A 55333-nucleotide genomic window follows, 5' to 3' on the forward strand; every position below is an offset into this window, starting at 1 on the left:
CCGAGCACCTGGTACTCCCCAGCACCAGGCCGCATCGGAGTGTGATCTGGTCTGCAGCTGTCACAGCAGACCGAGGATGAAGCCAGCGATCAGGCAGCCCCTGGTGGTGAGCCTTTGTAGCGTTGCGAGTTGAACGGCGGGCTGTTGAAGAGACCGCACCTCCGACCAGATCACACCCCGATGCGGACGAACACCCGGCCAAGCGCCGGCCACCTGCATATCACCCACTCAGCACGGAGGATTGGCAATGAAATAGCGCATACCGAAGCCCGCCCAGCGGCGGCAAAAGCTTCCACATAGGGAGGTCTGTGTGGAGCACAACGAAAGCCTGGGAACCCTCGGGCTTTTTACGCCTGCCTTTATCCGTCAGCACTCCCCTCTGCGTCCAACGGCAACCAGCAGGCGGCCAGAGTGCTGACGAATACACGCAACCCAACACCGAGGGATCAGCCATGCACCCACTTATGCAACAGCGCCGGGATGTCCTCGGCGCACTGATGGTCCGTAGCCAGATGGCTCGCGAAGAGTTCGCCCGCCTGGCAAGCCTGGTCATGCCTGAGAGAGCCGTGCGCTTCCAGGTGGTGACCAAGGGGCCGAAGGCCTACCACATCGTTGACCTGTCCACCGGTAAGACCCGGGGCTTTCGCTGGACTCATGCGGCCGCGGTCGACTTCGCCATCCAGCTTGAGGAAAAGGCCAACCGCCTTCCAGGAGGTGCCCAGTGATCGGCGTGCCAATGCCCAACCCGCGAGACTCGATCATCGCGGACCTGAACCAGAAGCTGGATCAGTTCTTCGGCGCCGGAAAGACGGTGCAGGAGATCGACAGCGGCGTCAGCGCGGAAATGGTCGGCTATGGCGCATCTGCACATCAGGACTGGCTGAAGGCCGAGCGCGCCAAGCCGGCCCCCATGGTCAAGGCCCAGGCCGACGCAGGCAAGACTGTTGCGGCCGCCGCGGCAGAGCTGAAGATGCGACCCGGCCGGGTGAAGCTCATTGCGCATGAAAACGGCTTCACGTTTTCCGAAACCGCATGAGACGGATAAACAACTAGGTGCGCCAGCGCCTTCGCCAGGCGCAATTCAACCTTCCCCCAAGCGGCCTGATGGCCATTCCAGAGAAACAGCCATGTCCACTCCTACCGATACCGCAGAATTTCTCGAAGAGCTCAACGGTGGCGCATTCGCCAGCCAAATCGGCCACGCCCTTTCCGAAGTAGCCGCCGGTGTGGTTGACCACGGCAAGGCCGGCAAGCTGGTGATCACCCTGGACTTCAGTCAGATCGGCGAGTCCAGCCAGGTGAAGATCAAGCACAAGCTCGACTACAAGGTGCCGACCAAGCGTGGCACCCGCAGCGAGAACACCAGCCTAGACACGCCAATGCATGTCGGCTCCGGCGGCAAAATCACCCTCTTCGCGGAGAAGCACGACCAGCTCTTCAGCCGCGAACAAGCACCTATCACCCCTCGCACCTAACCGCTCGACCATCAAGGAACTGAAAAATGTCTCTGACCAAAGAAGCGATCCAACTCATCACCGACACCGCGCTCGAGGCGAGCGGCAAGACTCTGGCCACCCAAACGCCGACAGTGGTCCTGCCGGAAGGCTGCCAAGTCGTAACGCTGGAAAAATGGCAGGCAGGCCGCAGCCGTTTCCGTGGCATCTACTCCACCCACTCGCTGGCCGACTTCAGCGCCTACGTCGCCGACCGGGCTATCTCGACTGCCAAAGGCTTCATCGACCAGGACGAAATGACCTGCACGCTGCTGTTCAACCTGGGCACTGATGTAGCACCTGGACACGCGGACGACCGCGCAATGCTGAAGCTCAAGGCGTCGGCCGGCTACAAGGCCGCCCAGTCCATTGGCGGCCGAGCAATGACGCAGAAAGATTTGAGCGACTGGATCGAGGACTGGCACCAGTACCTGACCCCGGTGGATGACGAGGGCAAGGCGATTCCGGTGGCCAGGGCCATCGCCGCCGTGCGCACCATCACGGTCAAGGCGACCAGCGAATCCGAAAACACTGTCGGCGATACCAGCGCCAGCCGCAGTGCTATGGACCAGATCGAGGCCCGCAGTAAAGAAACGCTGCCGGCCGCTCTGCTGTTCAGCACCATCCCGTTTGAGGGCCTGACCGAGCAGCAGATCAACCTGCGAATTTCTGTGATCACCAGCGGCGCGGTGCCGGCGCTGAAGTTGCGCTGGGTTGGTGAAGAGGTGCAGCGTGAAGACATCGCCCAGGAATTCAAGACGGTACTTCAGGAGAAGATCGGCACCAACGCTTCGCTCTCCCTCGGCTCGTTCGATCCTAAGTAATCATCCTGGCCGGGAAACCGGCCTGCCCGCCCCATTTTTGACGGGACTCAGCTAAGGTGCCCTGTACGGAATTGAAGACTTGATGACTTCGATATCATGTAGGTAACTATTGTCCTCTATGAATCGATCAAGGTTCAACTTTGTCACAAATGACTTAAGCGAGATGTATGCCAGATCTTGGTCAGCCATCGGCCCAACGTGAATAGCTCGAATACTTTTAGACGGAACGCTCAGTTCAACATAAGGAATCAACATATTCCCTCGAGACCTAAAGCGGACTTCTAAGCCATCCTCTATCTCTGGGTCGATATTATGACCGACAACAATTCTCATCTCCTGCTCTTCCGAGAAGCTTTGGTGTTTAAAGGTCGCGGCCAAGCCAACCAGATTAGAAAACGCTTCATAGCCGTCGCTATCTAGCTGACCATCATTTCTTAGCATTTCTCCAGAGATAGTTAAAAGACTTGTAAGTGCTACGGATGATGATTGAGAGAGCTTTTCAGAATCATCGTATACGCACTCTGAGAGAGCATGCGGAATAGCCTCAGATGCAAACTCGATAGCATAAGATCCGTATGCTCTCCACTGACTCAACAGGTCCCCTGCCTGGCTGAATGAGCAGATAAAAACAGGTCTATTTTCTATTCCATAACCAGCCTTTCCGACAAGACCGGCCTCAACATAATCAGCCGCACTACCAAACAACTCATGTCGTTCTGGGAACGTCTTAACCTGATATTTTATGTAATCAACCAGAACGGAAATCCCATTATGCAACTCTTCTGAATCATTGAGATACCGCACATCAGTCAGCCAGAGCTTTTCATTCTCAAGAATAGCTTTAACTGCATTTATGTCCGTGTAGTGGAAGAGTTGCATGGCATGTCCTTAGAAATTCACTGACACGCAATATACCGGCGAGGTATCCCCATGCCCACAGCAATCGATTTATTCGCCGGTCTCGGCGGATGGTCCACCGGTGCCCGAAATGCCGGGATCGACGTTATCTGGGCGGCCAACCACTGGCCGGTAGCCGTCGAGTGGCACAGCGCCAACCACCCAGAAGCGATTCACATCTGCCAGGACCTGCACCAGGCGGATTGGTCGAAGGTGCCAGCCCACGACATCATGCTGGCCTCGCCGTGCTGCCAGGGTCATTCGAAAGCCCGCGGCAAGAAGTCCGGCAACGCGCAGCATGATGCGTCCCGATCGACAGCCTGGGCCGTCGTGTCGGCCGCCGAGTTCCACCGGCCGGAAGTGGTGCTGGTGGAGAACGTCGAAGAGTTTACGGACTGGGCGTTGTACCCCGCCTGGTCGCAGGCCATGAACGCACTGGGCTACATGATCGCGCCCCATGTCGTCGACTGTGCCGACCTTGGTGTGCCTCAGCACCGCGTGCGCCTATTCCTGGTCTGCACCCGTAGCAAGTCGCCGCTGATGCTCGAGCTGCACCGACGCCAGCATGTTCCCGCCGCAAGCTTCCTCGAATTCAATGTTGGGCGCTGGTCTGCGATCGAGAAGCCGGGCCGGGCCCAGGCCACCCTCAGCAGGGTGCGCAACGGCCGCGAGCGGTTCGGCGATCAGTTCATTATGCCCTACTACGGCAAAGGCTCTGGACTGACCGGGCGAGACACCAACCGGCCGATCGGGACTATCACCACCCTCGACCGCTGGGCCCTGGTCCGCGGCGACGAGATGCGGATGCTCTCGGCAAATGAGGCGCTGGCCGCCATGTCGTTCCCGGCCGACACCCTGCGCCCGGACAATCACCGGCTGACCATGCATATGGCAGGCAACGCGGTACCGCCGCTGGCCGGCCAGCGGATCATCGAAGCGCTGAAAGCCGCTGCCTGACTCGTTCTCAGAGATGCAGCCAAAGCCTCAGTAACTGTTGTTGGGACTAGGGCTGGAAGATGGGTCGAATCCTTGCGCGTACTCGATGATCTGCGCCAATGCTTCCTTCCGGCTTCCAACTACTGTTTTTGGCGGCTTGGCGACCCTCTTAAACGCCCCGCCCTGATAGTGGCTGATATCCCAGAGAAAGCCTTCTGACTCATCGACGCCCTTGGTAATGCGGGCAAACACCTTGTAGCCGGCAACATCTAGTACATAACTCGCTACGACTTCTCGAACTTCTAATTGCATGGGCAGCTCCGACGGAAAGTGATCTTGAATGTTACCGATTTTTCCAGACCCGTTTTTAGTCAGAATGCCGATCCTTGTCCCGGCTCGCAAACACCTTCGCAATTAATTGAATGAAACCGAACATCTCCCTCGACCGCCCGGGCATGCCCCGGCATAGGACGCCCCATGACCTACTGCGCATACTGCGACAACACGGGAAGGGACTACGCAGTCCCCAGCACTCCTTGCAGTGAGTGCAAGATAAACGAGACCCTGGAGCGGGCGCTAGAGCGCGAGGAAGCCCTGCAGCAACGCCTGAACGCAGCGGATCAGCGGATTGATGAGCTGATAGCGCAGCTTGCCACTGTCAGCCGCGGCCCCTGCAAGTTGATTGTCGGGGACGAACTGCCATGACGCACACTTGCTACCGAAGAGACCCGAACGTTAAAGCCGTCACCGACCTGGTGAGTGACGATCAGATGCAGAGCGTGTTCCAAGGCACAAACTTTGGTCACACCGATTACCGGGGCCTGCTGGCCCAGGGCTGCATTAAGGCGCTGGCCGGCTGGCACCAGGGCCACACCATCACCTGCATCCTGGAAGAGCTCCGATTGATCAGCTGGAACAGGCAGCGAGACAAGATCAAGATCACAGCCAAGGGCCGGCACTACATCTGGCTCGCCTTCAAAGGACGACCGGGCGCCTGACTCAGCAAAGAGTACATCCGTACTCCTCCCGCAAAACCTGTAACTCCCTCCCCCTTCAAAGTCAGCCGATATAGCGGAGAGGAAGAGGGTAATTAATGCAACAAACTCTATTTCCCCTTACCAAACGCATAACCGAGGGCCAACGTAATAATAGGTATAAAAACACTCCAGATATTTTTAATTAATTCAACAACTATCCCACTACTGCCTCCAACATCAAAAAAACTTTTGATGAAAACACAAAACGTTGTTATTGACCCAACCAAAAAACTCCATTTTATCGTTAGATAAATAAACGAGTCCTTGGCCGCATCGCCTGTGCCTATCTCAAGGGCGATTTTACCTTCGGTAGGTTTTCCCTTCGCATTGGCTGCGGAAACAGGTGTTACTTTTCGTGGGCGCGTTGTTTCAGAGGACAATGTATTAGCAGAAACGCTATTCGCGCCCCCCGGCTCGACTGCAGTAACCCTCTCTGACATTACAGTTCCATCCAAAGTGAGTACTCGAACTGCCTAACATTATTTACAGCAGCAACGAGATTTGTCACGTAGGTCATCCAAATTGTTTTACCTTCAAGCAACCCAATAGCAAATGGGGTAAAGATAGACTCACCAATAGGATTTACATGATTATAGCAAGTAACGAGATATCCAGACTCACTTACCGAACCAACATAGCGAGGTTGCTGGTCATCAGATACAAACTTAACTGTACACGTATAACCATTAATATCTATATCAAAGCTATCTACGCCTTGAAGATGCACATTTTGCGTATGCACTACAGACAAATTTCCAACTTTCGTTTTTACATCTAGAACAGACACGTCGAATCCTCATAACGAGCTTTAGATGACAATTTAGTTCACTGGCAGATTTTTAGCCATGGGGCGTTGCTCTCGACCTTCTTTTTTTAACATTCAGAAGCCCACCGGTGAACGGCGGGCGAGGAATTCCTATGTCCGCGCTGAACCGGTTCCATGAAGCAGCGAGCGATGCGCTGGAGAAGATCAGCGCCAGCCTGCCTGCCGGCGCCAAACTCTGCCTGGCCATTTATACCCCCGAAAAACCGGAGCTCGACATCGTGTTGCAGGACAAAGAGCTGCAGTTGAACGAGGTCGTTTCAACCCTGCGCCGGCGCGGGCTGAGCATCGACGGCGACAACGCGTACAAACGTGACCTGCTCGACTGCGCTGCCGGCGCCATGGAGTTCGGCTCACAGGGTAACAACCGGCCACCTGCCGGGCACTGGGGCCAGCGCTTCTGGGATATCGGCCGTGGTGAGGCCGAGGCACGCGAAGAGCTGATCTCGGCACTGAGGCTTAACCGCGAGAACCTGCGCGCATGCCAGGCAACTATTCACCTGTGCGGTGGGTTCGACCCGGCCTACGTCAACGACGCCCAGGCTGCGATGAAGATTGCAGACGAGGCCCTCGCCAAGTTCGCCCGATAACCACCACCTTCTGCCGCCACGCGCGGCATGGAGCATCAACATGGTCAGATACAAGACCGTAGAGCAGTTCTCTCGGGAGTCGGGCTATACACCCGATGCCATCAGAACCAAAATCCGCGATGGCAAATGGCCAAAGCATCTTGTTTGGCGGAAAGCGCCAGACGGCAGAATTTTGATAGACGTAGAGGGATATTACTCATGGGTAGAGATGGGGGAGGCGTCCGCGCCGCATCTGCAAGTAGTATCGAAATCACTTTCCAATACCAAGGCGTCCGGTGCCGGGAGCGTATCGCGCTCAAGCCCACCGCCGCTAACCTGAAAAAAGCCGAGCAGCATAAGTCCGCCATTGAGTATTCGATTGCGAACGGTACGTTCGATTATGCCGCAACGTTCCCAAAGTCGAAGCGGGCCGCTGGGTTCAGGCGCACTGATTCCAGGCAGACCATTGGGGACTACCTGACGGAATGGCTGGAAAGAAAAACTCCGACACTCAAATCAAGCACGGTCGCGTTCTACGAAACAACCATCCGCGCAATCCTCAAGCCAATGTTCGGCGACCTGCCCCTGAATGAGCTGTCTAAAAAAATCATCCGAGAGAAGATGTCAAACTACAAGGTCGTCAACAAAACGCTGACGAATGTGCAGAGCTGCTTTCGCTCTGCGCTTAACGATGCCGTCGAGGATGAAATCCTAGAGAGCAATCCGCTCTCCGGGTGGGCCTACAAGAATCGTGAACAACTCAAGGAGGAAGATGACGTTGACCCGTTCACCCGAGAGGAGCAACTGGCGATACTGGCAGCAGCAAGGGGCAAAACGTGGCCACAGCTGCAGTTCTCGTTTTGGACAGGCCTTCGGCCCAGTGAGCTGATCGCTTTGGAATGGGGGGATATTGATTGGATCGCGGGGGAGATAAGGATCGTCAGGGCCAAGACGCGGGCTGCAATAGCGCCAGAGTCGACCAAGACGTTAGCAGGAAGGCGCACCGTGAAGTTGCTGGCTCCGGCGCGAGAAGCGTTGCTCAAACAGAAGGAGTTGACCTTTCTGGCCGGCGGCAGGGTGTTTCTTAACACAATCACCGGAGAGCCCTGGAAGCACGCCGGCTACATCTACCGGGTCATCTGGATGCCGGCGATGAAGAAGTCAGGAGTTAGATGGCGGCGACCCTACCAGAGTCGCCACACCTATGCCTCGATGATGCTATCTGCTGGTGAAAATCCAATGTGGGTAGCCAAGCAGCTCGGACACAAAGACTGGACCATGATCGCCAAGGTTTATGGCCGCTGGATGCCCTCCGCTGATGTCGGCGCCGGAGGGCGAGCAGAGGCACTTTTTGCCGATAATGCCAGCGTTATGACAACACCTCCTCTAGACCGTACGGTTTAACTCGAAACGATCCAGGTTCATCACCTTGGTCCACGCTGCCACAAAGTCCCTGACGAACGTCTGCTCGGCATCGCTGCTGGCATAGAACTCGGCCAGGGCGCGCAGTTGCGCATTGGAACCAAAGACCAGGTCGACCCGGGTGCCGGTCCATTTCACGGCACCGCTGTTGCGATCCCGCGCCTCGAAGGTTTCGGCGGTGTCCGAGGTCGGTGTCCATTCCACGCCCATGTCCAGCAGGTTGCGGAAGAAGTCGTTGGTCAACACGCCCGGACGCTGGGTGAAGACGCCATGGGCGGTTTGCCCGACGTTGGTCTCGAGTACCCGCAGGCCGCCGATCAGCACGGTCATTTGCGGGGCGGTCAAGGTCAGCAGTTGCGCCTTGTCGATCAGCAGGGACTCGGCCGAGACCCGGTAGCGACCCTTGAGGTAGTTACGGAAACCATCGGCGATGGGTTCGAGAAAGCCGAACGATTCGACGTCGGTCTGTTCCTGGCTGGCGTCCATGCGCCCCGGGGTAAAGGCCACCGTCACGCTGTGACCGGCGTTTTTCGCCGCCTGCTCAACGCCGGCACTGCCGCCGAGCACGATCAGGTCGGCCAGGGAGATTTTCTTGCCACCGGCCTGGCTGTTGTTGAACTCACGCTGGATGCCTTCCAGTTTGCCGAGCACGTTGGCCAACTGCTCGGGCTGGTTGGCCTGCCAGAATTTCTGCGGCGCCAGGCGCAGGCGTCCACCGTTGGCGCCGCCGCGTTTGTCCGAGCCACGGAAGGTCGAAGCCGCCGCCCAGGCTGTCGACACCAGTTGCCCGACGCTCAGGCCCGAGGCGAGGATCTTGCCCTTGAGCGCGGCGATGTCCTGGTCATCGACCAGGGCGTGGTCGAGCGCCGGGATCGGGTCCTGCCACAGCAGTTCCTCATTGGGCATTTCCGGGCCGAGGTAGCGTGACAGCGGGCCCATGTCGCGGTGAATGAGCTTGAACCAGGCGCGGGCGAAGGCGTCGGCCAACTGCTCGGGGTTTTCCAGGAAACGCCGGGAGATTTTTTCATAGATCGGGTCGAAGCGCAGGGCCAGGTCCGAGGTCAGCATGGTCGGATTGCGCCGTTTCGACGGGTCATGGGCGTCGGGAATGATGCCAGCGCCGGCACCGTCCTTCGCCGTCCACTGGTTAGCCCCGGCGGGACTCTTGCTCGGTTCCCACTCGAAACCGAAGAGGTTTTCCAGATAGTTGTTGCTCCAGCGGGTGGGTGTGGTGGTCCAGGTCACTTCCAGGCCGCTGGTGATGGTGTCGGCACCCTTGCCGCTGCCAAAGGTGCTCTTCCAGCCCAGACCCTGGGCTTCCAGGGGGGCCGCTTCCGGTTCGGCGCCGACATGGTCGGCGGGGCCGGCACCGTGGGTCTTGCCGAAGGCGTGGCCACCGGCAATCAGCGCGACGGTCTCTTCGTCGTTCATGGCCATGCGCGCGAAGGTTTCGCGGATGTCCTTGGCCGATGCCAGCGGATCAGGATTGCCCTCGGGACCTTCCGGGTTGACATAGATCAGGCCCATTTGCACCGCGGCCAGGGGATTTTCCAGATTGCGTCCCTGGTCGGTGCGGCTTTCCTCCTCGCCATGCAGCGCAGGCTCGGCCACCAGCGTGCCGTCACCGGGTGCTTGGGTCACCTGCTGATCCTTGCCATAGCGGCTGTCGCCGCCCAGCCATTTTTTTTCCGAACCCCAGTACACATCCTCGTCGGCTTCCCAGACGTCGGCACGGCCACCGGAAAAGCCGAAGGTCTTGAAGCCCATGGACTCCAGCGCGACGTTGCCCGTCAGCACAATCAGGTCGGCCCAGGACAGGTTGCGCCCATATTTCTGCTTGATCGGCCACAGCAGCCGCCGCGCCTTGTCCAGGCTGACGTTGTCCGGCCAGCTGTTGAGCGGGGCGAAACGCTGCTGCCCGGAGCCCGCCCCGCCGCGGCCATCACCGGTACGGTAGGTGCCGGCGGCGTGCCAGGCCATGCGCACGAACAACGGCCCATAGTGGCCGAAATCCGCCGGCCACCACTCCTGGGAGTCGGTCATCAGCGCCGTGAGGTCGCGTTTCACGGCAGCGAAGTCGAGTTGCTTGAAGGCCTGGGCGTAATCGAAGCCCGGGTCCAGTGGATCGGATAGGGAGGAATGCTGATGCAGAATGTTCAGATTCAGTTGATTCGGCCACCAGTCGCGGTTTTTCGTGCCACCGCCTGCGGCGTGATTGAACGGGCATTTCGATTCAGTTGCCATGTGTGAGCTACCTTTGATGGAGTTCATCCAGTTAGCCGGCCCGCTTTTTCAACGCCGATTCGGGAGGGCTATCGCCAACGCACGCATAAGGCTAGACCCCTGCCCTGTACACGGCAAATAGCCCAAGTATTGTTCGGCGATAGAGATAATCTCTTATCGGCAGTACCCGCGTCGTGAGCATGATGAAGGCCTCAACCCGTCGAACGGGAGGGCTCCCCAGCATGAACAGTTGCCCGCGTGCCACCGCCTGTCATGAAGCCGGGCATGCCCTGGCTTTCTGGTGGAATGCTCGACACATCGAGCGCATCACCGTGCGCACCCGGGCACAGGCGCGCAGCGGACCGCTGGTCGATCTGCGCGGCAATGTGCATGCCGTGGAGGGCCTGATCGAGGCGGACTATTTCGTCCTGCGTCCGGCAGGCGAGGTGCCCGGAGTCGCCGAATACCTGCCGTCGATGGTCGAGGCGATCGAGCGCGACTTGCTCAACTGCTTCGCCGGCCCCGTGGCCGAAGCGGTCTATCGGCATGTCCGGACCGAGCGGCTGCTCAAAGGCAGCGGTCGTGGCGACCTGCGCCGGGCCCATGAGCTGATTTGTCTGTTGCCGCCGCGCAAGCTGCTCGACGCCGAGCGCCGCGCCATTGCCCGCGCCCACCGCCTGGTGCATCGCTACTGGCCGGCGGTGATGGCCCTGGCGACTGTGCTGCAGCTACAGGGCACGCTGGAGGGACCGCTGGTCAGCCATTTGTTAGGGGACCTCAGTGGCGAGTCGGCGCAACCGCAAGCGCACGACCTGGCCAGCCTGGATCATCGTCAGCTGCGCCCCGGGCTCACGCCTGACTGGCCACCAGGCCCTGTTCCAGTGCGTGGGCAATGACCTCGTGCGCCGGGACATTGACCCAGGTATCAGCATCGATATCCCCGGACGCTTCCAGCCAGTCACCGACCATCTGATAACCCAGTGAGTAACCCAGCCATCTGGGCTGGTCGCTGCCGCCAAAAAACCAGGCATTGTGATCGTAGTAACTGGACTCCAGCGCCTTGAGTTCGGCCGGCGCGCGCAGCAGTTGCTCGCGCACGATGGCCTGCTCCCACGGCTCTGGCTCGCTACCCAGCAAGCGCCGGACAAACTGCCCGGCCAATCCCTCGCTGACCAGCGCTTCCCCCAGGGTCCAGCCATACCCCGGCCCGGCCATGCGCAGGCAATGGTGGACTTCATGCACGATATGCCGATGCAGCGCACCGTCACGCAGGCTCGCGGGGAAGTTCGGGTTGTCGGGATCGAGGGTCATGCTGAACATGCTGCTGCGATAGGCGCGCCCGACCAGGCCCATTTCCGGCAGGGTCTCGCCGGGCAGGTGCTGGATCAGGATATCCAGGCGTGGTGGCGGGAGCAGCCCGGCGATGCTCTGGTAGGCCGCGGCAAACTCACCGCTGACCTCGTGCCGAACGTCCGCCAGGCTACCGCAGGCTTCCAGCCAGTGCAGGGTCCAGGCCTCCATGCCGACTTCGCTGGCGCCGTCGAGTGCAGGTGAAGCGGACGGCGGCAGAGTCTGGGTCATGGGTGTTACCTCCTGGTGGGTTCGAACGGGTTTTATAGCATGGGCCTCCTACAGGCACTATCAGCTGCGTCCTACAGCCCCCTGTGCAACCGCAATAGCTGCTGACAAAGCACCGCTGACGTCGCCTTGTTGCCATCCCCCTGCTTGTTCATTCTCACCGCCCCTGCCTGTGTTTTGCCTCTTGCCAAACAGTATCCAAATGGATACATTGAGGGCGTGTGACTTACGAAATCCAGCAAACCCGTACCTTCGCCAATTGGCACCACTCACTGCGCGATCTGCGCGCCCGGATCGCCATCGGCCGGCGCATAGACCGTGCCCATACCGGCAACCTGGGGGATGTGAAGTCCGTGGGTGAAGGTGTTTCAGAAATGCGCGTCGATACGGGAGCGGGCTACCGGGTGTATTTCACCCTACGCAATCGAGTTGTCATCGTCCTGTTGGCCGGTGGCGACAAGTCCTCACAACAGGACGATATTCAACTGGCCAGAAAACTGGCAAGGGAGTTATGAACATGAGCCAACTGCTGACGCCCTTTGATATGGCTGCATTGCTCGACAGCGACGAAGCCATCAGCGAATACCTGACCCAGGTACTGGCCGACGGCGACCATGAAGAATTCCTTCGCGCCGTGGGTCATGTCGCCAAGGCCCGGGGCATGACCCACGTCGCCAAGGCCTCGGGCATGGGCCGTGAAAGCCTGTACAAGGCCTTTGCGCCCGGCGCCAAGCCACGCTTCCATACCGTGCTCAGGGTGATTCGCGCGCTGGGCATCGATCTGTGTGCCCAACCCGGGCATGGGTCCGACACACCAGTCCTGGCATAAACGCAAACCCGCTTGGCAGCAGCGCAAGCGGGCACTCCTTCATTCCAATCCTTCCTCCATCAGCGCCCTTCTCACCGCCGGCCGCTGATAGACCCGTGCATACCAGGCTTCCAGATGGCGCAAGCCATCAAAGTGAATGTCGGCCTTGTACCAGGAGCGCAGCCATTGCGCCTGGCCCCAGCCAATCAGCGCAAACAGGTAGGCGTCGGCCACGCTGAAGTGCTCGCCCAGCAAGTACTCGCGATCGGCCAATTGCTGGTCAATCCAGGCAAAGTGCTGGGCCAGCCTGGGTTTGACGGTGTCTACATACTTGCCTGCCAGGCCGGCATATAACAGCGGGATAAAGCCCTTATGGATCTCCGATGTCAGGAAACTCAGCCATTCCTGCAGCCGGTAACGCTCGAGTGTGCCCTGGGCCGGTGCCAGGCCAGCGTCCGGCCGAAGGTCCGCGAGGTACTGCACGATCACCGGGCCTTCGCGAAAGCGCGTGCCGTCTTCCAGTTCGAGGATCGGTACATAACCCAGCGGATTGATCCCGTAGTAGTCACCCCCGTCTTCCACAGTGTGCTGGCGGTGATCAACCTTGAGCAAACTGACCTCCAGCCCCAGCTCCTGGATGACGATATGCGGCGAAAGCGAGCAACTGCCGGGAATGTAATAGAGCTTCATGACCCTCTCCTGAAATGTCCGAAGCACTATTCTTGTGGATCAGGTATATAAACGGAAGAAGGCACTTTTTTATCATCTAGGTACATAAAATATACCTAATCGAAGCCAGGGGGCGACGCCATGAAACACAACGTGACCGGTTGTTCGGTTGAGGAAGCCATGCGCCTGCTGGGTGGCCGCTGGCGTCTGCTACTGGTGTCGTACCTGCTGGACGGGCCAAAGCGCTTCAATGAATTGCGTCGGGATGTGCCGGGCATCTCCCAGCGAATGCTGACCCTCGACCTGCGCGCCCTGGAGGAAGTCGGGCTGATCAAACGCACGGTCTACCCGACAGTGCCGGTCAAGGTCGAGTACGAGTTGACCGAAGACGGTAACCGCATGCGCCCGGTGGTCGACGTGATGCAGGACTTTGGCGTGTAGCTCAAGCAAAGCGGTCGAGCGCGAATGCCAGAGGAGTAACCTTCACTGGCCCGGGAAGGTCTGCAGATAGGCCAGCAGGTTGTCGATTTTCTCCTCGTCGCTCAGGCCCCAGAAGATCATTCGGGTCCCAGGCACCACAGTCTTCGGCGCTTCAAGGTAGGCCACCAGGGTTGGTCGGTCCCAGACCAGGTTGGCTGCCTTCATCGCGTCCGAATACTGGTAGTCGCCGGTGCTCGCGGAGTGACGGCCAATCACCCCGTTGAGCTGCGGGCCGAACGAGGCACGGGCCGCTTCGCCGATCTGATGACAACCGTTGCACATGCGTTTGAACACTTTTGCCCCGGCTTCAACGTCACCCGCGGCGGCGGGCAGGCTGCATACGGCCAGGCTGAACATGCAGACAAAGGTCAGGCGAGCGGTGTATTTCATCAGCAGTTTCCAGGTCGAGTGCAGAGCGGGCGCCATTGGAACATGCTGTTCGCCTTGCGCCCAGCCTCGGCGAAGATTTCCTGAGCAACAGCCGGCCATCCTGTTGCCCGAGGAAGAACAATCGAATTTCGTATACCCTGTAAGCACCTCATTCTGAAGATTCGCCGCCGTGACCCTATCCAGACTTAACGCCCCCGACCTCGGCAACACGCCCTCGACCTCGGAGATCATCACCCGCCATCTGCGTGACGCCATCGTCGCCGGGCATTTCGCCGAAGATGAGCCGATTCGTCAGGATGACATCGCCCGCCAGTTCAACGTCAGCAAGATCCCCGTGCGCGAGGCCCTCAAGCGCCTCGAAGCCGAAGGCCTGGTGATGTTCCAGCGCAATCGCGGGGCGATGGTCACGCGCATATCCGACGCCGAACTGGCGCAGATGTTCGAGGTGCGCATGCTCCTCGAAGACAAGGTGCTGCGCCTGGCCATTCCCAACATGACCGAGGCCACCTTCGCCCGTGCCGAGGCGATCTGCCAGGAATTCATCGGCGAAGACGACGTCGGGCGCTGGGCCGAACTCAACTGGGAACTGCATGCCTGCCTCTATGAGCCGGCGCAACGACCGTTCCTGGTCAGCCTGATCCGCTCGGTCAACGACAAGCTGGAGCGCTACCTGCGCATGCAGATGAGCCTGTCAGCCGGCAAGGACCGCGCCGACCACGAACACCGGGAAATCCTCGCAGCCTGCCGTGCCGGCGATGTCGACCTGGCGGTGAAGCTGCTCGACGAACACATCGCCGGCGTCTGCCAGACCCTCTTCGAGCACCTGCCCCACGCTCACTGACTGTGCTGATTTCGTCATCGACGTCAGATAAATCCATCAAGCCGCCACGCCCCTCCCCGGGCCACTCTGTCGTTCACTCATCTGAACGGACGTGGCCCTCCCATGAAACGCATCACCGTGATCGACTCCCACACCGGCGGCGAACCCACCCGCCTGGTGACCGCCGGCTTTCCTGACCTGGGCAACGGCAGCATGGCCGAGCGGCGCCAGCGCCTGGCCGAACAGCATGACCAGTGGCGCGCCGCCTGCGTGCTCGAGCCGCGTGGCAGCGACGTGCTGGTCGGCGCCCTGCTCTGCGAACCGGTGGACCCGAGCGCCTGTGCCGGAGTGATTTTCTTCAACAACACCGGCTACCTCGGCATGTGCGGCCACGGCACCATCGGCCTGGTGGCGTCGCTGGCGCACCTGGGCAAGATCGGCCCTGGCGTGCACAGCATCGAAACCCCGGTGGGCACAGTCCAGGCGACCCTGCACGAGGACCATTCGGTGAGCGTGCGCAACGTCCCGGCCTATCGCTACCGCAAGGCCGTCGAAGTGCAGGTCCCGGGCGTCGGCCAGGTGGTCGGCGACATCGCCTGGGGCGGCAACTGGTTTTTCCTGATTGCCGATCATGGCCTGCGGGTTGCCGGCGACAACCTCGACGCCCTGACCGCCTACACCTACGCCGTGCAACAGGCGCTGGAAACCCAGGGCCTGCGCGGCGAAGACGGCGGTTTGATCGACCATATCGAACTGTTCGCCGACGACCTGCAGGCCGACAGCCGCAATTTCGTCCTGTGCCCGGGCAAGGCCTACGACCGTTCCCCCTGCGGCACCGGCACCAGCGCCAAGTTGGCGTGCCTGGCCGCCGACGACAAGCTGCAACCCGGACAAATTTGGCGCCAGGCCAGCGTGATCGGCAGCGAGTTCGAAGGCTCCTACGAGTGGCAAGGCGAACGCATCGTCCCGACCATTCGCGGCCGCGCGTTCATCAGTGCCGAAGCCAGCCTGATCATCGAACAGGACGATCCGTTCGCCTGGGGTATTCGCCCATGACCAAAGGCCTGGTGGCCGATGTGATCGTCATCGGTGCCGGCATCATCGGTGCCGCCTGCGCCCAGGCCATCGCCCGGCGTGGCCTGCGGGTACTGGTGCTCGACGCTGGCCTGCACGGAGCAACGGCGGCCGGCATGGGGCACTTGCTGGTGCTCGACGACAACCCGGCTGAACTGGCCCTCAGCCAGTACTCCCTGCAGCGCTGGCGCGAGCAGGCACCGCAGTTGCCTGACGCCTGTGCCTACCGCAGCAACGGCACACTGTGGCTGGCGGCCAATGCAGAGGAGATGGCCGTCGCCCATAGCAAATTCCTCAATTTGCAGGCCCAGGGCGTTGCGTGCGAACTGGTCTCCGCTAACGCCCTACGTCAGCGCGAGCCGGAACTGCGCGCGGGCCTGGAAGGCGGCTTGCTGATCAATGGCGACGGCATTCTCTATGCCCCGGCCACCGCCCAGTGGATGCTCGACACGCCTGGCATCGAGCAGCGCCGGACCAAGGTCAGCGAAGTCGATGGCAACCGCGTGCGCCTCGAAGACGGCCAATGGCTGAAAGCCGAAGCGGTGGTCCTGGCCAATGGTATCCAGGCCACTGACTTGTGCCCGGAGCTGCCGATCGAGCCGAAAAAAGGCCACCTGATGATCACTGACCGCTACCCAGGATTGGTCCAGCACACCCTGGTGGAACTGGGCTACGTCACCAGCGCCCACAACGCCAGCGGCCCCTCGACCGCCTGCAACATTCAGCCGCGGCCGACCGGGCAACTGTTCATCGGCGCCTCACGCCAGTTTGGTACCACCGACCCAGAGGTCGAAGGCTGGATGCTCGCAAAAATGCTCAAGCGCGCCGCCGAATACATGCCCGGCCTGGCCCAGCTCAACGGCATTCGTGCCTGGACCGGCTTTCGTGCGGCCAGCCCCGACGGTCTGCCGCTGGTGGGTCAACACCCGCAGCGCCAGGGCCTGTGGCTGGCGGTCGGGCACGAAGGCCTGGGCGTGACCACCGCTCCCGGCACCGCCGACCTGCTGCTCGCGCAACTGTTCAACGAGCCTGCACCGCTGCCCGCCGAGGCCTATTTACCGCAACGTTTTCTTGGGGAGCCGCTGTATGCCTGAATTGACCCTCGATGGCCGCGTCCTGCGCGTGGACGTCGGCACCAGCGTCGCCGCCGCCCTGGCCATCGGCGGCGATGGCTGCAGCCGCACCTCGGTCAGCGGCCAGCGCCGTGCTCCGCTGTGCGGCATGGGCATCTGCCAAGAATGCCGGGTGACCATCGACGGCCGCCGACGCCTGGCCTGCCAGACCCTATGCCAGGACGGCATGCACGTGGAGACCCGGCCATGATCGAATACGCCGACCTGCTGATCATCGGTTCCGGTCCCGCCGGCCTGGCCGCTGCCCTCGCCGCCGCTCCCAGTGGCGCGCGCATCGTGCTGCTCGACGACAACCCGCTGGCCGGCGGCCAGATCTGGCGCGACGGCCCCCAGGCCAGCCTGCCCACTCAGGCCCGGCGTCTGCGCCAACGCGTGGCGGCGTGCAGCAATATTCGCCATCACCCGCAGACCCGGGTCATCGCCTGTGTCGCCCCCAAACAGCTGTTGCTGGAAAGCCCAGAGCAAGGCTGGCAGATCCGCTACGACAAACTGATCCTGTGTACCGGCGCCCGAGAGCTGCTGCTGCCCTTCCCGGGCTGGACCTTGCCTGGGGTCACCGGCGCTGGCGGTCTGCAGGCCTTGATCAAAGGTGGCCTGCCGGTGCAGGGCGAACGCCTGGTGATCGCCGGCAGCGGCCCACTGTTGCTGGCCAGTGCCGCCACGGCGAAAAAACACGGCGCCCAGGTCCTGCGCATCGCCGAGCAAGCCTCCCGTGGCGCGGTGGCCGGCCTCGCTGCACTACTGCCACGCTGGCCGGGTAAATGGTTGCAGTCGCTGAGCCTGTTCGACCCGCAGTACCGCACCGGCAGCCATGTGCTGGCGGCGTTGGGCAGTGATCGCCTGGAAGGCGTACGCCTGCAACAGCACGGCAAGATCGTCGAACTGGAATGCCAGCGCCTGGCCTGCGGCTTTGGCTTGATCCCCAATATCCAGTTGGGCCAGGCCCTGGGCTACGCGCTCAACGGTCAGGCCCTGGCCGTCGATGTCTGGCAGGCCAGCAGCCTAGCCGATCACTTTGCCGCCGGCGAATGCACCGGATTCGGTGGCAGCGAACTGGCGCTGGTGGAAGGCGCGATCGCCGGGCACGCCGCTGTCGGCGATCAGCAGGCGGCGCGCCAGTTGTGGCCGCGACGGGCACGCTGGCAAGGTTTCGCCGACACCCTCAACCAGGCGTTCCGCCTCAATCCACACCTCAAGGCACTGCCCGCTGCCGACACCCTGGTCTGCCGTTGCGAAGACGTGCCGTACGCCGCCCTCGCCGACCAGCCGGACTGGCGCGCCGCCAAATTGGCCAGCCGCTGCGGCATGGGCGCCTGTCAAGGCCGGGTCTGTGGCGCCGCGGTGCAGCATCTGTTCGGCTGGCAACCGGCGGCGCCGCGTCCGCCGTTCAGTCCGGCACGCATCGAGACCCTGATGAGCCTGGACGACACTCCTCCCGCCTGAATCCGCCTCGGGACTTTCGGCGACCGCGGCGAGTCACTATGATCCCGAGGTCGCCAACGGACCCTGAGCGCCATGTACCCCTCACTCAACAACTTCCAGCCTTGCGACCTGCCGACCCTGCTCGGCAGCCTGCAGGCGATCGCGCCGCTGCTCGACACCCTGGCGGACGTGGTGTTCTTCATCAAGGACTGCGAGGCGCGCTACGCCTTCGTCAACCAGACCCTGGCCCGCCGTTGCGGTTTCAAGCAGCACAGCCCACTGCTCGGACTGACCGCCGAACAGGTGTTCCCGGAACGCTTCGGCCCGCTGTACACCGCCCAGGATCGCCGCGTGCTGGACAGCGGACACGAACTGGCCGATCAACTTGAGTTGCACCTCTACTACGGCAATCAGCCGATCTGGTGTCTGACCCACAAACTTGCCCTGCGCAATCAGCAAGGACAGATCGTCGGCCTTGCCGGCATCTCCCGCGACTTGCAAACCCCGCAGTCCAACCATCCGGCCTATCAAAAACTGGCAGCGGTGGACGCCCATATCCGCAGCCATTTCGCCCGGCCCATCAGCCTCGCCGAGTTGACCGCGATTGCCGGTTTTTCCGTGGCGCAACTGGAGCGTCATTGCAAACGGGTGTTCCAGCTCACCCCTCGGCAGATGATTCACAAGGCCCGGCTGGAAGAAGCCTCGCGCCTGCTGCTCGACAGCGACCTGCCGATCACCGAGATCGCCCTGCGCTGCGGCTACACCGACCACAGCGCCTTCAGCCGACAGTTCCGCGCCCTGACCAGCCTGTCGCCGAGCCAGTATCGCGACAACCCGCGCTGACCCGCCCAGCCGGGTGTTCCTTTAAGGGGCACCCACACCTTCACTGCTCCCATATGTAACACCCCTCCCAGCGCCTCCAGGCACCTCAGTCGCAAACAGCATCGACGTAGGACGTCTACGGCAAGGCCTGAAAGAAAAAACTGACTTTCGACTGGAAACGGGCACGCTGCTTGCTATCGTTAATATCGTATACGAAATCCCCAATACGATATCCAACAGCATCTTCACCACCACGAGGCCTCTATGAAAAACCCAGCATTTGCCGTAGCCCTCAGCGCTGTTCTCGCTTCCTCCTTTGTCGCCACCGCCCAGGCCGACAAGCTCGACGACATTATTGGTTCGGGCAAGCTGCGCTGCGCCGTGACCCTGGACTTCCCGCCCATGGGCTTCCGCGATGAAGGGAATAACCCGGCGGGCTTCGATGTGGATTACTGCCGCGACCTGGCAAAAATCCTCGGGGTCGAGGCCGAAGTGGTGGAAACCCCCTTCCCTGACCGGATCCCGGCGCTGGTCTCCGGGCGTGCCGACGTGATAGTCGCGTCCACTTCCGACACCCTGGAGCGGGCCAAGACCGTCGGCCTGACCGTGCCCTATTTCGCCTTCCAGATGGTGGTGCTGACCCGCGACAACACCGGCATCAACAGCTTCGACGACATCAAGGGCAAGCCGGTCGGCAACACCAGCGGCACCTATGAAGCGATTGCCCTGGAAAAAGACGTGAAGAACTGGGGCAGCGGCAGTTTCCGCGCCTACCAGTCGCAGAACGACACCCTGCTGGCCGTCGCCCAGGGCCATATCGACGCCACAGTGGTCACCAATACCGTGGCCGCCGCCACCATCAAGTCGGGCAAATACAAGAACCTGAAAATCGCCGGCAATGCGCCGTATGTCATCGATTACGTGTCGCTGGGGGCCAAGCGTAACGAGTACGGCCTGCTCAACTACCTCAACCTGTTCGTCAACCAGCAGGTGCGCACTGGTCGCTACAAGGAACTGTTCGTGAAGTGGGTTGGCACTGATATCCCGCCAACCAACCTGACCGTGCCACAGGTCTACTACTGAGGTGCCTGGCATGCCTGGGTCCACTGCGTTGACCGGGCGTAGCCTGGTCGCTGGCGCCGCGCAAGGCGCCCTGCTGTTCGCCGAGGTCGGCTTGAGTTTCTGGGGCGGCGTCGACCCCGCCAGCGGCGAGGTCATCGACCGTCACCACCCCTTGAGCGGCGAACAATTGGCCGGACGGGTGCTGGCCATTCCCAGTGGCCGCGGCTCCTGCACCGGCAGCAGCGTGATGATGGAGCTGATCAGCAACGGCCACGCCCCGGCAGCGCTGGTGCTGGCCGAGCCGGATGAGATCCTGACCCTGGGTGTGCTGGTCGCGCAGATGATTTTCCAGCGTTCCCTGCCGGTGCTGTGCATCGGCAGGGAGGCCTTCGCCGCCTTGCGCGGCAAGGCCTTTGCGCGGGTCGATGGTGCAAACCTGAGCCTGTTCGCACAACGTCCCGACGACAGCTGGCAAGCATCCGCCGAAGCGTCGGCCAATACTGAACCCGCCGGCGCGATCAGCCTTTCCAAAGAGGATCGGGCCCTGCTCGACGGCCAGCACAGCAAGGCCGCACAAGTGGCGATGCAGATCGTCCTGCGCATGGCCCAACTGCAGGGCGCGCCGAGCCTGGTGGATGTCACCCAGGCCCACATCGATGGCTGCATCTATACCGGCCCCGCGAGCCTGCGCTTCGCCGAACAACTGGTGCAATGGGGTGCCCGGGTACGGGTGCCAACCACCCTCAATTCCATCTCCGTCGACCAACGTCGCTGGCGCGAACTGGGCATCGATCCGGCACTCGGCGAACCGGCCAGCGCCCTGGGCGATGCCTACATGGCGATGGGTGCGCAGTTGAGTTTTACCTGCGCGCCCTACCTGCTCGACAGCGCGCCCAACGCCGGAGAGCAGATCGTCTGGGCCGAATCCAATGCGGTGGTCTACGCCAACAGCGTGCTCGGCGCGCGCACCCTGAAATACCCGGACTACCTGGACATCTGCATCGCCCTCACCGGCCGAGCGCCGCTGATTGGTTGTCACCTCGATGCACAACGCAAGGCCCAGGTGCAGATCGAACTGCCCGACCTGGAGCAGCTCGACGACGCGTTCTATCCACTGCTCGGCTACCACATTGGCAGCCTCACCGGCAGCCGCATACCACTGGTGCTCGGCCTGCAACGCCACGCCCCAAGCCTGGATGACCTCAAGGCCTTCGGTGCGGCCTTCGCCACCACGTCGGCGGCGCCGCTGTTTCATATCGCCGGGGTCACGCCGGAAGCCATCGACCCGGCGCAGGTGCTGCAACCCGGTGTCGAGATCGAGGTGCAAACCATCAGCCTGCCGGACTTGCTCGGCAGTTGGCGCGAACTCAACAGCGCCCGCGATCCCAAGGTCGACGTGGTGTCGCTGGGCAACCCGCACTTCTCGCTCACCGAGTTCGCGCAGTTGGCGCGCCTGTGCACCGGCCGGCGGATTCATCCGCAGGTGGTGCTGGCGATCACCTGTGGCCGCGCGGTGCTGGAACAGGCGCGGCAGGCCGGGTACATCGCGCCGATCGAAGCCTTTGGCGCGACCCTGGTCACCGACACCTGCTGGTGCATGCTCGGCGAGCCGGTGATTCCTCCTGCGGCGACAACGCTGATGACCAACTCGGGCAAGTACGCCCACTACGCACCCGGCCTGGTCGGGCGCACGGTGCACTTCGCCAGTATTGCCGAATGCGTCGACGCCGCCTGCAGCGCCACGGCCAGCGGGCGTCTGCCGGCCTGGCTGCAATCCGCCACCCTCCTCGAGAACCCTGCGCATGTTTGATTACAGCTTCCAATGGCGCGCAGCCCTGCGCGCCCTGCCCGACATGCTGGCCGGCGCTCTGGTGACCTTCGAAACCGCCGCGCTGTCGATGATTTTCGGGGTGCTGATCGCCCTCGCCCTGACCGTCATGCGCGAGGCGCGCAACCCGTTCCTGCGGGGCGTGGCCAACGGTTGGGTGTCGATCGCACGCAACACACCGTCGCTGTTCCAGATCTACATCCTCTACTTCGGCCTCGGTTCACTGGGGCTGCACGTCAGTTCCTGGCTGGCGTTGCTGGCGGGGATCACCTTCAACAACGCCGGCTACCTCGCGGAGAACTTTCGCGGTGGTCTCAAGGCGGTGCCCGATACCCAGGTGCGCGCCGCCCGTTCCCTGGGCATGAGCGCCTTCCAGGCCTATCGCCTGATCATCGTCCCGCAACTGCTGCGGATCGTCTTCTACCCCCTGACCAACCAGATGGTCTGGGCGGTGCTGATGACCTCGCTGGGGGTGATCGTCGGCCTGAACAACGACCTCACCGGCGTGACCCAGGACTACAACGTCAAGACGTTCCGTACCTTCGAGTACTTCGCGATTGCCGCAGTTCTGTATTACCTGATTGCCAAGGCGATCGTCGCAGTAGCCCGGCTGATGGCCTGGCGGCTGTTCCGTTACTGAGGACGTGCCCATGTTTACCACCAGTTTTTCCTGGAATGACCTGCTGTTCATGCTCGACGGTGCCTGGGTCACCCTGCAATTGACGTTCTGGTCGATCATCCTCGGTACGCTCGCCGGCCTGCTCTTCGGCCTGCTGCGCGCCCTGCTGCCACGGGCCAGTCTGCCCCTGGCCTGGGTGCTCGACGTATTCCGCAGCGTGCCGTTGCTGATCCAGTTCGTGCTGTTCAACTCGTTCAAGAGCATCGTCGGCCTCAACATCAGCGCCTTCAGCGTCGGCTGCATCGTGCTCGGCGCCTACACCGCCGCGTACTTCACCGAGATCGTGCGCAGCGGCGTGCTTTCGGTGCCGTTCACCCTGCGCCGCGCCAGTCGCTCGCTGGGCCTGAGCTACCTGCAGGACCTGCGCTGGATCGTCCTGCCGATCGCCACCCGCGTGGCCTTCCCCGGCTGGCTGAACCTGGTGCTCAGCGTGATGAAAGACACCGCGCTGGTGATGTGGATCGGCATCGTCGAACTGCTGCGCGCCTCGCAAACCATCGTCACCCGCATCCAGGAGCCGTTACTGGTGCTGTGCATCGCGGGCCTTATCTACTACGTCATGAGCCTGGTGGTCGCTCGCCTGGGCGCTCGTCTGGAAAGAAGGTGGCAAGAAAATGATTGAGATCGACAACGTACACAAATCCTTCGGCGATCTGGAAGTGGTCAAGGGCGTCAGCCTGACGGTGAACAAGGGCGAGGTGGTGTCGATCATCGGCGGCTCCGGCTCGGGCAAATCCACCCTGCTGATGTGCATCAACGGCCTGGAGCCGATCCAGAAAGGCAGCATCCGCGTCGACGGCGTCGAGGTCCACGGCCACGGCACCGACCTCAACCGTCTGCGGCAGAAGATCGGCATCGTGTTCCAGCAGTGGAACGCCTTCCCGCACCTGACCGTGCTGGAAAACGTCATGCTCGCGCCGCGCAAGGTGCTGGGTAAGAGCAAGGCCGAGGCCGAGGCGCTGGCGGTGCAGCAACTGACCCACGTCGGCCTGGGCGACAAGCTCAAGACCTTCCCCGGCAAGCTTTCCGGCGGCCAGCAACAACGCATGGCCATCGCCCGCGCCCTGGCCATGTCGCCGGACTACATGCTGTTCGATGAAGCCACCTCGGCCCTCGATCCGCAACTGGTGGGCGAAGTGCTGGACACCATGCGCATGCTCGCCGAAGACGGCATGACCATGGTCCTGGTGACCCACGAAATCCGCTTCGCCCGGGACGTTTCCGACCGCGTGGCGTTCTTTCGCAATGGCCTGGTGCACGAGATCGGCTCGCCGGATCAGGTGATTGGCAATCCGCTGCAGCCTGAAACTGCAGCGTTTCTCAAGTCGGTGAAATAGCTGGCGGCCTCTTCGCTGGCAAGCCAGCTCCTACAGATACACGCGTCCACCGTAGGAGCTGGCTTGCCAGCGAAGAGCCCCTTAATGACAACAAAGGGAGCAAGCAATGCGCTCAACAAAAATCATCCACATCGTCAGCTGCCACGCCGAAGGCGAGGTCGGTGATGTCATCGTCGGCGGCGTGGCCCCACCGCCCGGCGCCACCCTATGGGAACAATCACGCTGGATCGCGCAGGACGACACCCTGCGCAACTTCGTCCTCAACGAACCGCGCGGCGGCGTGTTCCGCCACGTCAACCTGCTGGTGCCGGCCAAGGACCCACGGGCGCAAATGGGCTGGATCATCATGGAGCCGGCGGACACCCCGCCGATGTCCGGTTCCAACTCGCTGTGCGTCGCCACCGTGCTGCTCGACAGCGGCATCCTGCCGATGACCGAACCGCAAACCCGGCTGGTGCTGGAGGCACCCGGCGGCCTGATCGAAGCGGTGGCCGACTGCCGCGACGGCAAGGTCGAGCGCGTGGAGATCAAGAACGTGCCGTCCTTCGCCGACCGCCTTGACGCCTGGATCGAAGTCGAGGGCCTGGGCTCGTTGCAGGTCGACACTGCCTACGGTGGCGACAGCTTCGTGATCGCCGATGCGCAGACCCTGGGTTTCTCGATTCGTCCGGATGAAGCCGCGGACCTGGTGGCCATCGGATTGAAAATCACCCGGGCGGCCAATGAACAACTGGGCTTCGTCCATCCGCTGAACCCCGGCTGGTCGCATATTTCGTTCTGCCAGATCGCCGCCCCCATCGTCCGCGAAAACGGCATTGCCACAGGCGCCAATGCGGTGGTAATCCAGCCCGGCAAGATCGACCGCTCGCCCACCGGCACCGGCTGTTCGGCGCGCATGGCGGTGATGCACGCCAAGGGCTTGATGGGGGTCGGCGAACGTTTTATCGGGCGCTCGATCCTCGGCTCCGAGTTCCATTGCCGCATCGACTCGCTGACCGAAGTCGCCGGCCGCCCGGCGATTTACCCCTGCATCAGCGGCCGCGCCTGGATCACTGGCACCCATCAACAATTGCTCGATCCGAGCGATCCCTGGCCCCAGGGCTATCGCCTGTCCGACACCTGGCCCGGCGCCTGAGCGCAAGCGCTGACCAACGGCACCTGAAACCCCTGTTTATTTTGCAAAAAGCACTATCCCAGCATCGCCATTTCAAATATCGTATACGAAATACAAAACACACAGCGGAGGCAACAATGAGCAAGCGCATTAACTGGAGCGGTGTATTCCCTGCGGTCACCACCCAATTCAACGATGACTTCTCGATCAACCTGGAAAAGACCCACCAGGTCATTTCCAACGTGATCCGTGACGGCGTCTCGGGCCTGGTGGTCTGCGGTTCGGTGGGGGAAAACACCTCGCTCACCGCTGAAGAAAAAATCGCCGTGACCGAAGTCGCGGTGGATGCTTCCCGCGGTCGGGTGCCGGTGATCTGCGGCGTCGCCGAGTTCACCAGTGTGCAGGCGGCGAAAGTCGCCAACGCGGTGCGCAAGGTCGGTGTCGACGGCGTGATGCTGATGCCGGCGCTGGTCTACGGCTCCAAGCCATTCGAGACCGCCGAGCACTACCGCTACGTGGCAAAGAATGCCGACGTGCCGCTGATGGTCTACAACAACCCGCCGATCTACAAAAACGACGTCACCCCGGACATCCTGATTGCCCTGGCCGACTGCGACAACGTGGTGTGCTTCAAGGACTCCTCCGGCGATACCCGACGCTTCATCGACATTCGCAATGAAGTCGGCGACCGTTTCGTGCTGTTCGCCGGCCTCGACGATGTGGTGCTGGAAAGCCTCGCCGTCGGCGCCGAAGGCTGGGTCTCGGGGATGTCCAACGTGTTCCCGAAAGAAGGCGAAACCATCTTCCGCCTGGCCAAGGCCGGCCGTTACGCCGAAGCCATGCCGATCTATGAGTGGCTGATGCCGATCCTGCACCTCGATGCCCGTGCCGACCTGGTGCAGTGCATCAAGCTCTGCGAAGCCATTGCCGGTCGCGGCAGCGCGTTGACCCGTCCACCGCGCCTGGCCCTGCCGGAAGCCGACCGGGTATTCGTCGAGCAGATCATGGCCAAGGCCCTGGCCAATCGTCCGCAGTTGCCGGACGTCGGTCTCTGAGTGAGTGCCGGGCGGACCCTCGCAGGTCCGGCCCGGCTGCCTGTTTTTGCGCCCCTACAGGAAACGTCAGCATGCCCAACGCTCAACCCACCCATCGCGCAACCAGCCCCGCCGGACTCAAACGTGTCGTCGCTGCCGCCATGGCCGGCACCGTTGCCGAGTGGTACGAATTCTTCCTTTATGGCACCGCTTCGGCACTGGTCTTCGGCCAGTTGTTCTTCCGCCAGACCGACAATCCCATCGACGGCATCATCGCCGCCTTCGCCTTGTACGCCGTAGGCTTTCTCGCCCGGCCGCTGGGTGGCCTGGTGTTCGGTCACTATGGCGACAAGTTCGGCCGCAAACGCCTGCTGCAACTGAGCCTGGTGGTGGTCGGCATCACCACCTTCCTGATGGGCTGTTTGCCCGGCTTCGACCAGATCGGCTACGCCGCACCGATTTTGCTGGTGCTGCTGCGACTGATCCAGGGCTTCGCCTTTGGCGGCGAATGGGGCGGCGCGATTCTGCTGGTGTCGGAACACTGCCCGGACAATCGTCGCGGCTTCTGGGCCAGCTGGCCGCAAGCCGGGGTGCCGGCCGGCAACCTGGTGGCGACCGTGGCGCTGCTGCTGTTGTCGTCGAATCTGTCGCAGGAGGATTTTCTCGCCTGGGGCTGGCGCGTGGCGTTCTGGTTCTCGGCGGTGGTGGTGCTGATCGGCTACTGGATCCGCACCAGTGTCGACGATGCGCCGATCTTCAAGGAGGCCCAGGCGCGTCAGGCGCAGACCCAGCAGCAACAGTTGGGCGTGGTGGAAGTGTTGCGTCACCACTGGCGCGCGGTGCTGGTGGGAATCGGCGCGCGCTTTGCCGAAAACATCCTCTACTACACCGTGGTCACCTTCTCCATCACCTACCTCAAGCTGGTGGTGCACAAGGACACCTCGGAAATCCTGTTGCTGATGTTCGGTGCGCACCTGCTGCACTTCTTCCTGATTCCGCTGATGGGCTATCTGTCGGATCTGGTGGGACGCAAGCCGGTGTACCTGGTCGGCGCCGTGCTCACTGCGTTCTGGGGTTTTGTCGGCTTCCCGATGATGGACACCGGCAACAACTGGCTGATCATGGCGGCCATCACCCTGGGCCTGGCCATTGAGTCGATGACCTACGCGCCCTACTCGGCGCTGATGGCCGAGATGTTCCCGACCCATGTGCGCTACACCGCTTTGTCGCTGTGCTACCAGGTCGCGCCGATCTTCGCCGGCTCGCTGGCACCGTTGATCGCCATCACCCTGCTGAACAAGTACCACAGCTCGACCCCCATCGCCTGGTACCTGGTGGGCGCCGCGCTGATCTCCATCGTCGCCGTCGGCCTGACCCGCGAGACTCGCGGCAAGTCGCTGCATCAGGTGGATGCCGAGGCGGCGGCGCGAAAGGCCGCGCTGGAGCCTGCGAGCGGCAATGCACGTCGGGCTGATTCGTTGGCCTAAATTTGACCTTCCCCCTGTAGGAGCGAGCTTGCTCGCGAAGAACGTCAACGATAACGCGTGCTGTCTGGATTAACGCGTCGTCCGGGCGAACATCGCGAGCAGGCTCGCTCCTACAGGGGTTCAACTGGAGCTTTACCATGCCCGACATCCTCGGCCACAACTACATCGGCGGGACCCGCAGTGCCGCTGGCACCGTCACCCTGCACAGCCATGACGCCCACACCGGCGAAGCACTGCCCTACGCTTTCATCCAGGCCAGCACCGCCGAAGTGGATGCCGCCGCCCAGGCCGCCGCAGTCGCCTACCCAGTCTTTCGCAATCTGTCCGCCAGCCGCCGCGCCGATTTCCTCGATGCCATCGCCACCCAACTCGACGCCCTGGGTGATGACTTCGTCGCGCTGGTCACCCGGGAAACCGCATTGCCCAGCGCCCGCATCCAGGGCGAACGCGCACGCACCAGCGGCCAGATGCGCCTGTTCGCCCAAGTCCTGCGTCGTGGCGATTTCTACGGCGCGCGCATTGACCGCGCCCTGCCCGAGCGCCAGCCGCTGCCACGGGTCGATTTGCGCCAGTACCGGATCGGCGTCGGCCCGGTCGCGGTGTTCGGCGCGAGTAACTTCCCCCTGGCCTTTTCCACCGCCGGTGGTGACACCGCTGCTGCGCTGGCCGCCGGCTGCCCGGTGGTGTTCAAGGCCCATAGCGGGCACATGGCGACCGCCGAGCAAGTGGCCGATGCGATCATCCGTGCCGCCGAGCAAACCGGCATGCCCAAGGGCGTGTTCAACATGATCTACGGTGCCGGTGTCGGCGAGCAGTTGGTCAAGCACCCGGCAATTCAGGCCGTGGGCTTCACCGGCTCGCTCAAGGGCGGTCGTGCCCTGTGCGACATGGCCGCCGCCCGGCCACAGCCGATCCCGGTGTTTGCCGAGATGAGCAGCATCAACCCGGTGCTGCTGTTGCCCGAAGCCTTGCAGGTGCGCGGCGAGAAAATCGCCAGTGAACTGACGGCTTCGGTGGTGCAAGGCTGCGGCCAGTTCTGCACCAACCCGGGTCTGGTGATCGGTCTGCGCAGCAGCGAATTCAGCGAGTTCGTCGAGCAGCTTAGCGCGCGAATGGCCGAGCAACCGGCGCAGACCATGCTCAATGCCGGCACCCTCGCCAGCTATGCCAAGGGCTTCCAGGCCTTGCACAGCCATCCGCAAATCAAGCACCTGGCCGGGGCTGCACAGCAAGGTAATCAGGCGCAGCCACAGCTGTTCCAGGCCGATGTGAGCGTGTTGCTCAAGGATGATCCGCTGCTGCAGGAAGAAGTCTTCGGCCCGACCACCGTGCTGGTGGAAGTCGCCGATCAGGCCGAGTTGCTGCAAGCGCTGCAGGGTTTGCACGGGCAACTCACGGCCACACTGATCGCCGAACCTGGCGACCTGAAAGCCTATGGGATGCTGTTGCCGCTGCTGGAGCAGAAGGTCGGGCGGATCCTGTTCAACGGTTACCCGACCGGCGTTGAAGTGTGCGACGCCATGGTTCACGGCGGCCCTTATCCGGCCACCTCCGACGCCCGCGGCACCTCGGTCGGAACCCTGGCGATCGAGCGGTTCCTGCGTCCGGTGTGCTACCAGAACTGTGCGGATGAACTGTTGCCTGAAGCGCTGCAGAATGGCAATCCGCTGGGGATCGAGCGGTTGGTGGATGGGCGCAGGGAGCTCGGACCTATCCACCTCTAACGGCTACCCAATGGGCATAGGTTGGATTTATGTGCGACACGGCTCCTGTAGGAGCCGGCTTGCCGGCGAAGGCCGTGGCATAGCCGACATCATCGGTGACTGACACACCCTCTTCGCTGGCAAGCCAGCTCCTACAGTGGCGTGAACACAAATGCTGTGGTGCTTGCACAATCTCTGTAGGAGCCGGCTTGCCGGCGAAGGCGGTGATTCTGAGACACCGCGTCGTTTGGTTCGCTGGCAAGCCAGCTCCTACGGAGGTCATCGACCATCCGCTGTATTTCAGGCCAACATCGCCCTCAAATCGTTATACAGCGCCTCTGGGATCTGCACCCCCTCGACCAGACTGCGCGCCCGCGCCTGATAGCGCCGCTGCGACGGCAGCCGCGCGCCCTGCCCTTCAATACCCTCGAACAACACCTCAGCCCGGGCCAGATGCTGTTCCGTGGCATCCCCCAGAAAGCGCCATGGATCCAGGGCAATAATCAGCTCGCCATGGTACGGCGACGATTTGCTGCCGGCGTCGTAAGCCAGCGACTCGGCGCTGGTCAGGTCGCCGATCAAGGGTCCGGCGATCAACTCCACCATGGCCGCCAAGGCCGAGCCCTTGTGCCCACCGAAGGTCAGCATCGCACCAGTATCGAGGACCACATTGGCGTCGGTGCTCGGCTGCCCCTGAGCGTCCACGCCCCAGCCCTCGGGAATCGCCTTGCCGGCACGCCGATGCAGTTCAATATCGCCACGGGCAATCGCGCTGGTGGCGAAGTCGAAAACAAACGGGTCGTTGCCGGCACGCGGCCAACCAAAGGCAATCGGGTTGGTACCGAACACCGGCTTATTACCGCCGGCGGGTGCAACCCAGGCGTGGCTCGGGTTGCACGCCAGGGCCACCAGCCCCGCCGCCGTCAGCTGTTCGATCTCCACCCAGAGCGCGGAAAAATGCACGCAATGATTGATTGCCAAGGCCGCAATGCCGTTGGCCCGGGTCTTTTCCTCCAGCAGCGGCAAGCCGGCCTGGAACGCCAGTTGCGAAAACCCACCGCCGGCATCGACCCGCACAATCGACGGCGCCTGGTCGATCACCTTGGGCTCGGCATCGGCCGAGACCTTGCCAGCGCGCAGCGAATTGACGCAGCCAAGAATCCGGTACAAGCCATGGGACGCGCAGCCATCGCGCTCGCCGGCAATCACAGTGGCGGTCACCGCTGCGGCGTGGGCAGGATTGAAACCGTTGTGCAGCAGGATCGATTCGGCCAGCTCGCGAGCTTCAGCCAGGGACAGTCGGATCATAGTCAGCTCCTTGAACAGACCGTCCAGCCTCGCCCATTGCACCGTGCAAGGCTTGATCGGTTTAGCTCAAGTCGATGACGAATTCAGCACAGTCAACGGATCAGGTCGATCAACTGCTCGCGCTGCGCCCCGGTCAACATCGAGCCGAAACCAGCACCGGCGTTTTCACTCATGGCTCGCGGTCGGTGGGTACCGGGAATGACACACGTCACCGCCGAATGAGACAGGACAAATTTCAACGCCAGTTGCGCCCAGGTCGTCACCTGAACTTGCCCGGCCCAGCCCGGCAGTGGCTTGCCCTTGAGCCGCGCCAACAGGTCACCGCCACCAAACGGTCGATTGCAGATCACCGCCACGCCGCGCTCGCGACACAGCGGCAACAGGCGTTTCTCGGCAGTTCGATCATCGATGGCGTAGTTGATCTGCAGGAAATCCAGGCGTTCGGCCTTGAGCAGCGCTTCGATCTCGTCGTAGGCCGATGCCGAGTAATGACTGATGCCGATGTAGCGAATGCGCCCGGCAGCCTGCCATTCACGCAACGTCGGCAGGTGCGTTTGCCAGTCCAGCAGATTATGGATTTGCATCAGGTCGATGCGTTGGGTTTGCAGGCGCTGGAAGGATTGCTCCATCTGCGCGATGCCCTGCTTACGGCCCCGAGTCCAGACCTTGGTGGCGAGGAATGCAGGCGAACGTGGCTCATGGATCGACAGCAACTCACCACTGGTCTGTTCGGCATGACCGTACATCGGTGAGCTGTCGATCAGGGTGCCGCCCTTGGCAAATAGCGCTTCAAGCACCTCGGCCAAAGGTCGACAGGCGGGGTCGGCGCGCTCGACATCGAACCCGCGCCAAGTGCCCAGGCCGACGATGGGCAGCAACTCGCCGCTGCTGGGAATGGCGCGGGTCAGCATGGGCATGCCTCCTGGTGCGGTCGCTGGAGTGACGTGGCGGGCTGTTTCTCTCCCTTAAAGTAGTTGAAGGTTGCGACCGCTGACGAATATCAGCGGCCGCAATGGCCTGGCACTCACGCCTTGCTGAGCAAGACCCGGGTTACGCGCCGCTCTTCGACTTCGACCACCTTGAGGGTCCAGCCCTCCCAGGTCAGGGTGTCGCCAATCATCGGCAGGCGATCCAGCAGACTCATCACCAGCCCGGCCAGGGTCTGATAATCATCGGTGGCCTTGGCCTGGAAACCGGTGTGCTGGCGCACCTGATTGAGGTTCAGCGCACCGCTGACCAGGAAGCCGTCGTCCTGGGTGACGATGTTCGGCCCCTCGATTTCGCTGGCATCGGGCAGCTCGCCGGCGATCGATTCGAGGATGTCGGTCATGGTCAGGATGCCGATGAAATCACCGAACTCGTTGACCACGAAGGCGATGTGCGTCGACTCCTTGCGCATCTGTTCCAGGGCGTTGAGGATCGAGAAGCTGTCCAGCAGGTTGATTGCCTTGCGGGCCATGGCCTCCAGGTCCGGCTGGTTACCGGCCAGCAGCTCCTTCAACAATTCCTTCTTGTGCACGAAGCCCAGCGGCTCGTCGACCCGGCCCTCGCGGATCAGCGGCAAGCGCGAATAGGACGAATGCATCAGGGTGGTACGGATGTCCTCGGCGCTGTCGCCCAGGTCAATGTGATCGACCTCGGCACGCGGGGTCATGACACTGCGGATCGGCCGTTCGGCCAGTTGCAGCACGCCGCTGATCATGATTCGCTCGCGACGGTCGAACACCTGCGCCGGCTCATCACCCTCAAGCATGTCGACGATTTCCTCACCCACTTCATCCGCGCTGATGCTGCGCCCACCCATCAGGCGCAACACCGCATGGGCGGTGCGTTCACGCATCGGCCGATGGCCTTGCAGGCTTTTCTTGCGACGCGAACGGGCCAACTGGTTGAACAGCTCGATCAGGATCGAGAAGCCAATGGCGGCGTACAGGTAGCCCTTGGGAATATGGAAACCCAGGCCCTCGGCCGTCAGGCTGAAACCGATCATCATCAGGAAGCCCAGACACAGCATGATCACGGTCGGGTGGCTGTTGACGAAACGGGTCAGCGGCTTGCTGGCGATGATCATCAGGCCGATGGAGAACACCACCGCAATCATCATCACCGACAGGTGCTCGACCATGCCCACCGCGGTGATCACCGCGTCCAGCGAGAACACTGCGTCGAGTACCACAATCTGCGCGACGATCGGCCAGAACATGGCGTAGGCGGCATTGCCCGAACGCACGGCGACGTGGCCTTCGAGGCGTTCGTGCAACTCCATGGTGGCCTTGAACAACAGGAACACACCACCGAACAGCATGATCAGGTCGCGACCCGAGAACACCTTGTCGAACACTTCGATCAACGGCTCGGTAAGGGTCACCATCCACGAGATACTGGCCAACAGGCCAAGACGCATCAGCAACGCCAGCGACAGGCCGATCACCCGGGCGCGGTCACGCTGATGGGGCGGCAATTTGTCGGCGAGAATGGCGATAAACACCAGGTTGTCGATACCGAGCACCAGCTCCAGCACGATCAGGGTCAACAGGCCAAGCCAGGCCGTGGGATCCGCAATCCATTCCATAGGGATTATTTGCTCTCTCGAATCAGGTTGAACGATTGACGCGCACGACACTGCGCCACCCTGCTACGGAAGGTAGGGGCGGTTTTCGTCTGGATAAAGGGTGATGTGCGCAAGGCAGCGAACGAACGGCGCACGTTCAACGTGAGCGGTTCAAGCCTGAGGGCGATGACCGGGGAAAGCAGATTGAGCGAGTGAAACGCGGGACTGGGAGGCTCCAGGAGGGTGTTCATACGGACCTTTGATTGAATTCGGCCCATGATCCTACAGTGCTATCAGTTGTTTCCGACAGCAGAGTTATTACAAGGTTTGACAGCCGGCCCCCTCGAGCAAGGAGCCGGCCCAGTACTGGCTATACCGGAGAGATGGTGGCCAGCGCGCCGAGCAGGATGGTCAGAACCAGAAATCCACCGAGAAACATCGACATCTTGAGCATGTGGCCTCCACACAATTGATCGCAGGTTGCCCGGGCAGTGTGAGGCTTGGGCTGTGTTGAAAACAGCGGCAGGTGCGCTGTAAAAAAGCGTATCAGATGCGGCCGGGGCGCAGGTCTGACGGCCGCAATCCAATCACCAGCGCCAACACCATCAACCCCGCAGCCAACGCAAACGTCCAGTGCAACCCGGTGGCCAACGCGGTTGGCGCGGCGGTGATCAGTTCGCGGGTGCCGGCGCCCAGGGCAAATACGCTGCCCATCACCGCCGTCCCGCTGATCAACCCCAGATTGCGCGACAGACTGAGCAAGCCGGCCACTACGCCGCGCTGCTGCGCATCTATCGCGCCCATGATCCGACTGTTGTTGGCAGCCTGGAACAGTGCGTAGCTGGCGGTCAGCAGCAGGATCGGCGCGAGGTAGCCGACGATCCCGGCCTCAAGCGGCAGCCACGCCAGCAGGCTTGAAGCGCAGGCCATGCCGAACAAGCCGGCGCGGGTCATGGCGGCTGCACCACGGCGATCCACCAGACGTCCCGCCGGCACCCCGCACAGTGCTGCGACGCACGGCCCTGCCGACAGCGCCAGGCCGACCGCCAGTGGAGCGAGTCCCAGGCCCTGGCTGAGGTAGAACGGGCCGACCACCAGGGTCGACATGATCACGGTCGACACCAACAGCGTCATGCCCAGGCCGGCACTGAGTTGGCGGTTGCCCAGCGCTTGCAAGCTGATGAGCGGCGCCCTGGCCCGTGCCTGGCGCCAGATAAACAGGGCGCTCCCCACTGCCGTTGGCATTAGCAGGGCACCCTGCCCCCAGGTCATGGCCAGCGCAAAACAGCCCAATGTCAGCGCCAGCAGCAGGGTTCCGGGCCAATCAAAACGCGCCGGTGTGCGCGGCCCATCCGCCGGCAGATAACGCCATACCAGCGCCGAATTGAGCAGCCCCAGCGGCAGGTTGATCAGGAAAATCGCCTGCCAGCCCACACTGGCAATCAACAGTCCGCCCAATGATGGCCCGAGTGTCGTCCCCAGCGCCGACATCGAGCCCAGCAGGCCCATGGCACTGCCACGCCGGGCCTCGGGCACCGCATCGCCGACCAGCGCCATGCCCAGCGCCAGCATGATTGCCGCGCCCAGCCCCTGGATCGCCCGCCCGGCGAGCAGGCAGCCGAGGCTGGGTGCCAGGCCACAGAGCAGCGAAGCGGCGCTGAACAGGCCGATGCCGATCAGCAGCAGGCGGCGCCGACCCAGCAGATCGCCCAGGCGCCCGGCGCCAACGATCAGCGCGGTAATGCTCAGCAAGTAGGCCAGGACCACCCATTGCACCTGGGTGAAGGAAGCGTCGAAGGTCCGGGCCAGCACCGGCAGCCCGGCATTGGCGATGCTGGTGTCGAGGGACGGCAGCAAGGTCGACAGCCCCAGGCTGGCGAGGATCCAGCGGCTTGATGGGATTAGCCGCGCGTCGTCGACTGCCGTGGTTGAAGTGATGTTGTTCATGCCGGAAGACTCCACAAAGGCTTTCAATCACAGCCTATGCCCGGCACTTATCAGGCGGAAGATGCAGCAATTGCACTTGATAGCTGCATGTAACGCCATGTCATCGCCAAGCGTGCTACCGTTGCGCTATGTCCCTTCCCGACCTGAACCTGCTGATCACCCTCGATGCCCTGCTCGCCGAAGGCAGCGTCGCCCGCGCCGCCCAGCGTCTGCACCTGAGCCCCTCGGCCATGAGCCGGGCGCTGGCGCGCTTGCGCAAGGTCACCGGCGACCCGCTGCTGGTGCGCGCCGGGCGCGGCCTGGTGCCGACGCCCCGGGCCATCGAGTTGCGCGAGCGGGTGCAACGACTGGTGGACGAAGCGCAAAACCTGCTGCGGCCCGTTGAACAACTGGACCTGAGCCAGTTGGTGCGCACCTTCACCCTGCGCACCAGCGACGGTTTCGTCGAAAACTTCGGCGCGGCGCTGATCCAGCGTCTGCGTCAGGAAGCGCCCGGCGTGCGCCTGTATTTCCTGCAAAAGTTGAACAAGGACAGCACGCCCCTGCGCGACGGCAGTGTCGACCTCGACACCGGCGTGGTCGACCCCGCGACCCGTCCGGAACTGCACAGCCGGATCCTGTTCGAGGATCGCTTCGTCGGCGTGGTGCGCAACGGCCACCCCTTGAGCCAGGGCGCAATCACCGCCGAACGCTACATCAACGGCCAACACATTCTGGTCTCGCGGCGGGGACTGGCCACCGGCCTGCTGGACGACACATTCAACCAGCAGGGCTGGCAGCGCGAGGTGGTGAGTCTGGTCAGCGGCTTTTCCGCGGCGCTGGCACTGACCCGCGACTCGGAGTTGATCGCCACGCTGCCCGAGCGCCACACCCGGCACCTGCGCAACGATTGCTTCAGCTTCGATCTGCCCCTGCCCACACCGACTATTCAACTGTCGATGATCTGGCACCCACGGATGGACGCCGACCCGGCCCATCGCTGGTTGCGCGCCTGCCTCCGGCACGTCTGCAACGAGGTGCTCGGTCTCTAGAGCAGCACCCCGAGCCAGGCCGACAGCAGCAGCAACAGCGCCAGGCCGTGGTTCATGCGCTTGAACGCTACGGGCGAACTCAGCACCCGGGCGCTGCCCACGCCGAGCAGTGCCCAGACCGTCATGCACGGCAGGCAGACCATCAGGAACAGCGCCGACAACAGCAGCAGGCGCGCCGTCTGCGCACCTTCGCCGGCGAACACACTGGCGACGGCCACCGCCATCATCCACACCTTGGGATTGATCACCTGCAGCCCGGCGCCTGCCAGCACACTCAAGCCCCGGTCCGGCGTGTCGCCTGCATCCAGAGACGGCGGCGGACTGCGAAAAATCTGCCAGGCCAGCCAGCTCAACCAGAGCACCCCGGCCCAGGTCATCGCCAGCTGCACCCTGGGAAAACGCAGCAGGGTTTCCCCCAGACCGAGCCCGACCACCAGCACCACCAAGGCCGCCGAGACGCAGGCGCCGATGATCAATGGCAGCGTCGCCCCCAGGCCGCGCCGGGCGCTGTGGCTGAGCACGAGGATATTTGTCGGGCCGGGGGTGATTGAGGCAACGAAGGCGAACAGCAGAAACGGCAGCAGTGACAGCATGGCAAAGGCTCCTTGAACAGACAGGAGTCCATGGTCGTCGCCGGCGGTGCTTCAGTCTGGAAGGTTTGAGCAGCGCTTGCGGTAATCCGCCGGGGTCAGTCGATAAGCTCGGCGGAACCAGCGCCCCAAGTGGCTCTGATCGGCAAACCCAAGGGCGCTGGCGACCTGCGCCGGCGTTTCGCCACGGGCCAGCCACAGGCGCGCCTTGGCCAGGCGCAATTGGATCAGGTAGGCATGGGGCGCCAGGCCGAAGGCGGCCTTGAATGCCCGGCTGAGGCGAAAACGATCAACCCCACAGACCTGCGCCAGTTGATCCAGGCCGATGTCTTCAAAGGCATGGGCCTGCAAGTAATCGCGGGCCACTTGCGCCACCCGTGGCAGACGCGGGTCAACCGGCAGGCGCTGGCGCCAGTCCAGATGCCGGGTCATCGCGCTCAGCAGGTTATCGGTGGCGCTTTGGCGGACGATGCGCAGGTCGCCCTCATGCAGCGCCTGGAAGGCCTGGGTGATGGCGATTGCCAAGTGTGGATCCTGGCTCAAGGTGTCGGCGAAGCCCAACTGCGCGCTGGCCGGCGCCTGCTCGAACAGACTGCGCAGTTCGCGCTCCAGCCAATCCGGATCGAAATACAGCATCGAGTAGGTGAAGCCTTCCTCGGTCGGCGCATGGCCGTCGTGGATCTCCCCAGGCTCGAGCATGAACACCTTGCCCGGCGTACTCAGATGCTTCATCCGCCGGCAGTTGAACTGCTGCACGCCCTGCTCGGTGACGCCCACCAGAAAGCTGTCGTGCCAGTGCGGGTCGTAGGCGTGGCCCTGGAAATGCGCGCGGATCGACTCGATACCGGTATCGGCATCCTGTGACAGTTCGATCCAGTGCTGATCGTTCACGGTAACTCCACCCAAGGTCCTGCGCGGCCAATGCGCCTGGCCAACTGTGCCTGATTTGTGCGGTGACGTTTAGAACATTTGTGCAACGCCTTTGGCCGCCAACAGCTGTGGCGGCCTGGCGCTCGGGCTACTTGTCGGACTTGATGCTGGTCCAGACCCGAGTCCGCACCCGCTCGATCTTCTGCGGCAGCGGCTGCACCACGTACAGTTTTTTCAGCGCCTCGGGGGTCGGCGTCAGGTTCGGGTTACCAGTGATTTCCTTGTTGATCAGCGCCAGCGAGTCTTTGTTGGCGTTCGGGTAGCCCAGGAAATCGCTGATCGGCGCGATGACTTTAGGGTCGAGTAAATTGTTAAGGAATTCATGGGCTTCGGCGACATTCTTCGCGCTCTTTGGAATGGCGAAGGTGTCGAACCAGATCGGCGCGCCTTCCTTTGGCAGACGGTAGTCCACCACCACGCCGTTGCCGGCTTCCTTGGCCCGATTGCCGAACTGATAGAAGCTGCCCGAGTAACCGATCGCCACGCAGATATCGCCATTGGCGATGTCGGTCATGTACTTGGCCGAGTTGAAATAGGTCACGTACGGGCGAACCTTGAGCATCAGTTCCTTGGCTTTTTCGTAGTCTTCCGGGTTCTGGCTATTGGGGTCCAGGCCCAGGTAATGCAGGGCCAGCGGCAGGATTTCGGTGGGCGAATCGAGCATCGCTACGCCGCAAGCCTTGAGTTTTTCCATGTTCTCGGGCTTGAACACCAGGTCCCAGCTGTCCACCGGGGCATTCTCACCCAGCGCCGCCTTGACCTTGGCCGGGTTGAAACCGATCAGCACGGTGCCAACCATGTAGGGCACGCCGTATTGGTTGCCGGGGTCATTCTTGGCCAACAGTTTGAGCAGTTCCGGGTCCTGGTGCTGCCAGTTCGGCAGCTTGGATTTGTCGAGTTTCTGGAACACCCCGGCCTTGATCTGGGTCTCGAGGAACTGGTTCGACGGCACCACCAGGTCATAACCGGAGTTACCGGTGAGCAGTTTGGCTTCCAGCGACTCGTTGGTATCGAAGGTGTCCCAGGTGACCTTGATCCCGCTCTGTTTGGCGAAGTCCTTGGGCACCGACGGCAGAATGTAGTCCGCCCAGTTGTACACCCTCAACTCCCGTTGCTCGGCTTGCACGGCGCTGGCCAGCAGCGTCAGCCCACAGACTGTGGCGCCCAGAATACGTTTGATCGTGACCATGAATGGCTTCCCCAAGTGCGGCGTCAGTTCGACGGTTTTTATGTTCTATGAACGGCAGCGGGTTGAACAATAGCCAAGGGCCGGGCATGCGGTTTGTTGTTGTCACCCGTGCGCATGCTCGAATCGGCCACTTGGGTCTGATTCTTGCCGAGGCTGGCGCGGGAACACAGTGGGGGGTTGGCCAAAAGGGGATCGAAATGGCCATTATTGTTGGCCGGATGGGTGGCGGTGGACCGCTGAATTTGTGTCCAACCCAGGACCTGTAGGAGCGAGCTTGCTCGCGATGGGGCCGTCAGCCACACCGCATCAGCTCTTTCGCTGGCAAGCCAGCTCCTACAGGGGGTTGTGGACATCCGCAGGATGTGTGCCCAACACCGAACCTGTAGGAGCGAGCTTGCTCGCGAAGAGGCCAGCAGCCCCACCGCGTCAACTCTTTCGCTGGCAAGCCAGCTCCTACAGGGTCATGCGTCGATCAATGCGGAGCGCGAGGAATGGTCTTGAGCAGGTCATCCGGGCTGATGTAGCCAACCACGCTGCCGGGTTGCGGCAGGTCGAGGATGTGGCCCTTGATCTTGCCCACCACGTGCATTTCGCAGGGTTTGCAGTCGAACTTCAGGGTCAGCACTTCGTCACCGTGGATCAGTTGCATCGGCGCGACCTTGGTCTTGACACCGGTGACGCCCTTGGCCTGTTTCGGGCACAGGTTGAAGGAGAAACGCAGGCAATGCTTGGTGATCATCACCGGGACTTCGCCGGTTTCCTCGTGGGCCTCGAACGCCGCATCAATCAGCTTGACTCCGTGGCGATGGTAGAAATCCCGGGCCTTCTGGTTGTAGACGTTGGCCAGGAACGACAGGTGCGACTCCGGGTACACCGGTGGCGGCGAGGTCTCGGCCTTGCGTCCACCCCGTGGATGGGCGGCAACACGGGCCGCGGTCAGCGCCTCGATGACTTCGCGGCGCAAGGCCTTGAGCTGCGAATTGGGCACGAAGAACGCCGTCGGCGCATCGAGCTTGATGTCAGTGGCGTGGTACTCGGTGGTGCCCAGCTGGCCCAGCAGATCGCGCAGTTGCTCCAACGCCTGCTCCGGCTTGTTGGCGGCGCCAAACGGCCCTTCCAACGCGACGCTGGCACGGATGCCCTCCTCGCTGGTAGCCGTCAGTTCCAGGCGCTCTTCACGCAGGCGCGCCACCCATTCCAGGCCGATACGACGCTCGGCGGAGGTCTTGAGCAGGGCTTGCTGCCAGTTGTGGTCGAGGTTGCGGCTCAGCGGATGGTTCGGTCGCAGGTTGTGCAGGCCGACCGGCATCTCGTTGGGCTCGACGCGGTAGCGATAACGCTTTTCGCCGTCATCGAGGAACTCGCCACGGGCTTCAGCGATGTTGGCGCGGAACCCCACCACTTCGCGCTTGACCAGCACGTTGAGGCCGTCACCGTTGGACAGCGGTTCGTGGGTGATCACTTGCATGTCGCGCTTGCCGACTTTTTCCACCACACCCACCGGCAGGCCGGTGAAGGTCGGGGTGTCGAAGGCGCCGATGTCGATCTTGCGGTCGCTGACGAAATAGTCGGTGCTGCCGCGGTGGAAGGTCTTTTCCGGGTCCGGCAGGAAGAAGTGCGCGGTGCGGCCGCTGGAAGCGCGGGCCAGGTCCGGGCGGTCTTCGAGCACGTCGTCGAGGCGCTGGCGGTAGTAGGCGGTGATGTTCTTCACATAGCCCATGTCCTTGTAGCGCCCTTCGATCTTGAACGAGCGCACGCCGGCCTCGACCAGGGCGCGGATGTTGGCGCTCTGGTTGTTGTCCTTCATCGACAGCAGGTGTTTTTCGAACGCAACGACACGCCCCTGGTCATCCTTGAGGGTGTACGGCAGGCGGCAGGCCTGGGAGCAATCGCCACGGTTGGCGCTGCGGCCGTTCTGCGCGTGGGAGATGTTGCACTGGCCGGAGAAGGCCACGCACAGGGCGCCGTGGATGAAGAACTCGATGGCGGCATCGGTCTCGTCGGCGATCGCACGGATTTCCTGCAGGTTCAGCTCACGGGCCAATACCAGCTGCGAGAAACCGGCCTGGTCGAGGAACTTGGCCCGGGCCAGGGTGCGGATGTCGGTCTGGGTGCTGGCGTGCAGCTCGATCGGTGGAATGTCCAGCTCCATCACGCCCAGGTCCTGGACGATCAGCGCATCGACGCCGGCGTCGTACAACTGGTGGATCAGCTTGCGCGCCGGCTCCAGTTCGTTGTCGTGGAGGATGGTGTTGATGGTGGTGAAGACCCGGGCGTGGTAACGACGGGCGAACTCCACCAACTGGGCGATATCGCTGACTTCGTTGCAGGCGTTGTGACGCGCGCCGAAGCTCGGGCCGCCGATGTACACGGCGTCGGCGCCATGCAGAATGGCCTCGCGGGCGATGCTGACATCGCGGGCGGGGCTGAGCAATTCCAGGTGATGCTTGGGCAAGGACATATTTTTTTAGTCAGGCTGTCACGGTCGAATCGCGCATTGTACCGGTGAATCGCCTGGCCGGCACCCGTACGCTGCCCGGTGGTGTAAACCGGGCGCGAACGGCGTTGCCTCAAACCTGTGGCTGATGACTGGTCACGCAATGAATCCCGCCGCCACCGGCGCTGATCGCGTCGATATTCAGCTGCACGATCTCGCGGTCCGGGTACAACTCGGACAGCAGGTCATGGGCCGCGGCATCGGCCTTCTTGTCGCCAAACTCGGGAGCGATCACCGCGCCGTTGATCACGAAATAGTTGATGTAGCCGGCGGCGAAATCCGGGTTGTTCTTGCTGAAACGACTGCTGCGCGGCTTGAGCGGCGGCGAAACGGTGTGCACCTGCAGCTTGCGGCCATCGGCGTCGGTGGCCTGTTTGAGAATCTCCAGGTGAGCCAGGGTCACCTTGCGGTCGTAGGAGTCGGGATCGGTGTCGAGGTTGGCGATCACCACCCCGGGGGCGACGAAGCGCGCATAGAAATCGACGTGGGCATCGGTGATGTCCTTGCCCTTGATCCCAGGCAACCAGATGATCTTGCGCAGGCCCAGGCGTTCTTTCAGCTCCTGCTCGACCTCGGCCTTGCTCCAGTCCGGGTTGCGATTGCGGTTGATCCAGCTGCTTTCGGTCATGATCCCGGTGCCATGGCCATCGACCTCGATACCACCGCCCTCGCCCACCAGCTCGGTGCTCAGGTAACGCGCACCGACCGTATCGCTGACCAGCCGCGCCACCTGCGCGTCGTCGTCATGCTGCTGTTTGTTGCCCCAGCCGTTGAAGTTGAAATCCACCGCCCCCAGCCCACCTTGGCCATCGACGACAAAGTTGGCGCCGATATCACGCATCCAGATGTCGTCCAGCTCGGTAATGACGTAGGTGACGTTGTGGCTGCCACAATGCTCTTCGGCCAACGCCCGCTCGCTTTTACGACAGAACACGGTCAGCGGTTCGAAGTCGGCGATGGCCCGGGCAATCCGCCCCAGCGCCGCTTGCACGTCGCCGGTGAAGTCTTCCCAGATCGCGTCCTGGGCACCGAAGGCGATGAACGCCTGCTGGTGGCGCTCGCCTTCGTCGGGCATGTACCACTGACTGCCGGTAGCGGCCAGCACCGAGCGTGACGATAGACCAAGGCCGAGGCCGCTGGCCGCCATGGCGCCGAGCCCGGCAATCACCGAGGCCTGTTTGATGAAGTGTCGACGCGTCGGCATCTGTTGTTCCCTTGACTGTTGATCGATGTTCACTGGCCGGTGGCCGTCTTGAATTTGGTCCAGGTGCGCATGCGCGCACGCATGTCGGCCTGGTGGATGTCCTGGCCCGGAATCAGCCGCGCGTAAGTGGCCTCATCGAGGTAGATATCCGGGTTGTTGCGCATGCTTGCATCGACTTGCGGCCGAGCTTTGGCGTTGGAGGTCGGGTAGCCGGTGAAGTTACTGATGGCCGCCATGTTTTCCGGGCGCATCACGAAGTTGATAAAGGTATAGGCGTATTCCGGGTGTTTCGCGTCCACCGGGATCGCCATGGTGTCCATCCACACCGTGGTGCCTTCGCGCGGCACCCGGTACTGGAAGTGCACCGGCTTGCCGGCGCTGTCGGCGGTGCGCTGGGCCTGGGTCATGTCACCGCTGTAGCCCAGGGACAGGCACAGGTTGCCGTTGACCAGGTCGGTGACCGGCTGCGACTGAAACTTGCGCACATAGGGTCGCAGCTTGCCCAGCAGCTCGCTGGCCGCCGCCAGGTCCTCGCGCTTGCCACTGCGCGGCTCACGACCCAGGTAGTGCAGGACCACTGCCAGCACTTCGTCCGGCGAATCGATGATCGAGATCCCGCAATCGGCGAACTGCTTGGCCAACTCCGGTTTGAACAGCATGTCCAGGCTGTTGACCGGCGCGTCGGGCATGCGCTGCTTGATCTGCTCGGCGTTGTAGGTCAGGCCGATGGTGCCCCAGGTGTAGGGCACCGTGGCCTGGTTCGAATGCACGTAGTGGCTGCGCAGCTTCTGCAAACCCGGTTCGATGTCGTTGAGCGCGGTGAGTTTGGCCGGATCCAGCGGCATCAGGCTGCCGGCGCGCATCAGCCGCTCGGCCACGGTGTCGCCGGGGAAGATCAGGTCGTAGCCGCTGTTGCCGGCGAGCATCTTGGCTTCCAGGGTCTCGCTACCGTCCATCACGTCGTAGATCACCTTGATCCCGGTTTCGGCGGTGAAACGGCTCAAGGTGTCTTCGGCAAAATAGTCGGCCCAGTTGTACAGGCGCAGGGTTTTCTCTTCGGCGTGCAAGGTCGGTGCGGCGGCGATCAGGGCCGCCAGCAACAAGCTGTGGGACATGCGCATATCAAACCCCCTGGGTGTTCCAGCGTGCATTGAGTTGACGACCGTCATAGCTGAGCAAGGCGCCGTACATTTCCGGCCGGCGGTCGCGGTAGATGCCCCAGCTCAGGCGCTCTTCGCGCATCGCCGCCAGGTCCAGGCCGTGCAGCAGCATGCCGGTGCTGTCGCGGTCGGCCTCGGCGAGCAGCTTGCCCTTGTGGTTGCAGATAAATGACGAGCCGTAGAACTTCATCTGCAGGCCGGCATCGCTGGTCGCCACTTCGTTGCCAACCCGGTTCGACGCCACCACCGGCAAGATGTTCGCCGCCGCATGACCGCGCATGGTCATCTGCCAGTGATCGCGGGAATCGAGGTCGGCGCAGCCGGGTTCCGAGCCGATGGCCGTGGGAAACAGCAGCACCTCGGCGCCCATCAAGGCCAGGCAGCGGGCGGTCTCGGGGAACCACTGGTCCCAGCAGATGCCTACGCCGAGGCGGCCGAACGCGGTGTCCCAAACCCGGAATCCGGTATCGCCGGGGCTGAAGTATTCCTTCTCCTGATAGCCGATGGCGTTGGGGATATGGGTCTTGCGATAGACCCCCAGCAAGCGGCCATCGGCATCGGCCACGCTCAATGAATTGAAATAGGCGTTGCCGGCCTTCTCGAACCAACTCAGCGGCAGCACCACGCCCAACTCTTTGGCCAGCGCCGCGAAACGTTGCAGGATCGGGCTGTCGCCGTACTCCTGGGCCAGGGCCAAATGTTGATGGCGCTGTTCAATGCAGAAATACGGGGTGGCGAACAACTCCTGCAGCAGGATCACCTGGGCGCCCTTGGCCGCGGCCTCGCGCACTAGCTGTTCGGCCTGGTCGAGGTTGTGTTGCAGGTCCCAGGAGCACGGCATCTGGGTGGTAGCGATGGTCAACAGGCTCATGGCATCAACCCTCCAGCGGCCAGGCCGGCTGTTGCTGGGTGATGCAATGCACCCCGCCGCCGCCATGGGCCAGGTGGTTGATCTGCACCGGGACGATTTCGCGCCCCGGGAAAGCCTGCGCAAGTACCTCGGCTGCCGCATGGTCGGCCTCGATGCCGTAGGCCGGCATGATGATCGCGCCATTGGCGATGTAGAAGTTGGTGTAGGAGGCGCAGAACACTTCGGCCTCGGTGTCCACCGCTTCGCTGGCTTCATACAGCTCGATCAGTTCGAACGAGCGGCCCTTGGCATCGCGGGCCAGTTGCAGGGCGCGACGGTTCTCGCGCACCACTTCGGCGTACACCGAGCTCTGGTCGCGGGTTGCGTCCACCAGCAGCACGCCGGGGCGAGCAAAGGCACAGACGCCGTCGACGTGGCCGTCGGTCATGTCGCCAGTGACATAGTCCGGATCGCCCGGCAGCCAGATGGTCTTGGTCACGCCCAGCAGACGGCTGAAGATCTCTTCGATTTCAGCCTTGCTCACACCAGGATTGCGGTTGGGGTTGAGCAGCACCGATTCGGTGGTGATCAGCGTCCCTTCGCCATCGACGTGAATCGCCCCGCCTTCGTTGCTCAGCGCAGTGCCGAAGCACTCCAGGCCGAGCTTATTGAGGGCACGGCGGGCGAGGCTTTCGTCGAGGTCGTGGGCCGACTTGCCGCCCCAGGCGTTGAAACGCCAACTGACGCCAGCCAGGCCCAGTTGCGGGTGGCAGACGAAGCTCGGGCCGGAGTCACGGCACCAGCTGTCGTTGACGGCCAGTTCGATCAGCTCGATGTTCCGCCCGCACAAGGCCTTGGCCCGGGTCACCGCCGAGGGATCAACGACCATTTTCACCGGTTCGAAACGGGCAATTGCATTGGCGACGCGAGCGAAATCTTCCTGCACCTGGCTCAGGGTCACGCCCCAACCCGACTCCCACAAGGCCTGATTGTGCGGCCAGACCATCCAGGTCGCGGCGTGTCGGGCCCACTCGGCGGGCATCATCCAGGCGCTGTTGTGATTGTTGTTGTGCTGCATGACAAGTACCTTTGAGTTAAGTCATTGTGTTCAATGAAAAGAGTCTGCTGGGTGCTGGCATGCATGCTACGGCGCTGAAAACCGGCAAACAAACGATGGATTTAGTAGAAAAGTGATTAGAGGAACTTATCAATATGCTCAAGCACTGGCCGCCGCTCAGTTCCCTGCGTGGCTTTGAAGCCGCCGCCCGCCTCGGCAGTTTCCACAAGGCCGCCGCCGAGTTGAGCCTGACCCAGTCGGCCATCAGCCAGCAGATTCGCAGCCTCGAGGCCTACCTCGAACAACCGCTGTTTATCCGCAGCGGACGCGCGGTGTACCTGACCGATGCCGGCCACGACCTGCTGAGCACCACCCAGGCCCTGCTGCAGCAACTGGCGGTGGGCATCCGCCGCCTGGGTCAATACCAGAAACCCAACCAACTGGTGCTCAACACCACCCCGGCCTTCGCCCGCCACTGGCTGCTGCCGCGCCTCGGCGATTTCCGCCGCCAGCATCCGGAGGTTGACCTGTGGATTTTCAGCACCGATGAAGTGCCGGAAATGAGCAGCCAGACCATCGACCTCGCCGTGCGCGACGACATCAGTTCCCAGGCCGAATGCAGCTTCAAAGTGCTGCACCACGACCGCCTCTACCCCGCCTGCCACCCCAGCGTGCTGGCGCAACCGCGGGAGCAGCGCACCACCCTGCACGGCGAACGGGAAATGGACTGGAACCACTGGGCGGTGGAGGCCGGGGTCGATGTCGGCCAACAGGAACAGGGCCTCAACTTCTCCGACCCCGGCCTGCTGCTCGACGCCGCCTGCAGCGGTTTGGGCATCGCCCTGGTCAGCCAGTTATTGAGCCGCCAGGCGCGGGACAATGGGCTGTTGCAGCCTCTGGTCGACCAAACCATTCGCGGCCCGAACTGGGCGTTGTTGACCCATCGCGACAGTGAGAATAATCCGCTGGCCAAAAGCTTCAGTGAGTGGTTGGTGGAGAACCTGTAGGAGCCAGCTTGCTGGCGATGAACGTCAACGATGACGCGTGCTGTCTGGATGTACGCGGCGGTCTGAGATTTTTCGCTGGCAAGCCAGCTCCTACAGGGGGATTGGTGGTGGGTGCAGAGGGTGTGATCACCACGCACATTGTAGGAGCTGGCTTGCCAGCGAAGAACGTCAACGATGACGCGCACCACCTGAATGTCTACCGGCCGAGAAACCAACTATCGTCTTGAGTGAGCACAAAGCCTGTGCGCTCACTCCTGTCAGTCTGCGGATGACCGACGATGACCAAAGACGCAAAAATCCCCCAGCACGGCGCCACTGCGCCAGCACCCGAGCGCCACGGCCTGTGGCACCACCGGTTCAGCGGCCACGCGCAAAAGCTCAGCCACTCGACCCAGTTCGTGATCGCGGCAACCGTGATTCTCGGCCTGACCATGTTCTTCGTCGGCAAGCTGGTCAGCGAACGCATCGAAAATGCCGCGGTGCAGAGCGCCGCCGAGGCCGGGGCGCAGTACATGGACACCTTCCTCGAGCCCTACGTGCAGGACATGAGCGATGACAACCTGTTGTCGCCGGAAAGCATCCAGGCCCTGGACCGCGTGACCCAGAGCCGGGCCATGAAACAGCACATTGCCTCGATCAAGATCTGGCGCGCCGACGGCACGGTGGTCTACAGCACCAATAAAGCCATCACCAATCACAAGTTCGCACCCGATGAAATCACCGAGGCCCTCAAGGGCAAGGTGGTCACCGATCTGGAAGGGCTGACCCAGGATGAGAACGAGTACGAGCGCAAGCTGGACGTGCCGCTCTATGAGATCTACGCGCCGCTGCGCGATTCCAGCTCGTTGAAAGTCATCGCCGTCGGCGAGTTCTATGAAAAAGCCGGCAGCCTCAAGCGCGAGATCAATCGCGTACGGCAGCAGGTATGGGCGGTGGTTGGCGCCGCGACCCTGGCGATGCTCACGCTGTTGTTTTTCATCGTCCGACGCGGCGACAAGATCATCCAGCGCCAACAAGTCGCCCTGGAGGCGCGGTTGCAGGAGCAAACCCGGCTGCACGCCAGCAATGCCGAACTCCAGCATAAAGTGGCGACGGCGACCCAGGAGTTTTCCCGGGTCAACGAACTGACCTTGCGCCGCATCGGTGCCGACCTGCACGACGGCCCCGCGCAACTGCTGACCTTGATCCTGATCCGCCTCGATGACCTGGCGGAAAACTGCTCGGCGGTCGATCAGGAATCCATGGAAACCATTCGCGGCGCCGCCACCGACGCCCTGCGCGAGGTCCGCGACCTGTCACGCGGCCTGGCGCTCCCGGAAATCAACGACCTGAGCCTGGTGCAGGAGTTGCAACTGGTAGCGCAACGGCACGAGCAGCGCACCGGCACCAGCGTCAAGCTACTACTCGGGCCGCTGCCCAAGGTTGCCCCGCTGCCGCTCAAGCTGTGCCTGTACCGGTTCGTCCAGGAAACCCTGAACAACGCCTTTCGTCATGCCAATGGCGAAGGCCAGGTGATTCAGGCGCGCTACGTCAACGGCTTGCTGGACATCAGCGTGCGCGACAGTGGACCGGGCATGGTGGAGGATGCCATGCAGCCGAGGACAGCCGGCCGCACCCGCCTGGGCCTGGCCGGGTTGCGTTATCGGGTGGAGTCGCTGGGGGGACTGTTCAACATCGACTCAAGTGCCTCGGGCACCTCGGTCAGCGCCCAGTTCAGACTCTAGTTGCGGGGATCGGCGCCCAGGTGCAGGCGCCCGATCGCTTCGTGCTCCCAATACCGGCGCAGGGCCGTGACCGCTTCGACACGATTGCGCGCGTTCAGCTTCTGCATCACGCAGGACATGTGGTGCTTGACGGTTTTTTCACTGATCGCCAGAAGATCCGCCACCTCGCGATTGGTCAGCCCTTTGGCCACTTCGCGGATCACCTCCTCTTCCCGTGGCGTCAGGTCGAACTTCTGCACGTCCGCCTCATGCTTCTTGATATGGCTCAGCAGCTTGTCGGCCAACTCGGGAGTGACGAAGGTCTCGCCCTTGGCCACTGAGCGGATCGCCTGCACCAGCTGCGGACCACTAATGCCTTTGAGCACATAGCCACGCGCCCCGGCCTCCAGCGCCAGGAACGCATCGTTTTCCGACTCGGACACCGTCAGCATCAGCACCTTGATATCCGTCAGCTCAGTCGCAATAAAGCGCACGGCAGCGAACACATCGCCGGGCATATTGACGTCCATCAGCATCACATCCGGATGCTCGCGCTGGGCAATGTCCATGGCGTCCTGGGCACTGGCGCCCTGCTCCACCACCTGCAGGTCCGCGCGTTTTTTCAGGGTGTTGGCCACGCCCTCACGCAACATCGGGTGATCGTCGACGATGCCGATGCGAATGGATGGACTCATGGGGCGCTCCCGATTGAACTCGAACACCCATTGATTAATAGCAGGGAACCCGCAAGGACGCCGGGCGCCCGTCGGATCCCGCGCTCGGGTCTCAGATCAGCAAATCTTCGTAGAAAGCGCCGAAAGGCAACTGCGGGTGGGCGATCTGGATTTCCTGAATCCACAGCCCGGTATTACCATTGGACGAGACAAAGCGCGAAGGACTGTCGAGTGGCTGACGCTAAACGTTCTTTGCTTGATCATCGTCACTCATGAGGAGCAGTTGAAGAGCCAATACGGTATCGTTGTGGAACTGAGTGAGCGTCCAACGTGATTGGATATCTATCAGTCAGCGCCCCGCAAACAAGGGTTAAACTCGCCCACGCCACACCATAAATAGTTGAAAATCGATCAATTCACCGGCACGGAGCTATTAACTACACAACGTACAGTTTTATCCCCTAAAACGACAAAATCATCTTCATTTACATAGCCATGCGGCTCCGCCGAAGTCCTGTAAACATTCACTCCACCACCCCACGCAGGATCAGCAAACGCCTGACCACGGGCCACCTTAGTGCCGCGACCAACATAGTCCTTGGTAACAGCCCCGCTCGGCCCTTGCGGATTATTTACAGGAGAATAATTATAGTAATCCTCATCATACCAATCACTAACCCACTCCAAACCATTATCTGACATTGAGTACAAGCCCAAAGAATTAGGCTGAAAGTAATCTACTGGCAATGGAGTAAGGCCTTCAGTTGCCCATTTCATTTCATCCGCAAATGCGCGACGATTCCATGTCGAGGATATATTTAGCCCTCTCAGACCGTGCTCCCCATAAACTCGCTCAGGGGCAACCCTGTAAGTCCCATCGTCAGTAGACACCATCAAAAATTGACCACGACTCCGCGCCGCATACTCCCATTGTGCCTCCGTCGGCAGAGCGAACGGGAGACCACTCACTACCGCTAGCCACCCACAATACCTTTCCGCCTCAAACCAATCCATATGCGCCGGCGTCCTCGGCGCACTATTCATATCACTCCAATCTTTTTGATTACCTGCATCAACAACCCTTAACTTCAAACCATTGAACCTGAGATAAAACTGATAAGCCTGATTAGTTACTTTTATTTTTTGAATAGAATAATTATCCAGCCTCACCCTGTGCAGGGGCTTACTATCCTTGTCGGCGTCATAAGGTAAATTCTCAGGACCATAGTCTGCGCCAAAATCCCCCATTAAAAAATCACCTCCCTCGACAAAAACCAGATCAAGCTTCAAGTCATCAATATATTGCATCAGCCCTTGATTACTCTCATTTCGGGCTAGACTGCCTTTCATCTCCGACGCGCCCTCACACCCTACCAACAATAAAAGACAAACAATACTGACAATTACTCCAGTCAAACTCATACCCATCAATCACCTTTAAACATAATCAACTAATTGCCCCTCACATGGCCCAAAGCCGCAACGATCCGGATAATAAAAATTAGATGCAGAGTTTAGCTGGTAATAGGCTGTATCATTCATTGCAAGCGCATAACCCCAAGCTATTTCGCTTTTTAAGCCTTGGTAAATCGCGACAAGCTCCGCCTTGGCTTTGTACATATCATCATCGCGACTGATCCCCTCTTGAAGAAATCTCTCCAAATGCCGCTCACTCTCCACAACCGCTAAACTTTCACCATCTTTACCGACCAGAACCCTGCCATCCCGAGTCATTCTACACATGACTTTGCGCCACTCTGAGACCGTCTGAATACTCTTAAGCACCCAGATTACGGATTCTTTCCGCTCACTGTAAATATCGAGAACAAATCCATCTCCATGATTCTCATAATCCAGATGATCCCAGACACCGTGACGAGTTAGCAGGTAAAGCAACATCCCTTTAGACTCCGGGGTATACCTCAGCAACCTTTCAGGATCAGAATTTACATGCCTGGCGAGGTGATTCCTTCGCTTAGACGCTTCCATCCCCTTAGTACTTTCACCTAAAATATCTTCCATAAAACTTTTATACTCAGCGGCAATCGACGTAAAACCACTCTTTTTTCGACCATACAACTCATATAAGTCCTCACCCATACTAGCCATCTGCATCACACAATATTGGCTATAAGTTCTAAACGCCTCCACATCCACCAAATCAAAAAACCCAAAATCCAACCGATACAACTGATAAATCAACCACGCCCCAAACTCCGCAATGGTATTAGTCCCCACCTCACAAATAACCCCGCCCTTCGCCCCGACGCCCCAGCACAAACTGGCGGCGACGTGGAAACAGAATTTGCCGTTGATAAAAGTGCAATAGAACTTGCCGCCCGCACCGGCGCCCGCGAGGCCGGCGATGCTGCTGCCGATGGTGCAGAAGTCGGTGTATTTGCCGGTCGATTGCAACAGGCCAGCGACATTGGGATTGAGGTCGCGTGGCGGGGTGGGTTTCAGCCATTGCAGGCTGCCCTTGAGGCTGCCTTCGACGCGAGCGCCGGCGAAGGCTTGGGCGGTGACGCTGAGGCCTTCGTCTTCGGCGGCCATTTGTTGATGGAACGCCGCGCCCCTGGTTTTTCGTTCGTGGAAACGCGGCAGCCGCCCTCCCGGTTGGCCCATCAGCACTTGCTGGTCGCCGCTGCGGGCGATCTGTAGCTGGCCTTCGATCTGCACCGAGGCGCCGACGAAGCCGGTCAATTCAGGGGTCAGGCACAGGCGCAGCAGGCCCATGTTGAAGTCATTGCCGCGGTCGTCGGTGTAGCGCAGGGCCCAGCCCAGGCGATCGGGGACGTAGGCGGTGTAATTGACCTTGCCCGAAGCCACTGTCAGCGCTGCGTTGGCTTCGCCCTTGAACGCAGCGGTGCCCTTGGCAACGTAAAACTCGCCACTGGCACCGACGTTGGAGGCAAAGCGCATGAACTGCGCGCCACGGCTCATGTCGAGATTGTCGGTCAGCTCCTTGGTGCCGTTGAACTGGCTGTGGTTCCAGCTCTCGGCCCAATCAAACAACACGAAGTCGCTGTTCAGTTTGTCCAGGTCGAAATCCGAGCCAGCCCACTTGATTACGTCGCGCAATTCCAGCTTGATCTTCGGCCACTCTAAAGCCGTCAACTGTTCAGCCAGTTTACTGCTCGAAATAACGGTTTTTCCGTTTTTATCCTTGCTGTAGATGCTGGCTTGCGCCGAGCGTTTGTCCTTGCCTTTCAGGGAAACGTTATGCAGCTTCCGGCCGGCCTGGGTCTGGCTGAAGTAGCCTTTCTTGACGTAGGCATAGGGTTTCGATTTGCCGTTGCGGCCACCTTTTCCCTGTACGACAGGGATTAATTCGATGACTTCGTCATAGCTCATGGAACTCAGGGAAAAATCGCCGAGTTCTTTCTTGATCGCGGCGCGGCTTTTTTCCAGCGCTTGCTCGGCCTCGGTCAGCGCCATCTGGCGCTTTTCTGTTTCACCGTGAGGCAGTGCTGCCTTCGACGCGGCAACGGCGTAGCGCTCCAGAGCGGTGGAATAGTTGGCGTTGGCACGATGAAAGGCGTCCATGCGCGCATTCATTTCCTGCCAATGATGGTCAAACTCATCGGCATGATCGTCGCCGATAAAAATCAACTCTTCCGTGTCCGGGCGGAAGTAACACTGCGCAGATTGGTGACAGACAACGGCGACGGGATCCTTCCTGCTGCAACGCAGTGTGGCGACGGGCAATTCTGGCTGGCTCATGGGTCAGGCTCCTCGACTACGCAGCAAACCGCTATTTGCGTTGCGGATCGAGACCGTGATGGCGCTGGGTGTGACTGAATAATCTGGCGGTACTGTGAGCAAGATGCATCCCTCCTGGACTTTTCAAGGTACTCGGGGGAGGACTTATCCAACCCAAGATCGAGCGCCAGGAGGCTTTCATGAAGGCGATACGGAAGGAAATAAGAAAAATCTGCGCGCAAAGTAGGAGGTTTCTTAAAATTAGTTCGCATCAGCTAACGAAGGCGTAGCGCTTGCGGAAGAGATCAAGTCGACAACCGTCAGTCGGCCTCAACCCCGTTCCACACTCACACAGTCGATAATCCGCCCCACCCCACCGCCACAGGCCTACCGGGATGAACACGCGCGCCCCCTCGTCATGGCTCATCCTGCTGGCCCTCAGCCTGGCGCTCATTGCCGGCTGCTCCAGCAAAAAACAGCCGACCCAATACGCCTCCGCCTCCAACTGCTACGCCAAGGCCGTGCCCACGGTCGGTGAAGGTGGCCTGGCCTGGGGGTCGAGTCTGGGGGTGGCGCGCAGCAAGTCGATGAGCAACTGCATCCGCTATGCCGGGCGCTCCGGGGGCACGCCGAATACCTGCAAGGTGGTGTTGGCCCAGTGCAAGCGCTGACTCAGCCCAGCACGGGGATCACCCGGGACGGCTTGACCGACTTGAAGGAAAAGCTCGAGTAGATCTCCTTCACCGCCGGCAGGGTCTGCAAGACTTCGCGGGCGAATTCGCCGAACGATTCCAGGTCCTTGGCCACCACTTCCAGCAAAAAGTCGTAGCGTCCGGAGACGTTGTGGCAGGCGACGATCTCGGGGATTTCCAGCAGTCGTTGCTCGAAGGTGCGGGCCATTTCCTGGTTGTGGGATTCCATCATCACGCTGACAAAAGCCGTGACGCCGTAGCCCAGGGCCTTCGGCGAGAGGATTGCCTGATACCCGGTGATCACCCCGCTTTCCTCGAGGATTTTCACCCGTCGCCAGCACGGCGACGTGGTCAGCGCGACCTGGTCGGCCAGTTCGGCGACGGTCAGGCGGGCGTTGCCCTGCAGGGCGTTGAGCAGGGCTTTGTCGGTACGGTCCAGAGCGCTGGGCATGTTTTGCCTCGAATTCTTGTTGTTCTGTTGATTCATTCCAAATAGGCGTTTATTTCCCAGGATATTTGGAATTTTTCGCGTTGAATTTGAGCATAGCATTGTAGGAAATCAAGGAGCGTTCAGCATGAACAATAAAAACAATGAACTGGGATTTTCGACTCGTGCCATCCATCACGGCTACAACCCGCAGGACAACCACGGCGCGTTGATCCCGCCGATCTACCTGACCTCGACCTTCACCTTCGCCACCGCCGAATACGGCGCCGGCTGTTTTGCCGGTGAAGAAAGCGGGCACTTCTATACACGCATTTCCAACCCGACCCTGGCCCTTCTGGAGTCGCGCATGGCGACCCTGGAAAACGGCGAAGCGGCGGTGGCTTTCAGTTCCGGGATGGGTGCGATCTCCGCGACGTTCTGGACCCTGCTGCGGCCCGGCGATGAAGTGATCGTCGACCGCACCCTGTACGGCTGCACTTTTGCCCTGTTGCATCACGGCATCGCCGAATTCGGGGTCAAGGTGCGGCATGTCGACCTGTGCAACCTCGCCGCATTGCGCGATGCGATCACCCCGGCCACGCGAATGATCTACTGCGAAACCCCGGCCAACCCGACCATGCAACTGGTGGACATCGCCGCCGTGGCCGCAGTCAGCCGCCACCATCCGGATGTGACCCTGGTGGTCGACAACACTTACTGCACGCCCTACCTGCAACGCCCGCTGGAGCTGGGCGCCGATCTGGTGGTGCACTCGGCGACCAAATACTTGAGCGGACACGGCGACATTACTGCCGGCATGGTCGTCACGTCCCAGGACCTGGCCACTCGCATTCGCCTGCAAGGGCTCAAGGACCTGACCGGCGCGGTGATGTCGCCGCAAGACGCGTTTCTGCTGATGCGCGGGCTCAAGACCCTGGCGCTGCGCATGGACCGTCATTGCAGCAACGCCCAGGTGATCGCCGAGTACCTGCAAGCCCATCCGGCGGTGGCCTGGGTGACCTACCCCGGCTTACCCTCTTTCGCCCAGCACGAACTGGCGACGCGGCAGATGAAGCTGCCCGGCGGGATGATTGCCTTTGAGCTCAAAGGCGGCCTGGCCACCGGCCGGCAGTTCATGAATGCCCTACAA

At 61.6% G+C, this 55333-nt stretch carries 56 protein-coding genes and 1 pseudogene (1 of these 57 running past the window's edge); 32 read left to right on the forward strand and 25 right to left on the reverse strand.

Translation table 11 applies throughout. The features are described 5' to 3' along the window. Nucleotides 1-452: 452 nt before the first annotated feature. From ACZYR5_RS14960 to ACZYR5_RS14975, 4 genes are all read left to right on the forward strand, one after another. On the forward strand, nt 453-725 hold the full coding sequence (locus tag ACZYR5_RS14960; RefSeq protein WP_489090735.1) for a hypothetical protein: 273 nt from the start codon (nt 453-455) through the stop codon (nt 723-725). Then, nucleotides 722-1036 carry a hypothetical protein gene (locus ACZYR5_RS14965; protein ID WP_489090736.1) on the forward strand — a complete coding sequence of 105 codons (315 nt, stop codon included), beginning with the start codon at nt 722-724 and terminating at the stop codon, nt 1034-1036. The genes ACZYR5_RS14960 and ACZYR5_RS14965 overlap by 4 nt, the downstream gene beginning before the upstream one ends. A 91-nt stretch (nt 1037-1127) precedes the next feature. Beyond that, a complete protein-coding gene (locus ACZYR5_RS14970) occupies nt 1128-1475 on the forward strand; it encodes a hypothetical protein (RefSeq protein WP_302098587.1) in 348 nt (115 codons plus the stop codon). Nucleotides 1476-1501: 26 nt separating this feature from the next. Beyond that, nucleotides 1502-2317, forward strand: coding sequence for a DUF2303 family protein (locus ACZYR5_RS14975; protein ID WP_489090737.1), 816 nt, complete (start codon nt 1502-1504; stop codon nt 2315-2317). Nucleotides 2318-2368: 51 nt separating this feature from the next. On the opposite strand, the gene ACZYR5_RS14980 is transcribed toward ACZYR5_RS14975, so the two are convergent. Continuing rightward, nucleotides 2369-3196: a DUF2971 domain-containing protein gene (locus ACZYR5_RS14980; RefSeq protein ID WP_489090738.1), complete on the reverse strand. Its 828-nt coding sequence runs from the start codon at nt 3194-3196 to the stop codon at nt 2369-2371. Nucleotides 3197-3247: 51 nt separating this feature from the next. Here ACZYR5_RS14980 and ACZYR5_RS14985 point away from each other — a divergent pair, with 51 nt between their 5' ends. Further along, entirely contained in the window at nt 3248-4171 is a 924-nt protein-coding gene (locus ACZYR5_RS14985) for a DNA cytosine methyltransferase (RefSeq protein WP_489090739.1), read from the forward strand. Nucleotides 4172-4198: 27 nt separating this feature from the next. On the opposite strand, the gene ACZYR5_RS14990 is transcribed toward ACZYR5_RS14985, so the two are convergent. Next, nucleotides 4199-4462 (reverse strand): hypothetical protein, encoded by a 264-nt coding sequence (locus ACZYR5_RS14990; RefSeq protein ID WP_489090740.1) that lies wholly within the window; start codon nt 4460-4462, stop codon nt 4199-4201. Between the two features lie 389 nt (nt 4463-4851). Between ACZYR5_RS14990 and ACZYR5_RS14995 the strand changes: the two genes are divergently transcribed. Continuing rightward, nucleotides 4852-5148 carry a hypothetical protein gene (locus ACZYR5_RS14995; RefSeq protein WP_489090741.1) on the forward strand — a complete coding sequence of 99 codons (297 nt, stop codon included), beginning with the start codon at nt 4852-4854 and terminating at the stop codon, nt 5146-5148. 107 nt (nt 5149-5255) lie between these two features. Here the strand turns inward: ACZYR5_RS14995 and ACZYR5_RS15000 are convergent, their stop codons facing one another. Continuing rightward, a complete protein-coding gene (locus ACZYR5_RS15000) occupies nt 5256-5627 on the reverse strand; it encodes a hypothetical protein (RefSeq protein WP_489090742.1) in 372 nt (123 codons plus the stop codon). Then, entirely contained in the window at nt 5627-5974 is a 348-nt protein-coding gene (locus ACZYR5_RS15005) for a DUF6864 domain-containing function (RefSeq protein WP_489090743.1), read from the reverse strand. Before ACZYR5_RS15005 ends, ACZYR5_RS15000 begins: the two co-directional genes overlap by 1 nt. 131 nt (nt 5975-6105) lie before the next feature. Here ACZYR5_RS15005 and ACZYR5_RS15010 point away from each other — a divergent pair, with 131 nt between their 5' ends. Both ACZYR5_RS15010 and ACZYR5_RS15015 read left to right on the forward strand, forming a co-directional pair. Further along, complete coding sequence (locus ACZYR5_RS15010; RefSeq protein ID WP_489090744.1) at nt 6106-6600, forward strand: hypothetical protein; 495 nt, start codon at nt 6106-6108, stop codon at nt 6598-6600. A 198-nt stretch (nt 6601-6798) separates the two neighbouring features. Further along, nucleotides 6799-7983, forward strand: coding sequence for a site-specific integrase (locus ACZYR5_RS15015; RefSeq protein ID WP_489090817.1), 1185 nt, complete (start codon nt 6799-6801; stop codon nt 7981-7983). On the opposite strand, the gene katG is transcribed toward ACZYR5_RS15015, so the two are convergent. Beyond that, entirely contained in the window at nt 7966-10245 is a 2280-nt protein-coding gene (gene katG / locus ACZYR5_RS15020; protein WP_489090745.1) for a catalase/peroxidase HPI, read from the reverse strand. The two genes, ACZYR5_RS15015 and katG, sit on opposite strands and share 18 nt — an antisense overlap. Before the next feature lie 221 nt (nt 10246-10466). Here katG and ACZYR5_RS15025 point away from each other — a divergent pair, with 221 nt between their 5' ends. Then, nucleotides 10467-11120: a hypothetical protein gene (locus ACZYR5_RS15025; RefSeq protein ID WP_489090746.1), complete on the forward strand. Its 654-nt coding sequence runs from the start codon at nt 10467-10469 to the stop codon at nt 11118-11120. Here the strand turns inward: ACZYR5_RS15025 and ACZYR5_RS15030 are convergent. Then, nucleotides 11074-11805 carry a DUF2268 domain-containing putative Zn-dependent protease gene (locus ACZYR5_RS15030; protein WP_489090747.1) on the reverse strand — a complete coding sequence of 244 codons (732 nt, stop codon included), beginning with the start codon at nt 11803-11805 and terminating at the stop codon, nt 11074-11076. The two genes, ACZYR5_RS15025 and ACZYR5_RS15030, sit on opposite strands and share 47 nt — an antisense overlap. Before the next feature lie 218 nt (nt 11806-12023). On the opposite strand from ACZYR5_RS15030, the gene ACZYR5_RS15035 reads away from it, so the two are divergent. Both ACZYR5_RS15035 and ACZYR5_RS15040 read left to right on the forward strand, forming a co-directional pair. Beyond that, nucleotides 12024-12317: a type II toxin-antitoxin system RelE/ParE family toxin gene (locus ACZYR5_RS15035; RefSeq protein ID WP_489090748.1), complete on the forward strand. Its 294-nt coding sequence runs from the start codon at nt 12024-12026 to the stop codon at nt 12315-12317. 2 nt (nt 12318-12319) lie between these two features. Then, nucleotides 12320-12631 carry an addiction module antidote protein gene (locus tag ACZYR5_RS15040; RefSeq protein WP_489090749.1) on the forward strand — a complete coding sequence of 104 codons (312 nt, stop codon included), beginning with the start codon at nt 12320-12322 and terminating at the stop codon, nt 12629-12631. Between the two features lie 39 nt (nt 12632-12670). On the opposite strand, the gene gstA is transcribed toward ACZYR5_RS15040, so the two are convergent. Next, on the reverse strand, nt 12671-13300 hold the full coding sequence (gstA, locus tag ACZYR5_RS15045; RefSeq protein WP_489090750.1) for a glutathione transferase GstA: 630 nt from the start codon (nt 13298-13300) through the stop codon (nt 12671-12673). Between the two features lie 120 nt (nt 13301-13420). Between gstA and ACZYR5_RS15050 the strand changes: the two genes are divergently transcribed. After that, nucleotides 13421-13720, forward strand: coding sequence for a winged helix-turn-helix transcriptional regulator (locus ACZYR5_RS15050; protein WP_489090751.1), 300 nt, complete (start codon nt 13421-13423; stop codon nt 13718-13720). Nucleotides 13721-13762: 42 nt separating this feature from the next. Here ACZYR5_RS15050 and ACZYR5_RS15055 read toward each other — a convergent pair whose 3' ends face one another. Further along, the gene (locus ACZYR5_RS15055) at nt 13763-14149 is read right to left on the reverse strand and encodes a c-type cytochrome (RefSeq protein ID WP_489090752.1); all 387 of its coding nucleotides are present in this window, start codon (nt 14147-14149) and stop codon (nt 13763-13765) included. 169 nt (nt 14150-14318) lie between these two features. Between ACZYR5_RS15055 and ACZYR5_RS15060 the strand changes: the two genes are divergently transcribed. From ACZYR5_RS15060 to ACZYR5_RS15130, 15 genes are all read left to right on the forward strand, one after another. Beyond that, nucleotides 14319-14990, forward strand: coding sequence for a GntR family transcriptional regulator (locus ACZYR5_RS15060; protein ID WP_489090753.1), 672 nt, complete (start codon nt 14319-14321; stop codon nt 14988-14990). A gap of 102 nt (nt 14991-15092) precedes the next feature. Further along, nucleotides 15093-16025: a 4-hydroxyproline epimerase gene (locus ACZYR5_RS15065; RefSeq protein ID WP_489090754.1), complete on the forward strand. Its 933-nt coding sequence runs from the start codon at nt 15093-15095 to the stop codon at nt 16023-16025. After that, a complete protein-coding gene (locus ACZYR5_RS15070; protein WP_489090755.1) occupies nt 16022-17137 on the forward strand; it encodes an NAD(P)/FAD-dependent oxidoreductase in 1116 nt (371 codons plus the stop codon). Before ACZYR5_RS15065 ends, ACZYR5_RS15070 begins: the two co-directional genes overlap by 4 nt. Further along, nucleotides 17130-17366 (forward strand): 2Fe-2S iron-sulfur cluster-binding protein, encoded by a 237-nt coding sequence (locus ACZYR5_RS15075; protein WP_489090756.1) that lies wholly within the window; start codon nt 17130-17132, stop codon nt 17364-17366. The genes ACZYR5_RS15070 and ACZYR5_RS15075 overlap by 8 nt, the downstream gene beginning before the upstream one ends. Next, the gene (locus tag ACZYR5_RS15080) at nt 17363-18619 is read left to right on the forward strand and encodes an FAD-dependent oxidoreductase (protein ID WP_489090757.1); all 1257 of its coding nucleotides are present in this window, start codon (nt 17363-17365) and stop codon (nt 18617-18619) included. The genes ACZYR5_RS15075 and ACZYR5_RS15080 overlap by 4 nt, the downstream gene beginning before the upstream one ends. A gap of 72 nt (nt 18620-18691) precedes the next feature. Next, complete coding sequence (locus ACZYR5_RS15085) at nt 18692-19441, forward strand: AraC family transcriptional regulator (RefSeq protein ID WP_489090758.1); 750 nt, start codon at nt 18692-18694, stop codon at nt 19439-19441. Nucleotides 19442-19684: 243 nt separating this feature from the next. Next, nucleotides 19685-20503 carry an ABC transporter substrate-binding protein gene (locus tag ACZYR5_RS15090; RefSeq protein WP_489090759.1) on the forward strand — a complete coding sequence of 273 codons (819 nt, stop codon included), beginning with the start codon at nt 19685-19687 and terminating at the stop codon, nt 20501-20503. Between the two features lie 10 nt (nt 20504-20513). Next, the gene (lhpI, locus tag ACZYR5_RS15095; protein WP_489090760.1) at nt 20514-22292 is read left to right on the forward strand and encodes a cis-3-hydroxy-L-proline dehydratase; all 1779 of its coding nucleotides are present in this window, start codon (nt 20514-20516) and stop codon (nt 22290-22292) included. After that, nucleotides 22285-22950, forward strand: a complete 666-nt coding sequence (locus ACZYR5_RS15100; protein WP_027618151.1) for an amino acid ABC transporter permease — start codon at nt 22285-22287, stop codon at nt 22948-22950. Before lhpI ends, ACZYR5_RS15100 begins: the two co-directional genes overlap by 8 nt. Nucleotides 22951-22960: 10 nt before the next feature. Then, complete coding sequence (locus tag ACZYR5_RS15105) at nt 22961-23611, forward strand: amino acid ABC transporter permease (protein ID WP_489090761.1); 651 nt, start codon at nt 22961-22963, stop codon at nt 23609-23611. Continuing rightward, nucleotides 23604-24326, forward strand: a complete 723-nt coding sequence (locus ACZYR5_RS15110; protein WP_489090762.1) for an amino acid ABC transporter ATP-binding protein — start codon at nt 23604-23606, stop codon at nt 24324-24326. The genes ACZYR5_RS15105 and ACZYR5_RS15110 overlap by 8 nt, the downstream gene beginning before the upstream one ends. 106 nt (nt 24327-24432) lie before the next feature. Continuing rightward, nucleotides 24433-25461: a trans-3-hydroxy-L-proline dehydratase gene (locus tag ACZYR5_RS15115; RefSeq protein ID WP_489090763.1), complete on the forward strand. Its 1029-nt coding sequence runs from the start codon at nt 24433-24435 to the stop codon at nt 25459-25461. A gap of 116 nt (nt 25462-25577) precedes the next feature. Then, on the forward strand, nt 25578-26495 hold the full coding sequence (locus ACZYR5_RS15120) for a dihydrodipicolinate synthase family protein (RefSeq protein ID WP_027618147.1): 918 nt from the start codon (nt 25578-25580) through the stop codon (nt 26493-26495). A gap of 71 nt (nt 26496-26566) precedes the next feature. Next, nucleotides 26567-27961: a fosfomycin efflux MFS transporter AbaF gene (gene abaF, locus ACZYR5_RS15125; protein ID WP_489090764.1), complete on the forward strand. Its 1395-nt coding sequence runs from the start codon at nt 26567-26569 to the stop codon at nt 27959-27961. Between the two features lie 137 nt (nt 27962-28098). Next, nucleotides 28099-29685: an aldehyde dehydrogenase (NADP(+)) gene (locus ACZYR5_RS15130; RefSeq protein WP_489090765.1), complete on the forward strand. Its 1587-nt coding sequence runs from the start codon at nt 28099-28101 to the stop codon at nt 29683-29685. 279 nt (nt 29686-29964) lie between these two features. Here the strand turns inward: ACZYR5_RS15130 and ACZYR5_RS15135 are convergent, their stop codons facing one another. The 4 genes from ACZYR5_RS15135 to ACZYR5_RS15150 form a co-directional block, all read right to left on the reverse strand. Further along, entirely contained in the window at nt 29965-30972 is a 1008-nt protein-coding gene (locus tag ACZYR5_RS15135) for an Ldh family oxidoreductase (RefSeq protein WP_489090766.1), read from the reverse strand. 92 nt (nt 30973-31064) lie between these two features. Next, nucleotides 31065-31883, reverse strand: coding sequence for an aldo/keto reductase (locus ACZYR5_RS15140; RefSeq protein ID WP_489090767.1), 819 nt, complete (start codon nt 31881-31883; stop codon nt 31065-31067). 113 nt (nt 31884-31996) lie between these two features. Continuing rightward, on the reverse strand, nt 31997-33544 hold the full coding sequence (locus ACZYR5_RS15145) for a TerC family protein (RefSeq protein ID WP_489090768.1): 1548 nt from the start codon (nt 33542-33544) through the stop codon (nt 31997-31999). A gap of 525 nt (nt 33545-34069) precedes the next feature. Next, entirely contained in the window at nt 34070-35470 is a 1401-nt protein-coding gene (locus ACZYR5_RS15150) for an MFS transporter (protein ID WP_489090769.1), read from the reverse strand. A 128-nt stretch (nt 35471-35598) separates the two neighbouring features. Between ACZYR5_RS15150 and ACZYR5_RS15155 the strand changes: the two genes are divergently transcribed. Continuing rightward, the gene (locus ACZYR5_RS15155) at nt 35599-36501 is read left to right on the forward strand and encodes a LysR family transcriptional regulator (protein ID WP_489090770.1); all 903 of its coding nucleotides are present in this window, start codon (nt 35599-35601) and stop codon (nt 36499-36501) included. Here ACZYR5_RS15155 and ACZYR5_RS15160 read toward each other — a convergent pair. The 8 genes from ACZYR5_RS15160 to ACZYR5_RS15195 form a co-directional block, all read right to left on the reverse strand. Continuing rightward, nucleotides 36498-37094, reverse strand: a complete 597-nt coding sequence (locus ACZYR5_RS15160; RefSeq protein WP_489090771.1) for a LysE family translocator — start codon at nt 37092-37094, stop codon at nt 36498-36500. The genes ACZYR5_RS15155 and ACZYR5_RS15160 overlap by 4 nt on opposite strands. 51 nt (nt 37095-37145) lie before the next feature. After that, nucleotides 37146-37982 (reverse strand): AraC family transcriptional regulator, encoded by an 837-nt coding sequence (locus ACZYR5_RS15165; RefSeq protein ID WP_489090772.1) that lies wholly within the window; start codon nt 37980-37982, stop codon nt 37146-37148. A 127-nt stretch (nt 37983-38109) separates the two neighbouring features. Continuing rightward, on the reverse strand, nt 38110-39210 hold the full coding sequence (locus ACZYR5_RS15170) for a polyamine ABC transporter substrate-binding protein (protein ID WP_489090773.1): 1101 nt from the start codon (nt 39208-39210) through the stop codon (nt 38110-38112). A 472-nt stretch (nt 39211-39682) separates the two neighbouring features. Next, nucleotides 39683-41671, reverse strand: a complete 1989-nt coding sequence (locus ACZYR5_RS15175) for a peptidase U32 family protein (RefSeq protein WP_489090774.1) — start codon at nt 41669-41671, stop codon at nt 39683-39685. Between the two features lie 109 nt (nt 41672-41780). After that, nucleotides 41781-42911: an agmatine deiminase family protein gene (locus ACZYR5_RS15180; RefSeq protein WP_489090775.1), complete on the reverse strand. Its 1131-nt coding sequence runs from the start codon at nt 42909-42911 to the stop codon at nt 41781-41783. A gap of 29 nt (nt 42912-42940) precedes the next feature. Further along, nucleotides 42941-44032 (reverse strand): extracellular solute-binding protein, encoded by a 1092-nt coding sequence (locus tag ACZYR5_RS15185; RefSeq protein WP_489090776.1) that lies wholly within the window; start codon nt 44030-44032, stop codon nt 42941-42943. A 1-nt stretch (nt 44033) separates the two neighbouring features. Continuing rightward, nucleotides 44034-44942, reverse strand: a complete 909-nt coding sequence (gene aguB, locus ACZYR5_RS15190) for an N-carbamoylputrescine amidase (RefSeq protein ID WP_489090777.1) — start codon at nt 44940-44942, stop codon at nt 44034-44036. 4 nt (nt 44943-44946) lie between these two features. Beyond that, on the reverse strand, nt 44947-45999 hold the full coding sequence (locus ACZYR5_RS15195; RefSeq protein ID WP_489090778.1) for an agmatine deiminase family protein: 1053 nt from the start codon (nt 45997-45999) through the stop codon (nt 44947-44949). 134 nt (nt 46000-46133) lie between these two features. Between ACZYR5_RS15195 and ACZYR5_RS15200 the strand changes: the two genes are divergently transcribed. Then, nucleotides 46134-46985, forward strand: a complete 852-nt coding sequence (locus ACZYR5_RS15200; protein WP_489090779.1) for a LysR substrate-binding domain-containing protein — start codon at nt 46134-46136, stop codon at nt 46983-46985. Between the two features lie 278 nt (nt 46986-47263). After that, the gene (locus tag ACZYR5_RS15205; RefSeq protein ID WP_489090780.1) at nt 47264-48709 is read left to right on the forward strand and encodes a sensor histidine kinase; all 1446 of its coding nucleotides are present in this window, start codon (nt 47264-47266) and stop codon (nt 48707-48709) included. Here ACZYR5_RS15205 and ACZYR5_RS15210 read toward each other — a convergent pair. The 4 genes and pseudogenes from ACZYR5_RS15210 to ACZYR5_RS15225 all read right to left on the reverse strand — a co-directional run bounded on the left by ACZYR5_RS15210 (nt 48706) and on the right by ACZYR5_RS15225 (nt 53085). After that, entirely contained in the window at nt 48706-49383 is a 678-nt protein-coding gene (locus ACZYR5_RS15210; RefSeq protein WP_489090781.1) for a response regulator, read from the reverse strand. The two genes, ACZYR5_RS15205 and ACZYR5_RS15210, sit on opposite strands and share 4 nt — an antisense overlap. A 91-nt stretch (nt 49384-49474) precedes the next feature. Then, nucleotides 49475-49558 (reverse strand): annotated as a pseudogene (locus ACZYR5_RS15215) (M24 family metallopeptidase); the annotation flags it as partial. Between the two features lie 215 nt (nt 49559-49773). Beyond that, nucleotides 49774-50784, reverse strand: a complete 1011-nt coding sequence (locus ACZYR5_RS15220; RefSeq protein ID WP_489090782.1) for a formylglycine-generating enzyme family protein — start codon at nt 50782-50784, stop codon at nt 49774-49776. Between the two features lie 15 nt (nt 50785-50799). Then, on the reverse strand, nt 50800-53085 hold the full coding sequence (locus ACZYR5_RS15225; protein ID WP_489090783.1) for a hypothetical protein: 2286 nt from the start codon (nt 53083-53085) through the stop codon (nt 50800-50802). 374 nt (nt 53086-53459) lie between these two features. Here ACZYR5_RS15225 and ACZYR5_RS15230 point away from each other — a divergent pair, with 374 nt between their 5' ends. Beyond that, a complete protein-coding gene (locus tag ACZYR5_RS15230; protein ID WP_489090784.1) occupies nt 53460-53735 on the forward strand; it encodes a hypothetical protein in 276 nt (91 codons plus the stop codon). Nucleotide 53736: 1 nt separating this feature from the next. On the opposite strand, the gene ACZYR5_RS15235 is transcribed toward ACZYR5_RS15230, so the two are convergent. Then, the gene (locus tag ACZYR5_RS15235) at nt 53737-54207 is read right to left on the reverse strand and encodes an Lrp/AsnC family transcriptional regulator (RefSeq protein WP_489090785.1); all 471 of its coding nucleotides are present in this window, start codon (nt 54205-54207) and stop codon (nt 53737-53739) included. Nucleotides 54208-54331: 124 nt separating this feature from the next. Between ACZYR5_RS15235 and ACZYR5_RS15240 the strand changes: the two genes are divergently transcribed. After that, nucleotides 54332-55333, forward strand: partial view of a methionine gamma-lyase gene (locus tag ACZYR5_RS15240; protein ID WP_489090786.1) — the 5' portion only. 198 nt of this gene lie beyond the right edge of the window; the window shows 1002 of its 1200 coding nt (coding positions 1-1002); it begins with the start codon at nt 54332-54334; its stop codon lies off the right edge, out of view.

Source organism: Pseudomonas sp. F007 (genome assembly GCF_057814275.1).

What these genes read in the sequence shown, in the direction of transcription:
- ACZYR5_RS15175 (WP_489090774.1), bottom strand. Translation starts at nt 41,671, where the DNA reads ATGTCCTTGCCCAAGCATCACCTGGAATTGCTCAGCCCCGCCCGCGAT.
- ACZYR5_RS15200 (WP_489090779.1), top strand. Translation starts at nt 46,134, where the DNA reads ATGCTCAAGCACTGGCCGCCGCTCAGTTCCCTGCGTGGCTTTGAAGCC.
- ACZYR5_RS15150 (WP_489090769.1), bottom strand. Translation starts at nt 35,470, where the DNA reads ATGAACAACATCACTTCAACCACGGCAGTCGACGACGCGCGGCTAATC.
- ACZYR5_RS15145 (WP_489090768.1), bottom strand. Translation starts at nt 33,544, where the DNA reads ATGGAATGGATTGCGGATCCCACGGCCTGGCTTGGCCTGTTGACCCTG.
- ACZYR5_RS15075 (WP_489090756.1), top strand. Translation starts at nt 17,130, where the DNA reads ATGCCTGAATTGACCCTCGATGGCCGCGTCCTGCGCGTGGACGTCGGC.
- ACZYR5_RS14980 (WP_489090738.1), bottom strand. Translation starts at nt 3,196, where the DNA reads ATGCAACTCTTCCACTACACGGACATAAATGCAGTTAAAGCTATTCTT.
- ACZYR5_RS15080 (WP_489090757.1), top strand. Translation starts at nt 17,363, where the DNA reads ATGATCGAATACGCCGACCTGCTGATCATCGGTTCCGGTCCCGCCGGC.
- ACZYR5_RS15065 (WP_489090754.1), top strand. Translation starts at nt 15,093, where the DNA reads ATGAAACGCATCACCGTGATCGACTCCCACACCGGCGGCGAACCCACC.
- ACZYR5_RS15155 (WP_489090770.1), top strand. Translation starts at nt 35,599, where the DNA reads ATGTCCCTTCCCGACCTGAACCTGCTGATCACCCTCGATGCCCTGCTC.
- ACZYR5_RS15115 (WP_489090763.1), top strand. Translation starts at nt 24,433, where the DNA reads ATGCGCTCAACAAAAATCATCCACATCGTCAGCTGCCACGCCGAAGGC.
- ACZYR5_RS15040 (WP_489090749.1), top strand. Translation starts at nt 12,320, where the DNA reads ATGAGCCAACTGCTGACGCCCTTTGATATGGCTGCATTGCTCGACAGC.
- ACZYR5_RS15010 (WP_489090744.1), top strand. Translation starts at nt 6,106, where the DNA reads ATGTCCGCGCTGAACCGGTTCCATGAAGCAGCGAGCGATGCGCTGGAG.
- ACZYR5_RS15000 (WP_489090742.1), bottom strand. Translation starts at nt 5,627, where the DNA reads ATGTCAGAGAGGGTTACTGCAGTCGAGCCGGGGGGCGCGAATAGCGTT.
- ACZYR5_RS15210 (WP_489090781.1), bottom strand. Translation starts at nt 49,383, where the DNA reads ATGAGTCCATCCATTCGCATCGGCATCGTCGACGATCACCCGATGTTG.
- ACZYR5_RS14985 (WP_489090739.1), top strand. Translation starts at nt 3,248, where the DNA reads ATGCCCACAGCAATCGATTTATTCGCCGGTCTCGGCGGATGGTCCACC.
- ACZYR5_RS15070 (WP_489090755.1), top strand. Translation starts at nt 16,022, where the DNA reads ATGACCAAAGGCCTGGTGGCCGATGTGATCGTCATCGGTGCCGGCATC.
- ACZYR5_RS15025 (WP_489090746.1), top strand. Translation starts at nt 10,467, where the DNA reads ATGAACAGTTGCCCGCGTGCCACCGCCTGTCATGAAGCCGGGCATGCC.
- ACZYR5_RS15140 (WP_489090767.1), bottom strand. Translation starts at nt 31,883, where the DNA reads ATGCTGACCCGCGCCATTCCCAGCAGCGGCGAGTTGCTGCCCATCGTC.
- ACZYR5_RS15015 (WP_489090817.1), top strand. Translation starts at nt 6,799, where the DNA reads ATGGGTAGAGATGGGGGAGGCGTCCGCGCCGCATCTGCAAGTAGTATC.
- ACZYR5_RS15135 (WP_489090766.1), bottom strand. Translation starts at nt 30,972, where the DNA reads ATGATCCGACTGTCCCTGGCTGAAGCTCGCGAGCTGGCCGAATCGATC.
- ACZYR5_RS15195 (WP_489090778.1), bottom strand. Translation starts at nt 45,999, where the DNA reads ATGCAGCACAACAACAATCACAACAGCGCCTGGATGATGCCCGCCGAG.
- ACZYR5_RS15160 (WP_489090771.1), bottom strand. Translation starts at nt 37,094, where the DNA reads ATGCTGTCACTGCTGCCGTTTCTGCTGTTCGCCTTCGTTGCCTCAATC.
- ACZYR5_RS15055 (WP_489090752.1), bottom strand. Translation starts at nt 14,149, where the DNA reads ATGAAATACACCGCTCGCCTGACCTTTGTCTGCATGTTCAGCCTGGCC.
- ACZYR5_RS15185 (WP_489090776.1), bottom strand. Translation starts at nt 44,032, where the DNA reads ATGCGCATGTCCCACAGCTTGTTGCTGGCGGCCCTGATCGCCGCCGCA.
- ACZYR5_RS14960 (WP_489090735.1), top strand. Translation starts at nt 453, where the DNA reads ATGCACCCACTTATGCAACAGCGCCGGGATGTCCTCGGCGCACTGATG.
- ACZYR5_RS15050 (WP_489090751.1), top strand. Translation starts at nt 13,421, where the DNA reads ATGAAACACAACGTGACCGGTTGTTCGGTTGAGGAAGCCATGCGCCTG.
- ACZYR5_RS15170 (WP_489090773.1), bottom strand. Translation starts at nt 39,210, where the DNA reads ATGGTCACGATCAAACGTATTCTGGGCGCCACAGTCTGTGGGCTGACG.
- ACZYR5_RS15085 (WP_489090758.1), top strand. Translation starts at nt 18,692, where the DNA reads ATGTACCCCTCACTCAACAACTTCCAGCCTTGCGACCTGCCGACCCTG.
- ACZYR5_RS15225 (WP_489090783.1), bottom strand. Translation starts at nt 53,085, where the DNA reads ATGAGCCAGCCAGAATTGCCCGTCGCCACACTGCGTTGCAGCAGGAAG.
- ACZYR5_RS14970 (WP_302098587.1), top strand. Translation starts at nt 1,128, where the DNA reads ATGTCCACTCCTACCGATACCGCAGAATTTCTCGAAGAGCTCAACGGT.
- ACZYR5_RS15100 (WP_027618151.1), top strand. Translation starts at nt 22,285, where the DNA reads ATGTTTGATTACAGCTTCCAATGGCGCGCAGCCCTGCGCGCCCTGCCC.
- ACZYR5_RS15105 (WP_489090761.1), top strand. Translation starts at nt 22,961, where the DNA reads ATGTTTACCACCAGTTTTTCCTGGAATGACCTGCTGTTCATGCTCGAC.
- ACZYR5_RS15230 (WP_489090784.1), top strand. Translation starts at nt 53,460, where the DNA reads ATGAACACGCGCGCCCCCTCGTCATGGCTCATCCTGCTGGCCCTCAGC.
- ACZYR5_RS15180 (WP_489090775.1), bottom strand. Translation starts at nt 42,911, where the DNA reads ATGCCGACGCGTCGACACTTCATCAAACAGGCCTCGGTGATTGCCGGG.
- ACZYR5_RS14990 (WP_489090740.1), bottom strand. Translation starts at nt 4,462, where the DNA reads ATGCAATTAGAAGTTCGAGAAGTCGTAGCGAGTTATGTACTAGATGTT.
- ACZYR5_RS14975 (WP_489090737.1), top strand. Translation starts at nt 1,502, where the DNA reads ATGTCTCTGACCAAAGAAGCGATCCAACTCATCACCGACACCGCGCTC.
- aguB (WP_489090777.1), bottom strand. Translation starts at nt 44,942, where the DNA reads ATGAGCCTGTTGACCATCGCTACCACCCAGATGCCGTGCTCCTGGGAC.
- ACZYR5_RS15110 (WP_489090762.1), top strand. Translation starts at nt 23,604, where the DNA reads ATGATTGAGATCGACAACGTACACAAATCCTTCGGCGATCTGGAAGTG.
- ACZYR5_RS15220 (WP_489090782.1), bottom strand. Translation starts at nt 50,784, where the DNA reads ATGAGTTTGACTGGAGTAATTGTCAGTATTGTTTGTCTTTTATTGTTG.
- ACZYR5_RS15205 (WP_489090780.1), top strand. Translation starts at nt 47,264, where the DNA reads ATGACCAAAGACGCAAAAATCCCCCAGCACGGCGCCACTGCGCCAGCA.
- abaF (WP_489090764.1), top strand. Translation starts at nt 26,567, where the DNA reads ATGCCCAACGCTCAACCCACCCATCGCGCAACCAGCCCCGCCGGACTC.
- ACZYR5_RS15235 (WP_489090785.1), bottom strand. Translation starts at nt 54,207, where the DNA reads ATGCCCAGCGCTCTGGACCGTACCGACAAAGCCCTGCTCAACGCCCTG.
- katG (WP_489090745.1), bottom strand. Translation starts at nt 10,245, where the DNA reads ATGGCAACTGAATCGAAATGCCCGTTCAATCACGCCGCAGGCGGTGGC.
- ACZYR5_RS15120 (WP_027618147.1), top strand. Translation starts at nt 25,578, where the DNA reads ATGAGCAAGCGCATTAACTGGAGCGGTGTATTCCCTGCGGTCACCACC.
- ACZYR5_RS15090 (WP_489090759.1), top strand. Translation starts at nt 19,685, where the DNA reads ATGAAAAACCCAGCATTTGCCGTAGCCCTCAGCGCTGTTCTCGCTTCC.
- ACZYR5_RS15130 (WP_489090765.1), top strand. Translation starts at nt 28,099, where the DNA reads ATGCCCGACATCCTCGGCCACAACTACATCGGCGGGACCCGCAGTGCC.
- ACZYR5_RS14995 (WP_489090741.1), top strand. Translation starts at nt 4,852, where the DNA reads ATGACGCACACTTGCTACCGAAGAGACCCGAACGTTAAAGCCGTCACC.
- ACZYR5_RS15030 (WP_489090747.1), bottom strand. Translation starts at nt 11,805, where the DNA reads ATGACCCAGACTCTGCCGCCGTCCGCTTCACCTGCACTCGACGGCGCC.
- lhpI (WP_489090760.1), top strand. Translation starts at nt 20,514, where the DNA reads ATGCCTGGGTCCACTGCGTTGACCGGGCGTAGCCTGGTCGCTGGCGCC.
- gstA (WP_489090750.1), bottom strand. Translation starts at nt 13,300, where the DNA reads ATGAAGCTCTATTACATTCCCGGCAGTTGCTCGCTTTCGCCGCATATC.